Annotated in this window: 51 protein-coding genes and 1 pseudogene (1 of these 52 running past the window's edge); 23 read left to right on the top strand and 29 right to left on the bottom strand. The window is 73.2% G+C overall.

From position 1 onward, the window contains the following. A protein-coding gene (aceB, locus tag ACZ514_RS00260) for a malate synthase A (protein WP_468173970.1) crosses the window boundary here: on the top strand, positions 1 to 436 show its end. 1,193 nt of this gene lie to the left of the window's left edge; 436 of the gene's 1,629 nt are visible here — the last part of the coding sequence; its start codon lies off the left edge, out of view; the stop codon is at positions 434 to 436. A gap of 240 nt (positions 437 to 676) precedes the next feature. On the opposite strand, the gene ACZ514_RS00255 is transcribed toward aceB, so the two are convergent. Continuing rightward, positions 677 to 1,873, bottom strand: a complete 1,197-nt coding sequence (locus ACZ514_RS00255) for an acyltransferase family protein (protein WP_468173972.1) — start codon at positions 1,871 to 1,873, stop codon at positions 677 to 679. 313 nt (positions 1,874 to 2,186) lie between these two features. Between ACZ514_RS00255 and ACZ514_RS00250 the strand changes: the two genes are divergently transcribed. Both ACZ514_RS00250 and ACZ514_RS00245 read left to right on the top strand, forming a co-directional pair. After that, positions 2,187 to 3,431 (top strand): glycosyltransferase 87 family protein, encoded by a 1,245-nt coding sequence (locus ACZ514_RS00250; protein ID WP_469123695.1) that lies wholly within the window; start codon positions 2,187 to 2,189, stop codon positions 3,429 to 3,431. 192 nt (positions 3,432 to 3,623) lie between these two features. Then, a complete protein-coding gene (locus ACZ514_RS00245) occupies positions 3,624 to 4,904 on the top strand; it encodes a GDSL-type esterase/lipase family protein (RefSeq protein WP_469123694.1) in 1,281 nt (426 codons plus the stop codon). A gap of 95 nt (positions 4,905 to 4,999) precedes the next feature. Here ACZ514_RS00245 and ACZ514_RS00240 read toward each other — a convergent pair whose 3' ends face one another. Both ACZ514_RS00240 and ACZ514_RS00235 read right to left on the bottom strand, forming a co-directional pair. Next, positions 5,000 to 6,067 (bottom strand): saccharopine dehydrogenase, encoded by a 1,068-nt coding sequence (locus tag ACZ514_RS00240; RefSeq protein WP_468698307.1) that lies wholly within the window; start codon positions 6,065 to 6,067, stop codon positions 5,000 to 5,002. Positions 6,068 to 6,259: 192 nt separating this feature from the next. Then, entirely contained in the window at positions 6,260 to 8,239 is a 1,980-nt protein-coding gene (locus tag ACZ514_RS00235; protein WP_469123693.1) for an ATP-binding protein, read from the bottom strand. 128 nt (positions 8,240 to 8,367) lie between these two features. On the opposite strand from ACZ514_RS00235, the gene ACZ514_RS00230 reads away from it, so the two are divergent. Next, positions 8,368 to 9,480, top strand: a complete 1,113-nt coding sequence (locus tag ACZ514_RS00230; protein ID WP_469123692.1) for an Lrp/AsnC family transcriptional regulator — start codon at positions 8,368 to 8,370, stop codon at positions 9,478 to 9,480. 79 nt (positions 9,481 to 9,559) lie between these two features. Here the strand turns inward: ACZ514_RS00230 and ACZ514_RS00225 are convergent, their stop codons facing one another. The 7 genes from ACZ514_RS00225 to ACZ514_RS00195 form a co-directional block, all read right to left on the bottom strand. Next, positions 9,560 to 10,951, bottom strand: a complete 1,392-nt coding sequence (locus ACZ514_RS00225) for a nucleobase:cation symporter-2 family protein (RefSeq protein ID WP_469123691.1) — start codon at positions 10,949 to 10,951, stop codon at positions 9,560 to 9,562. Positions 10,952 to 11,412: 461 nt separating this feature from the next. Next, the gene (locus ACZ514_RS00220; protein WP_468173987.1) at positions 11,413 to 12,816 is read right to left on the bottom strand and encodes an 8-oxoguanine deaminase; all 1,404 of its coding nucleotides are present in this window, start codon (positions 12,814 to 12,816) and stop codon (positions 11,413 to 11,415) included. Between the two features lie 186 nt (positions 12,817 to 13,002). After that, positions 13,003 to 13,926, bottom strand: a complete 924-nt coding sequence (gene pucL, locus ACZ514_RS00215; RefSeq protein ID WP_388942900.1) for a factor-independent urate hydroxylase — start codon at positions 13,924 to 13,926, stop codon at positions 13,003 to 13,005. A gap of 1 nt (position 13,927) precedes the next feature. Continuing rightward, positions 13,928 to 14,344, bottom strand: coding sequence for a hydroxyisourate hydrolase (uraH, locus tag ACZ514_RS00210; protein ID WP_468698314.1), 417 nt, complete (start codon positions 14,342 to 14,344; stop codon positions 13,928 to 13,930). 2 nt (positions 14,345 to 14,346) lie between these two features. Next, entirely contained in the window at positions 14,347 to 14,862 is a 516-nt protein-coding gene (uraD, locus tag ACZ514_RS00205) for a 2-oxo-4-hydroxy-4-carboxy-5-ureidoimidazoline decarboxylase (RefSeq protein WP_468173991.1), read from the bottom strand. 147 nt (positions 14,863 to 15,009) lie between these two features. Continuing rightward, positions 15,010 to 15,414, bottom strand: coding sequence for a helix-turn-helix domain-containing protein (locus ACZ514_RS00200; protein WP_468173993.1), 405 nt, complete (start codon positions 15,412 to 15,414; stop codon positions 15,010 to 15,012). Next, complete coding sequence (locus ACZ514_RS00195) at positions 15,411 to 15,662, bottom strand: YkoF family thiamine-binding protein (RefSeq protein ID WP_468698317.1); 252 nt, start codon at positions 15,660 to 15,662, stop codon at positions 15,411 to 15,413. The genes ACZ514_RS00200 and ACZ514_RS00195 overlap by 4 nt, the downstream gene beginning before the upstream one ends. Before the next feature lie 125 nt (positions 15,663 to 15,787). Between ACZ514_RS00195 and ACZ514_RS00190 the strand changes: the two genes are divergently transcribed. The 3 genes from ACZ514_RS00190 (at position 15,788) to ACZ514_RS00180 (ending at position 19,278) form a co-directional block, all read left to right on the top strand. Beyond that, positions 15,788 to 16,621, top strand: coding sequence for a TIM barrel protein (locus tag ACZ514_RS00190; RefSeq protein ID WP_469123690.1), 834 nt, complete (start codon positions 15,788 to 15,790; stop codon positions 16,619 to 16,621). Positions 16,622 to 16,695: 74 nt separating this feature from the next. After that, on the top strand, positions 16,696 to 17,586 hold the full coding sequence (locus ACZ514_RS00185; RefSeq protein WP_468173999.1) for a 2-hydroxy-3-oxopropionate reductase: 891 nt from the start codon (positions 16,696 to 16,698) through the stop codon (positions 17,584 to 17,586). A 234-nt stretch (positions 17,587 to 17,820) separates the two neighbouring features. Then, a complete protein-coding gene (locus ACZ514_RS00180) occupies positions 17,821 to 19,278 on the top strand; it encodes a catalase (RefSeq protein WP_469123689.1) in 1,458 nt (485 codons plus the stop codon). Between the two features lie 460 nt (positions 19,279 to 19,738). On the opposite strand, the gene sigJ is transcribed toward ACZ514_RS00180, so the two are convergent. After that, positions 19,739 to 20,674, bottom strand: a complete 936-nt coding sequence (sigJ, locus tag ACZ514_RS00175) for an RNA polymerase sigma factor SigJ (RefSeq protein ID WP_469123688.1) — start codon at positions 20,672 to 20,674, stop codon at positions 19,739 to 19,741. Between the two features lie 146 nt (positions 20,675 to 20,820). On the opposite strand from sigJ, the gene ACZ514_RS00170 reads away from it, so the two are divergent. Next, complete coding sequence (locus ACZ514_RS00170) at positions 20,821 to 21,261, top strand: YybH family protein (protein WP_469123687.1); 441 nt, start codon at positions 20,821 to 20,823, stop codon at positions 21,259 to 21,261. A 144-nt stretch (positions 21,262 to 21,405) separates the two neighbouring features. Here ACZ514_RS00170 and gcl read toward each other — a convergent pair whose 3' ends face one another. Further along, positions 21,406 to 23,193: a glyoxylate carboligase gene (gene gcl, locus ACZ514_RS00165; protein ID WP_468174007.1), complete on the bottom strand. Its 1,788-nt coding sequence runs from the start codon at positions 23,191 to 23,193 to the stop codon at positions 21,406 to 21,408. A gap of 271 nt (positions 23,194 to 23,464) precedes the next feature. Between gcl and ACZ514_RS00160 the strand changes: the two genes are divergently transcribed. After that, the gene (locus ACZ514_RS00160) at positions 23,465 to 24,382 is read left to right on the top strand and encodes a hypothetical protein (protein WP_469123686.1); all 918 of its coding nucleotides are present in this window, start codon (positions 23,465 to 23,467) and stop codon (positions 24,380 to 24,382) included. A gap of 77 nt (positions 24,383 to 24,459) precedes the next feature. Continuing rightward, positions 24,460 to 24,948: a glutathione peroxidase gene (locus ACZ514_RS00155; protein ID WP_468174011.1), complete on the top strand. Its 489-nt coding sequence runs from the start codon at positions 24,460 to 24,462 to the stop codon at positions 24,946 to 24,948. 46 nt (positions 24,949 to 24,994) lie between these two features. On the opposite strand, the gene ACZ514_RS00150 is transcribed toward ACZ514_RS00155, so the two are convergent. Further along, positions 24,995 to 26,674 carry an AMP-binding protein gene (locus ACZ514_RS00150; RefSeq protein ID WP_469123685.1) on the bottom strand — a complete coding sequence of 560 codons (1,680 nt, stop codon included), beginning with the start codon at positions 26,672 to 26,674 and terminating at the stop codon, positions 24,995 to 24,997. Positions 26,675 to 26,719: 45 nt separating this feature from the next. After that, a complete protein-coding gene (locus ACZ514_RS00145; RefSeq protein ID WP_469123684.1) occupies positions 26,720 to 27,826 on the bottom strand; it encodes a winged helix DNA-binding domain-containing protein in 1,107 nt (368 codons plus the stop codon). A 63-nt stretch (positions 27,827 to 27,889) separates the two neighbouring features. On the opposite strand from ACZ514_RS00145, the gene ACZ514_RS00140 reads away from it, so the two are divergent. Continuing rightward, positions 27,890 to 29,029, top strand: coding sequence for a magnesium and cobalt transport protein CorA (locus ACZ514_RS00140; protein ID WP_469123683.1), 1,140 nt, complete (start codon positions 27,890 to 27,892; stop codon positions 29,027 to 29,029). Positions 29,030 to 29,258: 229 nt separating this feature from the next. Here ACZ514_RS00140 and ACZ514_RS00135 read toward each other — a convergent pair whose 3' ends face one another. The 4 genes and pseudogenes from ACZ514_RS00135 to ACZ514_RS00120 form a co-directional block, all read right to left on the bottom strand. After that, positions 29,259 to 29,750, bottom strand: coding sequence for an NUDIX hydrolase (locus ACZ514_RS00135; protein WP_468174019.1), 492 nt, complete (start codon positions 29,748 to 29,750; stop codon positions 29,259 to 29,261). Between the two features lie 56 nt (positions 29,751 to 29,806). Continuing rightward, positions 29,807 to 30,361 carry a flavoprotein gene (locus tag ACZ514_RS00130; protein ID WP_469123682.1) on the bottom strand — a complete coding sequence of 185 codons (555 nt, stop codon included), beginning with the start codon at positions 30,359 to 30,361 and terminating at the stop codon, positions 29,807 to 29,809. After that, positions 30,358 to 30,817 (bottom strand): annotated as a pseudogene (locus ACZ514_RS00125) (helix-turn-helix domain-containing protein); the annotation flags it as partial. The gene ACZ514_RS00130 and the pseudogene ACZ514_RS00125, both read right to left, overlap by 4 nt. Before the next feature lie 45 nt (positions 30,818 to 30,862). Continuing rightward, the gene (locus ACZ514_RS00120) at positions 30,863 to 31,057 is read right to left on the bottom strand and encodes a DUF2795 domain-containing protein (protein WP_468174023.1); all 195 of its coding nucleotides are present in this window, start codon (positions 31,055 to 31,057) and stop codon (positions 30,863 to 30,865) included. A 432-nt stretch (positions 31,058 to 31,489) separates the two neighbouring features. Here ACZ514_RS00120 and ACZ514_RS00115 point away from each other — a divergent pair, with 432 nt between their 5' ends. After that, a complete protein-coding gene (locus ACZ514_RS00115) occupies positions 31,490 to 31,864 on the top strand; it encodes an ArsR/SmtB family transcription factor (protein WP_468174025.1) in 375 nt (124 codons plus the stop codon). A 23-nt stretch (positions 31,865 to 31,887) separates the two neighbouring features. Here the strand turns inward: ACZ514_RS00115 and ACZ514_RS00110 are convergent, their stop codons facing one another. Genes ACZ514_RS00110 through ACZ514_RS00100 form a run of 3 tightly spaced genes read right to left on the bottom strand, consistent with a single transcriptional unit; the run spans position 31,888 to position 35,950 of the window. Then, on the bottom strand, positions 31,888 to 33,123 hold the full coding sequence (locus ACZ514_RS00110; protein ID WP_469123681.1) for an NAD(P)/FAD-dependent oxidoreductase: 1,236 nt from the start codon (positions 33,121 to 33,123) through the stop codon (positions 31,888 to 31,890). Beyond that, a complete protein-coding gene (locus tag ACZ514_RS00105) occupies positions 33,120 to 34,517 on the bottom strand; it encodes an FAD-dependent oxidoreductase (protein ID WP_468698344.1) in 1,398 nt (465 codons plus the stop codon). The genes ACZ514_RS00110 and ACZ514_RS00105 overlap by 4 nt, the downstream gene beginning before the upstream one ends. Beyond that, positions 34,514 to 35,950, bottom strand: coding sequence for an FGGY family carbohydrate kinase (locus ACZ514_RS00100; RefSeq protein WP_469123680.1), 1,437 nt, complete (start codon positions 35,948 to 35,950; stop codon positions 34,514 to 34,516). The genes ACZ514_RS00105 and ACZ514_RS00100 overlap by 4 nt, the downstream gene beginning before the upstream one ends. A gap of 456 nt (positions 35,951 to 36,406) precedes the next feature. On the opposite strand from ACZ514_RS00100, the gene ACZ514_RS00095 reads away from it, so the two are divergent. After that, a complete protein-coding gene (locus ACZ514_RS00095) occupies positions 36,407 to 37,393 on the top strand; it encodes a hypothetical protein (RefSeq protein ID WP_468174033.1) in 987 nt (328 codons plus the stop codon). A gap of 119 nt (positions 37,394 to 37,512) precedes the next feature. After that, positions 37,513 to 39,045 carry an amino acid permease gene (locus tag ACZ514_RS00090; RefSeq protein ID WP_468174035.1) on the top strand — a complete coding sequence of 511 codons (1,533 nt, stop codon included), beginning with the start codon at positions 37,513 to 37,515 and terminating at the stop codon, positions 39,043 to 39,045. A 39-nt stretch (positions 39,046 to 39,084) separates the two neighbouring features. Here ACZ514_RS00090 and ACZ514_RS00085 read toward each other — a convergent pair whose 3' ends face one another. The 3 genes from ACZ514_RS00085 to ACZ514_RS00075 all read right to left on the bottom strand — a co-directional run bounded on the left by ACZ514_RS00085 (position 39,085) and on the right by ACZ514_RS00075 (position 42,004). Continuing rightward, positions 39,085 to 40,374, bottom strand: a complete 1,290-nt coding sequence (locus ACZ514_RS00085) for an NAD(P)/FAD-dependent oxidoreductase (RefSeq protein WP_469123679.1) — start codon at positions 40,372 to 40,374, stop codon at positions 39,085 to 39,087. A gap of 246 nt (positions 40,375 to 40,620) precedes the next feature. Next, positions 40,621 to 40,956, bottom strand: coding sequence for a metal-sensitive transcriptional regulator (locus tag ACZ514_RS00080; protein WP_468174039.1), 336 nt, complete (start codon positions 40,954 to 40,956; stop codon positions 40,621 to 40,623). Between the two features lie 79 nt (positions 40,957 to 41,035). Continuing rightward, positions 41,036 to 42,004 (bottom strand): hypothetical protein, encoded by a 969-nt coding sequence (locus tag ACZ514_RS00075; protein WP_469123678.1) that lies wholly within the window; start codon positions 42,002 to 42,004, stop codon positions 41,036 to 41,038. 191 nt (positions 42,005 to 42,195) lie between these two features. On the opposite strand from ACZ514_RS00075, the gene ACZ514_RS00070 reads away from it, so the two are divergent. The 8 genes from ACZ514_RS00070 (at position 42,196) to ACZ514_RS00035 (ending at position 49,862) form a co-directional block, all read left to right on the top strand. Then, the gene (locus ACZ514_RS00070; RefSeq protein ID WP_468174043.1) at positions 42,196 to 42,483 is read left to right on the top strand and encodes a cation transporter; all 288 of its coding nucleotides are present in this window, start codon (positions 42,196 to 42,198) and stop codon (positions 42,481 to 42,483) included. Positions 42,484 to 42,573: 90 nt separating this feature from the next. Further along, positions 42,574 to 44,832, top strand: coding sequence for a heavy metal translocating P-type ATPase (locus tag ACZ514_RS00065; protein WP_469123677.1), 2,259 nt, complete (start codon positions 42,574 to 42,576; stop codon positions 44,830 to 44,832). Positions 44,833 to 44,985: 153 nt separating this feature from the next. Beyond that, positions 44,986 to 45,375 (top strand): BlaI/MecI/CopY family transcriptional regulator, encoded by a 390-nt coding sequence (locus ACZ514_RS00060; RefSeq protein ID WP_468174047.1) that lies wholly within the window; start codon positions 44,986 to 44,988, stop codon positions 45,373 to 45,375. Beyond that, positions 45,372 to 46,280 (top strand): M56 family metallopeptidase, encoded by a 909-nt coding sequence (locus tag ACZ514_RS00055; RefSeq protein ID WP_468174049.1) that lies wholly within the window; start codon positions 45,372 to 45,374, stop codon positions 46,278 to 46,280. Before ACZ514_RS00060 ends, ACZ514_RS00055 begins: the two co-directional genes overlap by 4 nt. A 173-nt stretch (positions 46,281 to 46,453) precedes the next feature. Continuing rightward, positions 46,454 to 46,933 carry a GNAT family N-acetyltransferase gene (locus tag ACZ514_RS00050; protein WP_468174051.1) on the top strand — a complete coding sequence of 160 codons (480 nt, stop codon included), beginning with the start codon at positions 46,454 to 46,456 and terminating at the stop codon, positions 46,931 to 46,933. A gap of 173 nt (positions 46,934 to 47,106) precedes the next feature. Beyond that, positions 47,107 to 48,018: a class I SAM-dependent methyltransferase gene (locus ACZ514_RS00045; RefSeq protein WP_468174053.1), complete on the top strand. Its 912-nt coding sequence runs from the start codon at positions 47,107 to 47,109 to the stop codon at positions 48,016 to 48,018. Between the two features lie 131 nt (positions 48,019 to 48,149). Then, entirely contained in the window at positions 48,150 to 48,590 is a 441-nt protein-coding gene (locus ACZ514_RS00040; RefSeq protein WP_468174055.1) for a Fur family transcriptional regulator, read from the top strand. A 219-nt stretch (positions 48,591 to 48,809) separates the two neighbouring features. Beyond that, positions 48,810 to 49,862, top strand: coding sequence for a helix-turn-helix transcriptional regulator (locus tag ACZ514_RS00035; protein ID WP_468174058.1), 1,053 nt, complete (start codon positions 48,810 to 48,812; stop codon positions 49,860 to 49,862). Positions 49,863 to 50,046: 184 nt separating this feature from the next. Here ACZ514_RS00035 and ACZ514_RS00030 read toward each other — a convergent pair whose 3' ends face one another. The 3 genes from ACZ514_RS00030 to ACZ514_RS00020 all read right to left on the bottom strand — a co-directional run bounded on the left by ACZ514_RS00030 (position 50,047) and on the right by ACZ514_RS00020 (position 53,452). After that, on the bottom strand, positions 50,047 to 50,172 hold the full coding sequence (locus ACZ514_RS00030; protein WP_468174060.1) for a hypothetical protein: 126 nt from the start codon (positions 50,170 to 50,172) through the stop codon (positions 50,047 to 50,049). Positions 50,173 to 50,343: 171 nt separating this feature from the next. Next, positions 50,344 to 51,660 carry a D-inositol-3-phosphate glycosyltransferase gene (gene mshA / locus ACZ514_RS00025; RefSeq protein ID WP_469124168.1) on the bottom strand — a complete coding sequence of 439 codons (1,317 nt, stop codon included), beginning with the start codon at positions 51,658 to 51,660 and terminating at the stop codon, positions 50,344 to 50,346. A gap of 217 nt (positions 51,661 to 51,877) precedes the next feature. Continuing rightward, positions 51,878 to 53,452, bottom strand: a complete 1,575-nt coding sequence (locus ACZ514_RS00020) for a class I tRNA ligase family protein (protein ID WP_469123676.1) — start codon at positions 53,450 to 53,452, stop codon at positions 51,878 to 51,880. 335 nt (positions 53,453 to 53,787) lie between these two features. Here ACZ514_RS00020 and ACZ514_RS00015 point away from each other — a divergent pair, with 335 nt between their 5' ends. Then, complete coding sequence (locus ACZ514_RS00015) at positions 53,788 to 54,531, top strand: PIG-L deacetylase family protein (RefSeq protein ID WP_468174064.1); 744 nt, start codon at positions 53,788 to 53,790, stop codon at positions 54,529 to 54,531. A gap of 76 nt (positions 54,532 to 54,607) precedes the next feature. Here the strand turns inward: ACZ514_RS00015 and ACZ514_RS00010 are convergent, their stop codons facing one another. Then, positions 54,608 to 55,285 carry a maleylpyruvate isomerase family mycothiol-dependent enzyme gene (locus tag ACZ514_RS00010; RefSeq protein ID WP_469123675.1) on the bottom strand — a complete coding sequence of 226 codons (678 nt, stop codon included), beginning with the start codon at positions 55,283 to 55,285 and terminating at the stop codon, positions 54,608 to 54,610. An 8-nt stretch (positions 55,286 to 55,293) separates the two neighbouring features. Next, positions 55,294 to 55,385, bottom strand: a 92-nt coding sequence (locus ACZ514_RS00005) for an adenosylhomocysteinase (RefSeq protein ID WP_399279836.1), incomplete at its 5' end; no start/stop codon positions are given.

Here is a 55,385-nt window from a genome sequence, read left to right as displayed (position 1 = left end):
CGAGGACGTCTCCGTGGCCCCCGGCGACCTGATCGCGATCGACTCGCTGGACGCCAAGCCCACCTACGAGGGCCTGCGCAACGCGGTCCAGGTCGGCATCCGCTACATCGAGGCCTGGCTGCGCGGCCTGGGCGCCGTCGGCATCTTCGGCCTGATGGAGGACGCCGCGACGGCGGAGATCTCGCGTTCCCAGATCTGGCAGTGGATCAACGCCGGAGTCGTCTTCGAGCACGACGGCGAGCCCGTGCGCGCCACGGCGGACCTGACCCGGGCGATCGCCGCCGAGGAACTCGACGCCATCCGCGCCGAGGTCGGCGAGGAGGCCTTCACGGCCGGGAAGTGGCAGCAGGCCCACGACCTCCTGCTCCAGGTCTCCCTGGACGCCGACTACGCGGACTTCCTCACCCTCCCCGCGTACGACCAGCTGGTCGGCTGACCCCGCGCACGGCCCGCGCCGCCTCCTTCGGCTGAATCGCACAGCAGCCGAGCCCGGCTCCGCCCCCGCCGCCCTCGAGGCGCCGGGGGCGGAGCTGTTCGCGCGGGTGCGGGCGCCCCGGTACCCCGGACCGGAATGCCGGAGGTGGGGTGCGGTGCGTGCGGTGCGGGGCGCGCGGTGCGGCGCGTGCCGTGCGGTCCGGGGCGGGGAACGCCGCTCCGGCCGGCGAGGACCGGCCGGTCAGGCCCTCGGGCCGGTCCCGCGCCCGGCCCGCACGTCCTTGCGGACCTGGGCGAAGGAGGCGTCCAGCTTCCGCTTCATCCAGGGCGCGAGCGGGCGCTCCACCAGCCGGTGCACCAGATAGGACACGACCAGCATGATCAGGGTGACCGCGATCAGCGTCGGGTACGGGTCCAGGTGCGCGCGCAGACGGGCGATCACCTGCCAGCCGATCATCTGGTGCAGCAGGTAGAGCGGGTAGGTCAGGGCCCCGGCGACGGTCAGCCACTTCCACCGGATCCAGTTGAACGCACCCAGCGCGGCGGCGATGACGACGCCGTAGGCGACGGTGGTGCAGAACAGCGTGAGGGTCCAGGAGAGCCGGTGCTCGGCACCGAACTCATAGCCGTCGACCACACCGCGCAGGGAGTCCTGCGACATCAGCCAGCAGAATCCGACGACGCCCCAGAGCAGCAGGTTGGCGCCGAACCGGTACATCAGGAAGATCGCGACGCCCGCGATGAAGTACCAGGCGTAGGTGGGCTGGGTGATCACCGTGAGCAGCGGGGATTCCGCCGCGGTCGCCACCAGCGCCGCGGCCCCCCAGATCCCGCAGAACGCCAGCACCCGACGGTAGGTCAGGCCGATCGCGACGAGCACGCCGAACAGCAGGTAGAACCGGAGCTCGGCCCAGAGGGTCCAGTAGACCGGGTCCAGGTTGTCCACCCCGACCGGCATGTTGGCCATGCTCAGGTTGGTCAGGACCCGTGAGAGGGTCGGCCGCTGGGTGTTGTCGCCCCAGATGGTCGGCACGACCAGCAGGCAGCCGGCCGTGAGCAGTACCGCCACCCAGTAGGCGGGGAAGAGGCGGACCACCCGTGAGGTGACGAAGTCGCCGACCGAACGGCCCCAGCAGGACATGCAGATGACGAAGCCGCTGATCAGGAAGAACAGCTCCACGCCGGTCCAGCTGTACGCGCCGACCAGGTGACCGGCCGGCATCAGCTCGCTGGGCTTGCCGTGCCAGACCTGGGGGAAGCGCTCGACCCCGAGCCAGTGCCAGAGCACGACCCCCATCGCGGCGATCAGCCGGAGGCCGTCCAGCACGTAGAGGCGGGGCCGCTTGACGGCGGTCGTTCCCGTGCCCGCCGCCTCCCCCGACTGGGCCACCGGAGGCGGCGGCACGGAGACCGGCGGGGAACTGACGGGGGAGACCATCGACAACGCTTTCGGGGGCCGGTGCGGGGGATCCCCCCTCAGTACGAATCAAACAAACCCGACCAGCATACCATGGGCAAACCCGACCAAACGGCCCACACCCGTACGCGGAAGGGAGGCCCGCGGCCACGCTCCCTGACGGCACCTCACCTCGCCGGGGGGCTCCCCGGGGCCACCAGGTAAGGTGACCGCGGCGGCCCCTCCAGCCGGCCCCGGCCGGTCACGGCGCCGATGGCAGCCACGTGGCGACAACGGCCGACATCGACACCGAATGGATCGTCCCATGCGTAGCGCGCCCGGAAGAAGACGGCGTGTGGCGGGAGCCGCCGGCGGCGGTTCCGGCACCGACCCGCGAATCGCGGACTGGCTCCGAGGACGGGCACCGGTGGCCCTGATGGTGACGGCGGTCGCACTGCTGGCCAACGTCTATTACCAGGCCCGGACCGCGGGCAACGTCGGCCTCGACAACGAGTGGGTCATCAAGGCCGCGGAAGTCTTCAGCCAGGGCAAGCCCCCCTACGAGGAGGAACGTTTCCTCTATCTGCCGCCGGGCGTCCTGGCCGGCGTGCCGTGGCTCTGGTTCTCCCTGGAGACCCGGCTGGACCTGCTGCCCCTCGTCGGCATCGGCCTCATAGCGGTCGGCTGGTTCCTGTCGCTGCGCCTGTTCCGGGTCCCGGCGCTGAGCCGGCTGGCCGTGCTGGGCGTGATCGCGCTCTGCTTCCTGGTGCCGTTCACCAACGTCGTGCAGATCGGCAACTGGACCTCCGGTTACGTGATGGCCCTCCCGGCGGTGCTGCTGCTGGCCGCCGGCCGCCGCTGGGTGGCGGCCGCCGTGGTGTTCGGCGTGGCCATCAGCGTCAAGCCGATCCTCGCTCCCGTCGTGCTGCTCTTCCTAATGGCCCGGCAGTTCAAGGCCCTCGCCGTCGCGGTCGTGGTGCCGGCGGCGATCGCGGTGGCGGCCGGCGCGATGATGCCCCGGCCGACGCTGTTCCTCACCAAGACGCTGCCCTACCTGCTCGGCGGCCAGGGCGGCTTCGCGGCGCCGTTCGACGCGTCGGTCGCCAACGTGCTGACCCGGCTGGGTCTCGCGGAGGGCGCGGCCGGAGCCGCCGGCGTGGCCGCGGCGGCCGTCATGGTCCTGCTGGCCTGGCTCCGCTGGCGCAAGGGCGGCCACGAGGGCCTGCGGCTGGTGGAGACCAGCACCATGCTGATGCTGGCGGCCTTCCTCGGCACCAAGCCGTCCTTCGACCACTACACCCTGATCGTCCTGGTGCCGATGGCCGCGACCGTGCTGACGCCCGGTGCGGCCGCGCGTTCCCCGTGGTTCTGGATCGGTTACGTCCCGATGGCGAGCGGGCTGGTGCTGCCGTTCGTCACCGCCTGGAACACCTTCAACTACCGGGTCCTGTTCACCAATCTGGTCTCGGCCGCCACGCTCGCCTCGCGGGCCGTCGGCCGCCGCCCGGCCGGGCCGGCCCCGGCCCCCGCCCGCACCGCTCCCGTCCGCACCGCGCGCGACGGGGAAGCGGACCAGCGGCCGGAGCCGTCGCTCGTCTGACCTCTCGCAGCACACCGGAGCCGGGCGCGTGCCGACGCGCCCGGCTCCGTCGCGCCCGGCTCCGTCGCGCCCGCGGCCGACCGCCCGGACGCGCGCGGTCGCGGCGGCGGCGCCCGACCGACCGGTCGGACGTTACTGCATCGTAACCTGACTGTACCTAGCGGTAACAAGTGGGCCCGTGTCACCTTTCCGATGCCACCGGCGCCGGCGGTACCCCCACTTTCCAAGCCACGCACCGAAGTTGTTGCCGACTTCGGCGTGGCCGACCGCAGGAGTTCCGCAGTGATCGGATTCCGCAAGGCCGGCGAGGGCCGGGCCGCCCCGCGTCGTGTGCGACGACTCGCCGGGGCCGGGATGGTGCTCCCGCTCGCCGCCGCGCTGCTCGCCGGCGGCGCCGGGACGGCGGTGGCCGGGCCCGGGACGGGACCCACCGCCGTGGTGTCCATGGGCGACAGCTACATCTCCGGCGAGGCCGGGCGCTGGAAGGGCAACAGCCTGACCAACACCGGGAGCAGGAACGGCACCGACCGGGCGTGGGTCAGCGGCAGTTCCTACGACCCCGCCAGGGTCTACGGCACCACCGCGGGCGGATGCCACCGCTCCGACTCGGCCGAGGTGCTGAGCGCGGGCGCCATCGCCGAGACGGCGGTCAACCTGGCCTGCTCCGGGGCGACCTCGCAGAACGTCTTCCGCGCCGTCAACGGGGGCGTGGCCTACAAGGGCGAGGCGCCGCAGGCGGACCAGCTGGCGGCGGTGGCCGCCGCCCGCGACGTCAAGGTGATCGCGCTGTCCATCGGCGGCAACGACCTCGGCTTCGCCGACATCATCAAGGACTGCGCGTACGACTTCGTGCTGTGGGGCTCGTACTGCTACGACGACCAGCAGGCCGGGGTCGACCGGAAGATCGACGCCGTCATGGCCGGCGTCGGCAAGTCGGTCGACGAGATCCGGGCCGTGATGCGCCAGGCCGGGTACGCGGACTCCTCGTACCGGATCGTGCTCCAGTCCTACCCCTCCCCCATTCCCCGGGGCGCCGAGAACCGGTACACCCAGAGTGACTGGAGCCGGCTCAACACCGGCGGGTGCCCGTTCTGGAACCGGGACTCCGACTGGGCCCGGGACTCGCTCGTGCCGCAGATCGCGAACCGCATCAAGGGGGTCGCTGCGGCCAAGGGCGTGCAGTTCCTGGACCTGCGGGACATGCTCCAGGGGCGTGAGGTCTGCGCGAAGGCCAGCAAGCAGGTCAGCTCGGCCGTCCCCGCGTCGGCGAGGACGAGCGAGTGGGCGCGCTGGATCGACAACAACGAGTCGCAGGGCCTGGTCCAGGAGTCCATGCACCCGAACTACTTCGGCCAGCTGGCCGTCGGCCGCTGTCTGGCCCTGGCCGTGGCCCAGCCCGCGGACTCGGCCCAGAGCTGCAAGAACACCGCCGGGGGCGACCACACCGGGATGTTCCTGGCGGCCGCTCCGTAGACCGCGGCAGGACCGTGCCGGCCGGTGCCGCACCCCTCCGCGTCATCGGGGCGGGGTGCGGTGCCGGGCGCCGGGCGGGCCGGTGCCTACGGGACTCAGGCCGCCCGCTCCGGGCCCGCCAGTGCCGCCAGTGCCGTGGTGAAGGCCGCCCGGCAGCGCAGCCAGTCCGGGTCCGGGGACGGCGCGTGCAGGGCGAGGAGCTTGGGGAGCAGGTCCGCCGAGAAGGCGCGGGCCGCCTCGGCCGGCAGGAGGGACGGCAGGTTGTCGATGGCGATCACGTCCAGCGGCGGGCCGCCCACCGGCAGGCGCCGCGCCGGGGCCGTCCAGTCGGTCAGGCGGTCGTACACGGGGAGCAGGTGCAGCTCTGATCCGGTGTCACAGGTGATGTCGGCGATCACCGAGAGCCGCCGGGGGACGCCCTCCAGGTCGGCCCGGGTCAGGAAGGGCGGTACGGGCCGGGTGGTGAGCACCGCGTTGACCAGGATGTCGTGGCCGAGGAGCGCGGCGCGGTCCAGGCGGCGGGTCGCGGTGCGGTCCCAGCGGGTGACCGGGATCCCGGCGGTGGTGAGGGCGTCGCAGGCGCCGCGGCCGCTGCGGCCGCCGGCGCCGATGACCAGCGCCCGTAACCCGTCGGGGGCCGCCGCGCGCAGACGGGCGTCCAGCTCCGGCCGGGGCAGCGGGACCAGCGGGGCGGTGAGCGCGCCGCGGGCGTGCAGTGCGGCGAGGGCGGCGCCCGCGTACCCGGCCCAGTAGCCGAAGGCGGCCAGTCGGCGGCCCCGCGCGTCGGCGAGGTACTCCAGGTCGAGCAGGGTCCCGCCGCCCGCGGCGAACCGGCGCAGCAGTCCGGGGGCCTGCGCCTGGCCCTTGTAGGCGTGCCCGAAGTAGACGTGGCGGTGGTGCAGACGTTCGGGCGTCGGCGGGAGTTCCTTCAGGCCGAGGACGTACGCGGATCCGGGCGCGGCCCGCGACCAGGAGCCGGCCGGCACGGTGCGGCAGCCGGCCGCCTCGTACGCGTCGAGCGGGAAGACCCGGTGGCCGGAGTCCTCCACGGTGATCCGTACGCCCTGCCGGACGAGCCGCTCGGCGTCCTCCGGGGTCAGGGGGGCGCGCCGTTCGGTGGGGCGGGTCTCGCTGCGCATCCACAGCTGCGGGGTTTCGGCCATCGCTGTACCACCTGTCCGGTCAGAGGGGTGGGGGGCCAGGCGTCCCTTCCGGTCCGGCCGGCCGGACCCCGGGCCCGCGGGAGCCGGCCCGGCGCTATGCGATGTCTTTCCGCGTCCTTGACGCGGTACGCCGGATCGGTGCCGGAACTCCCGTCCCCGGGGCACCTCGCGCCCCAACCGGTGACCCGCGGCTCAGAGTTCCGGCAGCAGGTCCCTCAGGGTGCCCCGGGAACCCTCGGCGTGCGCCGCGCGGAAGGCCTCCGGGGTCATCCGGAGGCGCAGGATCCGCTCGGCGCGCGGGGCGGAGGCGGCGGCGGGGCGGTGGGCGTGGACCGCGCCGAGCAGCTTCGCGGATTGCTCGTAGCGGCCGAGACCGGCCTCCAGTTCGGCCAGCAGCTCCGCCGAGAAGGCCTGTCCCAGCCGGTCCCCGAGGGCCAACTGGATCTCCAGGGCGGCCACCAGCCGGGTCCGGGCCAGGGCGGGACGGCCCTGACGTCGCTGCACCACCGCGTGGCCGTAGTCGGACCAGGACCGGGCCCACAGGTCGGCGGGGCCTCCCGGAACGCCCTCCTCCACCGGCACGGACGCCGGGTCGGTGTGCGCGAGCGCCATCGTCAGGGCGGCCCGCAGCACCTCCCGGCCCGGGCCGAACTCCGGCTCCGGCGGGAGCTGTCCGAGGGCGTCCCGGTACTCGTCGGCGGCCTCGCCGGGCCGGTCCTTCCACAGCGCCACGGTGCCCCGGGCGTGGGCGAGGTAGGCCAGGACGGCGTCCTCCCCCTCCATTACGGCCGCGCTCCAGGCCTCCACGAGCAGCGGATCGGCGTCCTCGGGCCGGCCGGAGGCGGCCGCCAGCCAGGCCGCCAGCCACAGCGCGCGGGCCGGCCGGGGCTCCGGGTGCAGGGCGAGGGCGCGCTCGAGGTGCCGGCGTCCCTCGGTCGCCAGTCCGCAGGCCGCCCACAGGAACCACAGCGACACGGCGACCTCCAGGGCGCCCGCCGGGCCGGTCCCGGACAGCGGGTCCATCGCGAGGCGCAGGTCGGGCAGCTCCCGCAGGGCCAGGGCGCGTGCCTGCGGCTGCGCCCCCGACCGCCACAGCCAGGCGGCCCGTTCGGCGATGACGCGGCACCGCTCGTGGTGGCGCCGGGCGGCCAGGGCCGCCGCGCCGCCGGGCTCGTCCGCGAGCCGCCGGGCCTCGTGGGCCCGTACGGACAGGGGCAGCCGGTAGCGGCCCGGCTCCCCCGGCTCCGTGAGCAGGGCGGGGGCGAGCCGGCGCAGGGTTTCGACGGCCTCCTCGGGGCCGAGCTCGCCGAAACCGCACACCTGGGCCACGGCGGCCTCGTCGAAGGAGCCCTCGAAGACGGACAGCCGGGTCCACAGCAACCGCTCCCCGGGCGAGGCCGGCAGGTGTGCGCGCGGGGCGTCGTCCCCGCCGGCCCGGCCCGCGCCCTCCGCGAAGAAGCCGAGCGGGTCGGCCCTCAGCCGGCGCAGCGCCTCGGCCGCGGGGTACCGGCCGGCGCGCCCGGCGGCCAGTTCCAGCGCGCCGGGAATCCCGTCGAGGGCGCGGCACAGGGCCGCGACGGCGCCGGCGTTGCGGTCGGTGAGCTCGAAGGAGGGGTCGGCGCCGCGCGCCCGCTCCGCGTAGAGGCGTACGGAGGCGTACCGGGACGCCTCCCCGGCCTCGGCGGCGGTGTGCCCACGGGCCGGATCCCGCGGTTCCGGTGGCAGGGGAAGCGGACCCACGGCGAACTCCGCCCCCTCGTGGAACCCGAGGCTCCGCTGGGAAGTGGCCAGAATTCGCACCCGGGGTGACCGCGCCAGCAGCCTGCCCGCCAGCTCCCCCGCGCGCGCGCCGAGCCGCTCGCAGCCGTCGAGGACCAGCAGTGCCCCGCAGCCGTCGAGCCGGCGCCCCCACTCCCGTTCCAGGCCGCCCCCGAGGGGGTCGGGAAGGCTCGCGAGGTCGGCCCACAGCACGTCGGCACCGTGGGTGCGGCCCAGGGCCCGCACGGCCCGCACGGCCAGCCGCGTCTTGCCGATTCCCGCTGGTCCGACCAGGCTGACCAGGCGTTCCCTGCCGAGCAGGGCGGTGGTGCGGGCGAGCTCGCGCTCCCGTCCCACGAAGCTCGACAGTTCGGCCGGCACCGCGTGGCGCAGGCTCGAGCCGGGGTCCCCCACGGGTCCTCCTCCCGCTCTCCTCCAGGCACGCACGACCGCCCGGTGCCGCGGTCGGGCCTACGAGGAGAGATGATCAGGCGAAAGTAGGGTTGACCGGCCGATGGCCAGGAGAACCACCAGGGGAAGGTATGAACTCGGCCATTTCCGCCATCGACGACACCGACCGGGCGCTCGTCCACGCGCTCCAGCTCGCCCCGCGCGCCAGCTGGGAGCGCCTGGCGCAGGTGCTCGGGGCGCGCCCCGAGACGCTCGCCCGCCGCTGGGAGCGGCTGACCGCCGCCGGGGAGGCCTGGATCTCGGGCATCGGGCTGTACACCGGCTCGAAGGCGCCCTGTATGGCATGGGTCGAGGTGACCTGCGCGGCGGGCGCCTCCCCGGCGGTGGGGGCGGCCCTGACCGGCGATCCCCACACCATGGGGGTGGAGCACACGACGGGCGGCCGTGACCTGCTGGCCTTCGTCGCCGTACCGAACCTGCACATGCTGTACCAGTACCTTTCGTTCCGGGTGCAGCGGATCCCCGGGGTGACCGGTACCCGCTCCTCGATGGTCACGGCGGTGCACTGTTCCCCCGACCGGTGGCGCCTGGACCAGCTGACGCCCGCCCAGGCCGACCTGCTGACCGGGCGGGGACGCCGCAAGGGGACCGCCGTCTCCCCCGTGCCGGTCGCCCCGATGCCCGAGGAGGACCGGCCGCTGGTGCTGGCGCTGGCGGCGGACGCGCGGCGCAGCGTGGCCTCGCTGGCCCGGGAGTCGGGGATGAGCGAGTCGACCGTACGGCGCCGCCTGGGCCGGCTCGAGGCGGGGCAGAGCCTGCGCTACAGCTGCGCGCTGGCCGCGGGGCTGACGGGCTGGCCGGTGTCCGCGACGGTGTGGGGGGAGGTGCCCGAGCACGAGGTGGCCGACTGCGCGGCGGTGGCGGCGGGGCTGCGCGAGACCCGGACCTGCATGTCCGTCAGCGGGCCCTGGAACTTCATGATCGGCGCCCGGCTGCGCACCATCGAGGAGCTGTCCCGGTACACCGCCGACCTGACGCGCAGGGTGCCGGCGCTGCGCGTCACCGACACGGTGGTGGCCCTGCACGTGCGCAAGTCGGAGGCGCAGGAGCTGGACCGGACGGGCCGGCGGGTACGGACGGTGCCGCCGGACATCTGGACGGCCACGGCGCCGGGCGCCGCGGACGAGACCTCGCCGGACGAGGCCTTGCCGCAGCAGGCCGACCGCCCGCACGGGGCGGCGTAGGCGCGCGGCGGCGCGTACGCCACGCCCGCAGTGGGTGACGTACGCGCCGCCGCGCGCGACGCGGCCGGGGCCGCCCCGCTCAGTGGACGAAGGCCGGTTCCGCGCCGCTCTCCGCCGCCGCGTTCCGCTTCGAGCCGAGGTGGTTGAAGGCGAGGTTGAGCAGGATCGCCACCACGCACCCGGTGCTGATGCCGGAGTCGAGGACGACCAGCAGGTCCTCCGGGAAGGCGTGGTAGAAGTCCGGCGCGGCGATCGGGATCAGGCCGATGCCCACCGAGGCGGCGACGATGAGGGCGTTCTCGCCCTTCTCCATGGCCGCGCCCGCCAGGGTCTGGATGCCGCTGGCCGCGACCGAGCCGAAGAGGACCACGCCGGCGCCGCCGAGGACGGGCAGCGGGACGACACCGATCACGGAGGCGGCCATGGGACACAGGCCGAGCAGGATCAGGATGCCGCCGCCCGCGGCGACCACGAAGCGGCTGCGCACCTTGGTCATCGCGACGAGGCCGATGTTCTGGGCGAAGGCGCTGCACATGAAGCCGTTGAAGAGCGGGCTGAGCGCGCTGCCGAGGGTGTCGGCGCGCAGGCCGCCCTCGATGGTCCGCGCGTCCGCCGGCCGGCCGACGATCTTGCCGAGGGCCAGGATGTCGGCCGTGGACTCGGTCATGCAGACCAGCATCACGATGCACATCGAGACGATGGCGGCGACCTGGAACTGCGGGGCGCCGAAGTGGAAGGGGGTCGGGAAGCCGATGACGGAGGCGTTCCTGACGGCGTCGAAGCTGGTCATGCCCAGGGGCAGGGCGATCAGCGTGCCGGCGACCAGGCCGAGCAGGATGGATATCTGCTGGAGGAATCCGCGCAGGAACTTCCGCATCACCAGGACGATCGCCAGGGTGAGGGCGGCCATGCCGATGTTCGCCATCGAGCCGTAGTCGGCGGCGGCGCGGTTCCCGCCCTGCGACCAGTTGAAGGCCACCGGGAGCAGCGACACGCCGATCAGGGTGATGACGGTGCCCGTCACGACGGGCGGGAAGAAGCGGACGAGCTTGCCGAAATAGGGGGCGGCGAGGAATCCGACCAGTCCGGCGACGATGATCGCGCCGAAGATGACCGGGATGGCGTCGGCCCCCTCGCCCTTGCCGATGGCGATCATCGGTGTCACGCCGGCGAAGGACACGCCGTTGACGAAGGGGAGCTTGGCGCCGATCTTCCAGAAGCCGAGCGTCTGGAGGAGGGTGGCGAGCCCCGCGGTGAAGAGCGAGGCACCCATCAGGAAGGCGGTCTCGGTGGCGGAGAGGCCGATCGCCGGCCCGACGATCATGGGCGGGGCCACGACACCCGCGTACATGGCGGCGACGTGCTGGAGGCCGCTCGTGAACATCTTCAGCGGAGGCAAGGTCTCGTCGACCGGGTGCTTCTCCTCCGGTACTGCGACTGCGTCTTTGCGAAACCTGGGCGTTGCGGCCACGGCTTCCTCCGGTCGGTTAAACACGTCGGCAGGGACGTGGGTGTCAGGGAGGTGGTGCGAAAGAGGTGCTGGTCGAGCCTGTATGGAGTTGTGGTGTCGCCACTTGTCGTCCCAAGGGGTGCGGAATCGATTCGCCCGGAACGGCTCCGCGCGGTGGCCCGGCCACGTCCGAGGGCTGGTGGTGCCGTGGCCGTGGCACGGGGTGTCCGTCGCCGCGGTGGGGTGTCTCGGGGTAGGGGTGTCACGGGGTGCGGGAGCGGCGGGGTGGCGCCGTGCGGCGGTCCTCGCGGCTCACCGGTCCCGGGCGGAGCGGTGACCGCTCCCGGGAGCGCCCTCGGATCTCTCCTCGGGCGCTTCCCGGGAACGGCTGCCGCGGACCCCGCTCGGGTCCGCGGCCGCCGGCCGGGGGCCGTCCCCCCCGGCCGGACTCCTGGGGTTCCCCCCGGCGGTCGCTGGGGGGATCAGCCCTGTGCGGAGATCCGCGCCAGGCGCTGCGCCTCTTCCCGCGTGGACACGGCGATCGCGTCCTCGTCGGCGAAGAGCAGCCGGTTGTTCTCCACGATCTGCTTGCCGTTGACGAACGACGCGGTGACCGGGGCGGCCGCGCCGAAGACCAGCGCGGTGACCGGGTCGGCGATCGAGGAGTGCAGGAAGGTGCTGAGGTTCCACAGCACGAGGTCGGCGCACTTGCCGGCCTCGAGCGAGCCGATGTTGTCGGCGCGGCCGAGTACCTGGGCGCCGCCGTAGGTGCCCAGGCGCAGGGCCTGGCGGGCGTTGAGCGCGGCCTCGCGGTGGACCGGGTTCAGACGGTTGATCAGCAGTGCGTTGCGCAGCTCGGTGTGCAGTTCGCCGGACTCGTTGGAGGCGGTGCCGTCGACGCCGAGGCCGACCGGGACGCCCGCCTTCAGCATGTCGGGCACGCGGGCGATGCCGGCGGCCAGACGGGCGTTGGAGGACGGGCAGTGCGCCACACCGGTCTTCGTACGGGCGAAGGCGGCGATGTCGGAGTCGTTCATGTGGACGCTGTGCGCCATCCACACGTCCTCACCGAGCCAGCCGGTCGACTCGAAGTAGTCGGTCGGGCCCATGCCGAAGAGCTCGTGGCAGAACTTCTCCTCCTCGACGGTCTCCGAGCCGTGCGTGTGCATGCGCACACCGAGGCGGCGGGCCAGCTCGGCGCCCTGCTTCAGCAGCTCGGTGGAGACCGAGAAGGGGGAGCACGGGGCGACGGCGACCTGGGTCATGGCGTCGAAGGAGGCGTCGTGGAACTTCTTGATGGTCGCCTCGGTGTCCGCCAGGGCGCCCTCGAGGGTCTCGACGGCGTGGTCCGGCGGCAGGCCCCCGTCCTTCTCGCTGCGGTCCATGGAACCGCGGGCGAGGGTGAAGCGGACGCCCATCTCGGACGCGGCGCGGATGATCGCGCCGGAGAGGTCGCCGGAGTTCTTGGGGTAGACGTAGTGGTGGTCCATCGCGGTGGTGACACCGCCGCGGGCCATCGCGGCCAGCGATCCCTGGGCCGCCGTGTACGCCATCTGCTCGTCGATGCGCGCCCAGGTCGGGTACAGCGCGACGAGCCAGTTGAAGAGGTTGTGGTCGGTGGCCAGGCCACGCGTGATCCACTGGTAGAAGTGGTGGTGCGTGTTGACCAGACCGGGAGTCACGAGGTGCCCGGTGCCGTCGATGCGGCGGACGACGTTCTCGAGGTTCTCGGGGGCCCTGCCCGCGCCGATGGACTCGATCTTGTTGCCGGCGATGACGATGTGACCCGACGCGTACTCCGTGTCGTTCGCGTCGACGGTCGCGATCGCACAGTTCTCGATGACGGTGCGCTCTACGGCGCTGTCATGGGCTGCCGATGCTGCCATGGGACTTCCTCGTGCTTTCAGTGGCGGAGCGGGCACGGCAAAACCCAGGGGATTTGAGTGCCGGAACCGGGGCCTTGACAGCTGACAGTACTGCCGGCCCGTGGGGTGGTCCGGGTGCCGATTCAGGAAGCTGGGGGGTGTCGCGCCCCGGGGCCACTGCGGAGCCCCGGGACGCGCGCGCCGTGCTCAGAGGTTGGTCATGTCCACGGGGATACGGGCGTCGGCGCCGTCGCGGAGGACCGTCGCCTCGATGAGACCGTACGGACGGTCCGCGGCGAAGTAGACCTCGTTGTCGTTCTTGAGGCCGAAGGGCTCCAGGTCGACGAGGAAGTGGTGCTTGTTCGGGAGCGAGAAGCGGACCTCGTCGATCTCCGAACGGTGGTTGATGATCCGCGAGCCCATCTGGTACAGGGTCTGCTGGAGCGACAGGGAGTAGGTCTCCGCGAAGGCCTGGAGCATGTGCTTCTTGGTCTCGGCGTAGGACTTCTCCCAGTTGGGCATCCGCTGCTCGTCGTCCGACCAGTTGAAGCGCCAGCGGCCCGACACCTGGGTGGCCAGGATGCGGTCGTACGCCTCCTGCAGGGTCGTGTACTTGTCCTTCACGTAGCCCCAGAACTCGGAGTTCGTGGAGTTCATGACGATCAGGTCCTTGAGGCCGGAGATGACCTCCCAGTTCTGGCCGTCGTACGTGATCTGGGTGACGCGGGTCTCCATGCCCTTGCGGACGAAGGAGTGGTTGACCTCGTCGGCGCCGATGAACTTGGAGTTGGCGTCGGAGGTGGCGATCCGGTCCCAGGCGTACTCCTCGATCCGGATGCGCGCGCGCTGGATCGGCTCCTGGCTGCCCACGAACCAGCGGGCGAGGTGGATGCCGAACTGCTCGGCGGACTCGATGCCGTACTCCTTGGCGAACGCGTACACCGTGTTCTTGGTGGTGTCCGTCGGGAGGACGTTGGCGTTCGAGCCGGAGTAGTGGACGTCGTCCATGTCGCCGGAGAGGGCGACCGAGACGTTCAGGTCCTTGATGTGGTGGGTGTCGCCGTCCCGCGTGATCTTGACGACGCGGTTCTCTGCCTTGCCGTACTGGTTCTGGCCCAGAATCGTGGCCATGCTAGCTCCCTCGGTAAACGGAGTAGCCGAACGGGTTGAGCAGCAGCGGTACGTGGTAGTGCTCGCCCGGGTTCACCGCGAAGGTGATCGTTACCTCGGGGAAGAACGCACCGCTGTCCCTTACGCGGGGGGCGTCCTGCTGCGCCTCGGCTTGCTTCTTTTCGCTCTGCTTGGTGCTGAAGTACGTCTCGGTCTCGAAGTCGAGACGCACGTGTGTGGTGCCCTCCGGCAGGGCCGGCAGGTCCTTGCAGCGCCCGTCGGCGTCGGTGGCGCTGCCGCCGAGGGCCGCCCACTCGCCGTCGAGGCCCGCGCGGGCCGACAGGGAGATGGCGACACCCTCGGCGGGACGGCCGATGCTGGTGTCCAGGATGTGGGTGGACACCGAATTTCTCGGCGATGCCGCGGTCTCAGTGCTCATGGTCACTCTCCTTCTGCGAGTTCGACGAGTCGGGTCAGGCGGATCCGGTTGATCTTCACCAGCTCGCCGCGGGCGATCTCTCGCTCCTGCTCCGGCGAGTTGCCGATCCGGACCTTCACCGCGTCCCGCATGAACTCACCGGTCGCACCGGTCGCGCAGATGAGGAAGACGTGGCCGAACTTCTCCTGGTAGGCCAGGTTCAGCTCGAGGAGCTCGTTCTTCAGCTCCTCCGAGGCGCCGGCCATGCCGCGCTGCTCGCGGGCGGAGGTCGGGTCTCCCGGCTTCGGCCGGCCGATCGGCGCGTGGCCTCCCATCGCCTCGCCCAGGTCCTCCGCGGTGAGCGCCGCCATGGCGGACTCGTTGGCGGCGAAGAGGGCGTCGGCGGTGGCGAAGGGGCGCTGGGCGAGCATGCCGCCCACCCACGCCGAACTGGCGCAGACCTCGTGCAGCTCGGCCTGGGCCGCGCTGTCGTCCAAGGCGTTGAACCGGGTGAGACCCGGGGTCGGACTCGAAGTCACGGTAGGCCTCCGTGGCCTGTTGTTGCTTTGACGGGCTGCGCATAGCTAACGCCCTCGGCCACACGGCGTCAACACTTTGTTGAAACTTCCCGTACACAAAAGCCGCCGCCCGGATGAATGGGGCGGCGGCTCGTGACCGTGGGTGAGTCAGCCCTCACTCCCGGCCGTCCTGCCGGGCTTCGCCTGAGCGGCGGCGTCCCGGTTCAAGTAGTTGTAGACCGTGAAGCGGCTCACGCCCAGGGCGCCCGCGACCGTCTCCACCCCGTGCCGCACCGCGAAGGCACCCCGCGCCTCGAGTATGCGCACCACGTCCTGCTTGGCCTTGCGGTCCAGCTGCGCCAGCGGTACGCCGTGGCGGCGCTCCAGCGCCGCGAGGATGTGGTCCAGCGAATCGGAGAGCTGCGGCAGGCGCACCGCCAGCAGGTCCTGCCCCTCCCAGGCCAGCACGACGTCGTCGGGCCGCGCCTGGGAGGGTTCCAGCATCTGGCCGCCCATCGCGTCCACCAGCGGCTTGACCGCGGTGACGAACGGGTGGTCGCGGGGCTCGGTCACGAGGCGCCCTCCCCGATCACGTTGACCTGGAGCGAGACGCGCGTCGCGCCGGCCTCCAGCGAGTCGCGCAGCAGCGCGGCCACGGCGTCCAGCACCCGGCCGGACTCGCCCTCGGCGGTGTTGCCGAAGGGGCCGACGTCCACCGCGTCCAGCTGGGCCTTCTGGATGACCTCGCGGGCGGCCACGGCGTGGGCGGGGGCCTCTTCGAGGTCGAAGGGCTCGGTCGTGAACTCAACTCTCAATCGCACGTCGCCAAGCTACCCGGCAGTCCTGAGATTCCGGGAGTCCGCACTTGACAAGTACGACGGTCGGCTTGCAGTCTTCCATCAAGCAGAAAATAACTTCCGCAATACGGAAGGAGCGCACACCCCTCATGGGATACACGGACCAGCGCTTCGATGTGAACCTGTCGATCCTCTTCACGGAACTCCCGCTCCTGGAGCGCCCCGCGGCCGCGGCCGCGGCGGGCTTCACCGCGGTCGAGCTGTGGTGGCCCTGGATCGAGACCCCCACCCCGGCTCAGGAGGAGCTGGACGCCCTCAAGAAGGCCCTTGAGGACGCCGGCACCCAGCTGGTGGGCCTGAACTTCTACGCCGGCCGGCTGCCGGGCCCGGACCGCGGCGCGGTATCGGTCCCCGGTGAGGAGTCGGACCGCTTCAACGCCAACATCAACGTGGCGGCGGACTTCGCCGCCTCGGTCGGCTGCAAGGCGCTCAACGCCCTGTACGGCAACCGCGTCGAAGGCGTGGACCCGGCCGTGCAGGACGAGCTGGCCCTGAAGAACCTGGTCACGGCGGCCCGCGCCGCGGACCGCGTGGGTGCGATCCTCCTGATCGAGACCCTCAACAAGCCCGAGTCGCCGCTCTACCCGCTGGTGAGCGCCCCGGCCGGCATCGAGGTGGTGGACAAGGTCAACGAGGCCACCGGCCTCGGGAACGCCAAGTTCCTGCTCGACCTGTACCACCTGGCGATGAACGATGAGGACCTCTCCGAGGTCATCGAAAAGTACGCCGCCAAGACCGGCCACGTCCAGATCGCGGACAAGCCGGGACGCGGTGCCCCCGGCACCGGCGAACTGCCCCTCGAGGCACTCCTGGACCAGCTGAAGAAGGCCGACTACGAGGGCTACGTGGGCCTCGAGTACAAGGCCGCCGACGCCGCCGCGTCCTTCGGGTGGCTGCCCGCCGAGGCCCGCGCCGCCCGGTAGGCGGACGAAGTCCGGGCGATCAGCCAGGCACCCCACGCACTTTTCGTACGAAGCATTAAGAGAAGGACCTCATCATGAGCAACCTCCCCAAGATCGCCTGGATCGGTCTCGGAATCATGGGCTCCCCCATGGCCGAGAACCTGCTGAAGGCCGGCTACTCGGTCACCGGCTTCACGCTGGAGCAGGACAAGCTGGACCGCCTGGCCGCCGCGGGCGGCACGGCCGCCGGCTCGATCGCCGAGGCCGTCGCGGACGCCGACGTCATCATCACGATGGTGCCCGCCTCTCCGCAGGTCGAGGCCATCTCCTACGGTGAGAACGGCATCCTGGAGAACGCCAAGTCCGGCGCGCTGATCATCGACATGTCGTCGATCACCCCGCAGACCTCCATCGACCTGGCGAAGAACGCCGCCGAGAAGGGCATCCGCGTCCTCGACGCCCCGGTGTCCGGCGGCGAGGCCGGCGCCATCGAGGCCGTCCTGTCCATCATGGTGGGTGGCGAGCAGGCCGACTTCGACGCGGCCCTGCCGATCCTCGAGGCCCTCGGCAAGGTCATCGTCCTGTGCGGTCCGCACGGCTCCGGCCAGACGGTGAAGGCCGCCAACCAGCTCATCGTCGCGGTGAACATCCAGGCGTGCGCCGAGGCCGTCGTCTTCCTCGAGAAGTCCGGCGTGAACCTCCAGGCCGCCCTGGACGTCCTCAACGGCGGCCTGGCCGGCTCCACGGTCCTGACCCGCAAGAAGGACAACTTCCTGAACCGCGACTTCAAGCCCGGTTTCCGGATCGACCTGCACCACAAGGACATGGGCATCGTCACCGACGCCGCCCGCAACGTCGGTGCGGCCCTGCCCGTCGGCGCGGTCGTCGCCCAGCTGGTCGCCTCCCTGCGCGCCCAGGGTGACGGCGGCCTGGACCACTCCGCCCTGCTGCGCGCGGTCGAGCGCCTCTCCGGCGCCCAGATCTGATCCGCCGCCGCGGCCCGCTCCCCGGGCCGCCCTCCCCCTGACGGGGGCCTGAGTTTCCGGATGGTGCCGGTGCTGACACCTGTCCTGTCGCGCCCAAGCGCCGGCACCGTCCGGATCACCTCTCCTCTCTCTTTCTTTTCAACAAACTGTTGACGTTGCGTTCACGCCGAAATTAGGCTGTTCCGCCTGACGGAAGACGCTTTCCGCCAGCAGTTCCCCGTACGGAAGGTCACCATGTCGAAGCGCACGCTGACGACCGAGTCCGGCGCCCCGGTCGCCGACAACCAGAACTCCGCCACCGCCGGCGTCGGTGGCCCGCTCCTGATCCAGGACCAGCAGCTCCTGGAGAAGCTCGCCCGCTTCAACCGCGAGCGCATCCCGGAGCGCGTGGTGCACGCCCGCGGCTCGGGCGCGTACGGCTACTTCGAGGTGACCGACGACGTCACGGCGTACACCAGCGCGGCGTTCCTGAACACGGTCGGCAAGAAGACCGAGACCTTCCTGCGGTTCTCCACCGTCGCCGACTCCCTCGGCGGCGCGGACGCGGTCCGCGACCCGCGCGGCTTCGCGCTGAAGTTCTACACCGAAGAGGGCAACTACGACCTCGTCGGCAACAACACCCCGGTGTTCTTCATCAAGGACCCGATCAAGTTCCCCGACTTCATCCACTCCCAGAAGCGCGACCCCTTCACGGGCAAGCAGGAGCCGGACAACGTCTGGGACTTCTGGGCGCACGCCCCCGAGGCCACGCACCAGATCACCTGGCTGATGGGTGACCGCGGCATACCGGCGTCCTACCGCCACATGAACGGCTACGGCTCCCACACCTACCAGTGGACCAACGCCCAGGGCGAGGCCTTCTTCGTCAAGTACCACTTCAAGACGAACCAGGGCATCCGCTGCCTGTCGAGCGAGCAGGCCGCCGAGCTCGCCGGCCAGGACGCCAACTCGCACCAGACCGACCTGCTCCAGGCGATCGAGCGCGGCGTGAACCCGAGCTGGACCCTCTACGTCCAGATCATGCCCGCCGCCGAGGCCGCGGACTACCGCTTCAACCCGTTCGACCTCACCAAGGTGTGGCCGCACGCCGACTACCCGCTGCAGCGCGTGGGCCGCCTGGTCCTGGACCGCAACCCGGACAACGTCTTCGCCGAGGTCGAGCAGTCCGCCTTCTCCCCGAACAACTTCGTCCCGGGCATCACCGCCTCGCCGGACAAGATGCTCCAGGGCCGCCTGTTCGCGTACGCCGACGCCCAGCGCTACCGCCTCGGTGTGAACCACACCCAGCTGCCGGTCAACGCCCCGAAGGCGACGAAGGCCGAGAACTACGGCCGCGACGGCGTCATGGCGCTGCGCAACGGTTCGCGCGCCGACAAGAACTACGAGCCCAACTCGTACCAGGGTCCGGCCGAGACCGGCCTGGCCCTCGGTGCCCCGCAGGCCGTCTCCGGCTACACGGGCACCCACGAGGCGCCGGCCCACACCAAGGACGACGACTTCTTCCAGGCCGGTGAGCTCTACCGCCTGATGTCGGAGGCCGAGAAGCAGCGCCTGGTGGCGAACATCGCCGGCGGCCTGTCCCAGGTCACCCTCGAGGACGTCATCGAGAAGAACCTGGCTCACTTCCACGCCGCGGACGCCGACTACGGCCGCCGCGTCGAGGAGGCCGTCCGCGCCCTGCGCGACGCCTGAGCCGAAAAGCCGCACCGGGGACCTGGCGGGAGGTCAGGTCCCGGGTGCCGAGCCCGCACCGCGGACCCGGATGAGGGGTGGTACGCGGTGGGGGCAGAACGCGCCGGTCCTGGTGGCCGGCGCCGCGTGAGGACCGTGGCGGGCGTGCGAGCCAGTGCGGTGGTAATGGGTTCCGAGGCCCGTCTCTTGACCTGAGGGAGACGGTGCCGGAGTTCTCGTCGCCGACCGCCACGGTCCCAGCCGAACTCCTCCGCGTACGGGGGCCGCGCACAGAGTCCCCCGTGCACGGAGGAGAACCTTCCCGCTCCGCCCGGCGGTGCGAACGTCCTGTCGCGCCAGCCTCGCCCCGTCGGGCGGTACAGAACAGCCCCGAGTCACGGACGGTCCCGTGACTCGGGGCTTTTCCACGTCCGCGTACGGGGGGGCAACCGGTGCCCGTACGGACCGCAGTGAGACGGCGTCAGCCCGTACGCCAGGGCCGCAGCTTCTCCGGGTTGAGCACGGCCCAGATCCGCCGGATCCCGGCCTCCCCGATGTCGAACGCGTACACCGACAGAATGGCGCCGTCCAGGAGGGCCGCCAGACCGGGCCGCCCGTTGACCGTGCACTCGCGGACCACCAGCCGGCCCGGGAGCGTCCGCTCGGCGAAGAAGCGGGCGACGGGCTCGGCGCCCTCGATGGGGTGCGGCCGGGCCGTGACGACCCCGCCGCCGTCCCCGACGGCGGTGGCGTCGGCGTCGAGCAGACCGATCAGGGCATCGATGTCCCGGGCCTCCCACGCCCGCTTGAACTCCCTCACCACACGGGCCTGCCGGACGGTCGGCGGCGAGGGGGCCCGTGCGGCCTCGACCCGGCGCCGGGCCGACGACGCCAGCCGGCGGCAGGCCGCCGGAGTGCGGCCGACGATGCCGGCCACTTCGGCGAACGGGTAGCGGAAGACGTCGTGCAGGACGAACGCCACGCGCTCCGCCGGGGTCATCGCCTCCAGCACGACGAGGAAGGCCATGCTGACCGACTCGTCGAGCGTGATGCGGTCGGCCGGGTCGGCCGTACTGCCGTCCACCGCGCCGGTGGACCACTCGGTGCGCTCGGGCAGCGGCTCCGGAACCCACTGCCCCACGTAACGCTCCCGCCGGACCCGTGCCGAGCGGAGCACGTCGAGGCAGACGCGGCCGGCGACCTTGGTCAGCCAGCCGGCGGGGGACGCCACCTCCGCCCGCTGCCGCGGGGACATGGCGTACCAGCGGGCGTACGTCTCCTGGACGGCGTCCTCGGCCTCGGCCACGGAGCCCAGCATCCGGTAGGCGAGATCGGTCAGCCTGCGGCGCTCACCGGCGACCGCGCTCGGCACCGGATCGAGTCGGCCGTCCTGCGGCGCGGGCGGGCTGGTCGTCATGGTCTCGCGGCTCCCTCGGTCGGATCTTCCCCACCCTTATGACGGGACGGGGCCCCGGAATGTGACGCGGGGCCGGCGGCCTCACATTCCGGGGCCCCGTCCCGTCATACCGGCGGCGGAACACACCACGACCGGAGGAGTACACGATGACCACCCACCCGTCCGCGGTACGGGCGCTCCTGGCGAACCGCGCCGAGGCCCAGCAGAGCAAGGACATCGACCGGCTCATGTCGTTCTACGCGGCCGACGCCGTCTACTACGACGTCGTCCCCCCGCTGCGCTTCGAGGGAACGGGGGAGATCCGCCGCAACTTCCTGCGCTGGTTCGACGGGTACGTCGGCCCCATCAGCCTGGAGACGCACGACCTCACCCTGGTGACCGGCGGGGACACCGCGTTCGCGCACATGCTGCACCTGGACTCGGGAGAGCGCCGGGGCGGGCCGCAGGCGTCGATCTGGGTACGGGAGAGCGTCGGCCTCCGGCGGACGGACGGCAGGTGGTCGATCACGCACGAGCACGTCTCGATCCCGGTCGACCCGGCCACCCTGACGGTCTGGCTCCCCTCCGACAAGGACCAGCCCGCCTGACGCACGGAGGGACGGGCGGGGCCGCCGCATCCAGGGGGACATGGCGGCGGCCCCCGCCCTCCTCACGGAGGGACGGGGGCCGCTCGGTGCAGGCCGGACAGTTCGTGCTGCTCGTCCTGCGGTTCCTGGGCAGACCGGTCGGGGTCAGACCTTCAGGGCCTTGATGGCGGTCGGGGCGTGGCCCGGCTCGGTCGCGAGCTCCTCGAACTCGGTGACGTCGCTCATGTCGACCGTCTTGCTCATCGCGATGTTGGTGATGCGCTCGAGGATGGCCTCGACGACGACCGGGACCTGGAACTCCTGCGCCAGCTTCTTGGCCTCCTCGAAGGCCTCGCCCAGCTTGTCCGGGTCGGTGACGCGGATCGCCTTGACGCCCAGGCCCTCGGCGACCTTGACGTGGTCCACGCCGTAGACGCCGATCTCCGGGGTGTTGATGTTCTCGAACTCGAGGTTGACCTCGAAGTTGATGCCCAGGTTGCCCTGCGCCTGGCGGATCAGGCCGAGGTAGGCGTTGTTCACGAGGACGTGGACGTAGGGGACCTTGTGCTGGGCGGCGACCGCCAGCTCCTCGATCATGAACTGGAAGTCGTAGTCGCCGGAGAGGGCGACGATCGGGGTCTGCGGGTCGGCGGTGGCGGCACCGATGGCGGCCGGGATGGTCCAGCCGAGCGGGCCGGCCTGGCCGCAGTTGATCCAGTGGCGCGGCTTGTAGACGTGCAGGAACTGCGCGGCCGCGATCTGGGAGAGGCCGATGGTGGTGACGTAGCGGGTCTCCGGACCGAAGGCCTTGTTCATCTCCTCGTAGACGCGCTGCGGCTTCAGGGGGATGTTGTCGAAGTGCGTACGGCGCTGGAGGGTGGCCTTGCGCTCCTGCGCGGAGGCGGCCCAGGCGGAGAAGTCGGGGAGCTTGCCCTCGGCCTTGAGCTCCTTGGCGACCTCGATGAAGAGCTCCAGCGCGGCCTTGGCGTCGGAGGCGATGCCGAAGTCCGGGGCGAAGATCTTGCCGATCTGGGTGGGCTCGATGTCGACGTGGACGAACGTACGGCCCTTGGTGTAGGCGTCCATGTTGTAGCCGGTGTGGCGGTTGGCCCAGCGGTTGCCGATGCCGAGGACGAAGTCCGACTCGAGGAACGTCGCGTTGCCGTAGCGGTGCGCGGTCTGGACGCCGACCATGCCAGCGGCCAGCTCGTGGTCGTCCGGGATGGTGCCCCAGCCCATCAGGGTGGAGATGACGGGGACGTTGACCAGCTCGGCGAACTCGACCAGCAGGTCGGAGGCGTCGGCGTTGATGATGCCGCCGCCGGCGACGATCAGCGGGCGCTCGGACTCCAGCAGGAAGCGGATGGCCTTCTCGGCCTGGGCGCGGCTGGCCCGCGGCTTGTAGACCGGCAGCGGCTGGTAGGTCGCGGGGTCGAACTCGATCTCGGTCAGCTGGACGTCGATCGGCAGGTCGATCAGGACCGGGCCGGGACGGCCGGAGCGCATCAGGTGGAAGGCCTGCTGGAAGACGCCGGGGACCTGCGCCGCCTCCAGGACCGTGGTGGCGGCCTTGGTGACGGGCTTGGCGATGGAGGCGATGTCGACGGCCTGGAAGTCCTCCTTGTGGAGCTTCGAGACCGGAGCCTGACCGGTGATGCACAGGATCGGGATCGAGTCCGCGATGGCGGAGTACAGGCCGGTGATCATGTCGGTGCCGGCCGGGCCCGAGGTACCGATGCAGACGCCGATGTTGCCCGCCTTGGCACGGGTGTACCCCTCGGCCATGTGCGAGGCGCCCTCGACGTGGCGGGCCAGCGTGTGCGCGATGCCGCCCACGTTCTTGAGCTCGCGGTAGAACGGGTTGATCGCAGCACCGGGCACGCCGAACGCTTGTTCGACACCCTCGAGCTTGAGGATCTCAACTGCGGCAGCGGCGGCTGTCATACGAGGCATCTGGTTCTCCTGCGGGTCTGGCGGTCAGACTTTTTCCGTCATCCGGAATTTTTGTTCTGCTATACGGAACAAGCTAAGGCGCCACTTCGCACACGTCAAGGCGGTCGGGCACCCCGGAACACACCAAAAGGCGCATCGCGTTCGGCGAGTTGTACAAATGACCGGCGCCCGGAACCGGATCGGCGTGAATCGGCCGGTCTCCCTCCCCGCACGGTCGCGGGTGGTGGAGCATGGACCCACGGACAGCGACGACGGAGGGGGTCCAGGTCTCATGGCGGAAGCGGTACCGGTGCGCTGTCCCTCGTGCCGGCGCGAGAACGGCTACACCGTCCCGGTCTATCCCTGCGCCTGCGGGAGCCCGGTCGCACCGCCCCTGGACCTGACGGCCCCGCCCGTGCCCCTCACGCACCGCAACTGGTCCGAGGTCTGGGTGACGGTGCGCTGCGCGGCCTGCGGGCGCGAGAGCGAGTGGCCGCACCCGGAGGTGGGCTGCGGGTCCTGCGGGCTGGTCGTACGCGTGCCCGTCCACCCGCCGGAGGGGCCCGCCCCGGGCGCGGGCGCGGGCGCGGGGGACGGCGTACGGGAGGATCCGGCGCGGGCCGGGCGCGCGGACGCGGATCCCGCCGGTCCGGGTGCGGAGGGCCAGGGGGCGGAGGGCCAGGGGGCGGAGGGCCAGGGGGCGGAGGGCCAGGGGGCGGAGGGCCAGGGGGCGGCCGGTTCCGGCGGACGGGCGGCCCGGCCGGCGGCGGGCGCCGCGGCCCCCCGGCCGCGTACCGGCCCGGCCGCCGGGCCCGCGCTGTCACGGCCCGCCTTCCGGCCCGTGACCATCCGTACCGCCCGGGACGCGGTGGTCACGGCCGCGCTGTACCTGCGCTGGCTCGGTTTCCGGGACGTCCGCCAGCCGGACGGGGTGCCGATCCCCTCGGCCGCGGTGGACCTGCGGGCCCCGGGGGTGGTGGCACAGGTGGACCCGACGACCGCGCCGGCCGGGCTGCGGGCCGTGGAGTGCGTGTGGCTGAACGGCCTCACGGCCTCGGCGACCAGCGTCTACTTCTCCCTGGCCGGTTACACCGAGGACGCCCGGAGCCGGGCGGACGAGCTGGGGATACCGCTGTTCGTCATGGACCTCACCGGCATGCCGCAGCCGGTCAACGACCCGGCGGACCGGCTGGTGGGGAGGGGGGCCTAGGCTCGGGGGCTCTTGGTATTGGTATGAATTCCAGCCCAAGCCCCTTCCTGACGCCCCTTCCCGCCGAGGAGAGCCCGATGAGCCTGTACGACATCCCGCTGACCACCCTGGACGACGAGCCGACCAGCCTGGGGGCCCACCGCGGCAAGGCCATCCTGCTGGTGAACACCGCGTCCCAGTGCGGGCTCACTCCGCAGTACTCGGGACTGGCGCGCCTCCAGTTCGCGTACGAGAAGAAGGGCTTCACCGTCATCGGCGTGCCCTGCAACCAGTTCGGCGGCCAGGAGCCCGGCACCGCGGAGGACATCCAGACCTTCTGCGCGGCCGGCTTCGGCGTGACCTTCCCGATGCTGGAGAAGTCCGAGGTGAACGGCGAGAACCGGCACCCGCTGTACCAGGAGCTGGTGAAGACCCCGGACGCCGACGGCGAGGCGGGGGACATCCAGTGGAACTTCGAGAAGTTCCTGATCTCCCCCGCCGGCGAGGTCGTGGCACGCTTCCGCCCGCGCACCGAGCCCGAGGCGCCCGAGGTCATCGCCGCGATCGAGGCCCAGCTGCCCGGCTGAGTCCCGTACGGCCCGCTCGGCCGAGGCCGGCCCCGTCGTGGCGCGCTCAGCCCAGGCCGGCCTCGTCGTACTCGCGGCCCGAGCCGGCCGCGGTGAGCTCCCGCAGCTCGACCCGGCGGATCTTGCCGGATACGGTCTTGGGCAGCTCGGCGAACTCGATGCGCCGGATCCGCTTGTACGGGGAGAGGACCGCCCGGGAGTGCGCGAAGAGCGCCCGGGCGGTCTCCTCCCCGGGCTCCCACCCGGCCGCGAGCGTGATGTACGCCTTGGGCACCGCGAGGCGCAGCGCGTCCGGGGCCGGGACGACGGCCGCCTCGGCCACGGCCTCGTGCTCCAGCAGGGCGCTCTCCAGCTCGAAGGGGCTGATCTTGTAGTCGGAGGCCTTGAAGACGTCGTCGGCCCGGCCCACGTAGGTCAGGTAGCCGTCGGCGTCGCGGGAGGCGATGTCCCCGGTGCGGTAGAGCCCGCCGGCCATGGCCTCGGCGGTGCGCCCGGGGTCGTCCCGGTAGCCGGTCATCACCCCGGCGGGGGCCGGGCGCAGGTCCACGCACAGCTCGCCCTCGTCGGGGGACTCCTTGCCGGTGACCGGGTCCAGCAGCACGATCCCGTAGCCGGGCGCGGGGCGGCCCATGGAGCCGGGCTTGACGGGGACGCCGGGGAAGTTGCCCACCTGGAGGGTGGTCTCGGTCTGGCCGAAGCCGTCGCGGATGGTGACGCCCCACGCCTCCCGGACCCGCTCGATGACCTCGGGGTTCAGCGGCTCGCCCGCGGCGACGGCCTCGCGCGGGGGCGTGCGCAGCCTGGTGAGGTCGGACTGGATCAGCATCCGCCAGACGGTGGGCGGGGCGCAGAAGGTGGTGACGCCGCCGCGGTCCATCTCCGCCAGGAGGCGTTCGGCGTCGAAGCGCGCGTAGTTGTGGACGAAGACGGTCGCGCCCGCGTTCCAGGGGGCGAAGAGGTTGGACCAGGCGTGCTTGGCCCAGCCGGGCGAGGCGATGTTGAGGTGAACGTCCCCGGGGCGCAGCCCGAGCCAGTACATGGTGGAGAGGTGCCCGATGGGATAGGAGGCGTGGGTGTGCTCGACCAGCTTGGGGCTGGCGGTGGTGCCCGAGGTGAAGTACAGCATCAGGGGGTCGGTGGCGAGGGTGGCCCCGTCCGGGGTGAAGGCCGCGTCGGCCCCGTACATGTCCTCCAGCCGCCGCCACCCGGTGGGGACGTCGGTCCCGGCGGCGATCCGGGTGTAGGTGCCGGGGACCCCGTCGAACTTCGCGGTGTCCTCGGCGCGGGCGATGACGTGGCGCACGTGGCCGCGGTCGACACGGTCGCGCAGGTCGGCCGGGCCGAGCAGCGGGGTGGCGGGGATGACGACGGCGCGGAGCTTCATCGCGCCGAGCATCACCTCCCACAGCTCGCGCTGGTTGCCGAGCATCACCAGGATCCGGTCCCCGGCGGCGACGCCCTGGGCGCGGAGCCAGTTGGCGGCGGAGTCCGACCGTACGGCCATCTCGCCGAAGGAGACGCTCCGGCCGGTGCCGTCCTCCTCCACGATCCGCAGGGCGTCGGCCCCGTTCCCGTGCGCGATGTGGTCGAACCAGTCGAGGGCCCAGTTGAAGCGTTCGGGGCGGGGCCAGGTGAAGCCCGCGTGGGCGGCTTCGTACTTCCCGCGGTGTTCGAGCAGGAAGTCCCGCGCGGCCCGGAAGCTGTCGGTGGCGCTGTTCTCCGTCATGACAGGCATCGTGCCGCGCCGGACGCCCCCTCCACCAGGGCGGCGTCAGCCGCGGACCGGCCCGAAGCGCACGGGTCCGGGCGCGCCGGCCATCCCGGCGAGCAGGGCTTCGCCCTCGGCGGCGATCTCGTCCATGCGGGCACGGGGATGCGTACCGAAGAGCTCGACGGTCAGGGCCGGTCCGCCGCTCCCCTCCGCCATCCGCCACAGGCCGGCGAGGAACCCGTCGACGAGCAGGGTGCGGTGGGCCTGGTTGCCGCTCCAGCTGCGGCCCTTGAGCTCCGGGGGGACCACGCGGGTGCGGTCGGCGTGCGAGAGCAGCAGGTTGTCGAACTCGGGGAGGAAGCGGGGTGGCGCGGGGGTGCCGGCGTCCGGGCGGGGCCCGTCGGGCAGGTCGAAGAGCTCGACGCCGTTCTCGTCGCGGAAGGCGGTCAGCCGCGGGCGCAGCCGCTCGAAGGCCTCGCGCAGCCGGGTGAGTCCCGCCCAGGTCTGCATGTCCTTGACGGAGGCCGGGCCGAAGGCGCCCAGGTAGCGCAGCACGAGGCCGTCGATCCCCTGCCCCTCGCCGGCGGGCTCGCCGACCCACGCCTCGACGGTGGTCAGCCGCACCTGCCCGCTGCGCCCCCACACCCCGCGCGGGGTGACCTGCACGAGCGGCAGCAGGCAGCGGGCGGCGACGGACAGCGACTGCGGGTCGGCCGTGGGCCACTCCCGCAGCAGCTCCTCGCGGATCTCCCCCATGGTGCGCGGCTCGGCCTCGACGAACGCCCGGGCACGGGCGGCGAGTCGGCCCGGGTCCACGCCTGCCAGCCCCTTGCGGAAGGCGGTCAGCTCCCGGTCGCGGGCGGCCTGGACGAGCGGGCGGAGCGTGAGCGCGTCATGGGCGGTGTGGGTGTGGATGGTGGACCGCACGGTGACCATCCGGACCACCTTCCGCTCCTCCATCAGCCGGGCCAGCCCCTCGGGCCGGAACCCGGCGAGCCGGGCGTGCAGCTGGTAGTACGGGGGCGTGACGTTCTGCGCCTGGAGCCCGAGGAGGTGCCCGACGGCTTCCTCCGGGGACATCTCGGCGCGGCTCAGCAGCAGCTGGCGGGCGAGCGTGGCACGGTTCAGAGCGCGGGTGCCGAGTACGGGGTTCGTCCTGGAGGCCATGACAGCAAACTAACCCCCCTCGCGGACACCCTCTGTCCGCAACTCATACGGAGGCTGACTGCGATGCCGGAGCGCCCGAACCGCCGTCCCCCCTCGTCCGCGAAGCGCTCGGGCTGGCTCCGCCCGCCCGCCCCGGCCGCCCCGCCCACGCCGACGGCCCCCGGCCCGCCGCCCCCGGACCACGGCAGCGTGATCGACTCCGCGGTCTACCGCGACGGCCGCCGCGTCGCCTCCCCCACCACCCTCGCCGACACCTTCCGGCTGCTGCGCGAACAGCCCGACGGCATGGCCTGGATCGGCCTGCACCGCCCGTCGGAGTCCGAACTGCACTCCCTGGCCACCGAGTTCAACCTGCACCCGCTGGCGATCGAGGACGCCCTGGAGGCCCACCAGCGCCCCAAGCTGGAGCGCTACGGCGACACCCTCTTCGTGGTCCTGCGCGCGGCCCGCTACCTGGACGCCCTGGAGGAGGTCGACTTCGGCGAGCTCCACGTCTTCGTCGGCCCGGACTTCCTGATCACCGTCCGCCACGGCGCCGCCCCCGACCTCTCGACCGTCCGCCACCGCATGGAGGAGACCCCGGACCTCCTCTCCCTCGGCCCGGAGGCCGTCCTGTACGCGATCCTCGACGCGGTGGTGGACGGCTACGCCCCGGTGGTGGCGGGCGTCCAGACCGACATGGACGAGATCGAGACGGAGGTCTTCCGCGGCGACCCGGAGGTATCGCGCCGCATCTACGAACTCTCCCGCGAAATGGTCGAGTTCCAACGCGCGACCCGCCCCCTGGTCGGCATGCTCCACGGCCTGATGGCCGGCTTCGCCAAGTACGGCACGGACGAGGAACTCCAGCGCTACCTCCGCGACGTGGCCGACCACGTGACGCACACGAGCGAACGCGTGGACGGCTTCCGCCAGGCCCTGACGGAAATCCTCACGGTGAACGCCACACTGGTCTCCCAGCAACAGAACGCGGAAATGCGAGCCCTGGCGGAGGCGGGCTTCGAACAGAACGAGGAGATCAAGAAGATCTCCTCGTGGGCCGCCATCCTCTTCGCCCCCACCCTGGTGGGCACGATCTACGGCATGAACTTCGAGCACATGCCGGAGCTCAAGTGGACGGCCGGCTATCCCTTCGCGATCCTGCTGATGGCAGTGGTCTGCGTGAGCCTGTACGTGATCTTCAAGAAGCGCGACTGGCTGTAGACCACACATCAACGCTGTTGATCAGCCTAGCTCTTGCGAACGCACAGAAGTGGCCCTCAGGCCCCCTGGGGAGAGTCTGGGCAGAATCCGCAGCCCGCCCAGGCCGGGCGCTCCCCCGCACCTTGGGTGCCGACCTCCCGCACCGCCGACCACCTTCGACCGCACTCGATTGCGGAGGGTAACGGTGACGGGTGGCACAGCAGATGCTGTGCCACCCGTCGCCGAGCTGTTAGCTGCACGCAGGCACCTCGGTCATATCGGCAACGACCTGAACCAGCTGACCCGTGCCGTCAACTCCGGCGGCCAACCTACCGACACCCGACTCGACGCCGTGCTCGTTGCGGTCCGCCGAGCCTCCGCCCGCGTCCAGGACGCCACCGGCCGACTTCTCGAAGACGGCTAAGGGCCTGCCCCACCATGATCCCGTGACGTGCGCGTGGCCGCCGGCCACCTCGCAGGCCGTGTACGACATCAAGCGGCCGGTGTCAGGGTGGACCCGTTCCCCCAGCAGCTTCAGCGCCTTCACGGCGAGGCCGGTCTCCTCCAGCGTCTCGCGTACGGCGGCCTCCTCCCGGGCTTCGCCCGGCTCGACCGCACCGGCGGGGAACTGCCAGGAGAGCCGCCCCTCGCTGATCCGGCGCCGCACCATCAGAACGCGGCCCTCGTGCACCACGACGGCCGCTGCGATAGCCGGTCCACCTTCAGCGTTCTGCTGCTCCACGTTGCTCCTCCAGGTCGGGGGGGGGCCGGCTGCCCCAAGGGGTGATGCCGACACGTTCACTGCGGCTCGGCCCCGGCATGGAGGAACGGGGCCAGCAGATCGACCGCTTCCTCCCACGGGAATCGGTCGGCCCCGCCACCGGACTTCGGACGGTGCGGCTCATAGCTGCCGATCAGCACGCCCATCTCCCGGAGCTCGTCAATGCTGCGCCGGTAGGCCCGGTGAGCGGCGAGCGCGGTGTTCACGTAGGGCAGCAGGACCGTGGGGACGCCCATGCCGGGGGCTTCGCAGAGGATGCCGAGGGCCAGGTTGTCGGCGAAGCCGGCGGCCCACTTGTTGACCGTGTGGAACGTGGCCGGAGCGACCGCGAGGGCGTCGGCCCGCGGGTACGTCCGCGCCTCGCCGGGCTCACGCCAGGCGGACCGGACCGGGTACCCGGTCTGCTCCTCGATCGCCCGGGCGTCGAGGAACTCGAGACCCTGCAGGGTGGCGATGACCCCGACCTCCCAGCCCCGTTCCTGCGCTGCGGTGATGAGTCTGCCGACGTCGCCGGCGATCCCGGCGGCGCACACGACGACGTACAGGAAGGGCCTCGGCTGCGGCTCGGTCACGCGGGTACTCCCAGTCGGCGGCTGAAGTGGCGGCGCTCCGGCAGGGTACGACGGCGCTCCCGCGCGGCCATGTCGGCGACCAGCTCGCGGACGGCGGGACGTCGTACGTTCTGGGCGGCGCAGGTTTCGGCGATCCGCAGGGCCTGGTAGCCGTCGGCCAGGCGGCCCTGCTGGGAATAGGCGCGGGCGGCCTCGATCCAGAGTGCGGCACGGCGCTCGGGCACCGGGATGTGGCGGTGCTTGAGCGGGCGGGCCGCGTCGAGGGCGGTGTCCGCTTCGCCGAAGGAAACCCCCCGCGCTGATCCGGTGCAGGGTGACGTTCGTCGGGCCGAAGCCGGCCCAGGCATCGGGCCGGTCCGGAGCGACGTACCGGGCCACCTCCTCCGCTTCGGCGAGGAACTCCCCGGTGGCGGCGCGGTCGTCCGCGCGGCTCGCTGCCGTGGCTCCGCGCAGCAGGCGGCGGCGTTTGGGGTGCCGCCGCCTGGGTGGGTGGGGCTCGGGTCAGCTGTTGCCGAACACGTTCCTCTGGACGTCGTCGGGGCCGTTGAACCGGTCCTTCGAGGAGGAGGCGAGTTCCTGGGTGATGCCCTCGTCGGCGCCGTTCTTCTTCGCCAGCTGGACGAGGTCGTCGCGCTTCGCCGGGTATTCCGCGCCCTTGAGGGCCTTCTGCAGCTCGATGGGGTTGACGTCGGTCATGTCCGCCACACCTCTCAGGGTTCGGTACGCGCCTGGCGGTCCAGGCTTCCTTCACCGGCCCGGGCGGCCGGGGTTTCGGCCTCAGTGGCCGTTGTCGCCTCCTTCGCGTTCGCTCTTCGGGACGGCGGTTTGCGTGCCGCGCTCGCGTTCCCTTCCGGGAGGCGGGGGCACCGGTCCGACGGCGGCCACGCGGAGTCCGGAGCGCAGGTGGCCTTCCGGCTGGGGCTGCGTCTCGTCGTCCGCCCGGGGACCGGCCGTTCTTCCTCCTCGTCCTCGCCCCGGGGTTCGGGTCACGGCGGGCCCGCTCGATCCGGTCGCGCCGTGCGGTCACATGCGCGCCTACCCAGCCGCGCGGGATCACACCTCGTCGGTTCCGCCGGGGGTCCGGCCGCCCGGGTCCCGTTCCGATTCGACACGTGTCAACATAGACGTATGTCGAACACCGAGGTGCTGCCGCTGCTGGAGCCGGGTCCCGAGGCCCCGGCCTGCTGCCCGCCGCTGGACGGGCGTGCCTTCAGTGCCGAGGAGGCGGAGCGCACCGCCAGGATGTTCAAGGCCCTCGGTGATCCGGTGCGCCTGCGCCTGTTCTCCGCCGTGGCCTCCCACCCGGACGGGGAGGCGTGCGTGTGCGACATCTCCGACGTCGGGGTCTCCCAGCCGACCGTCTCGCACCACCTGAAGAAGCTCAGGGAAGCGGGCCTGCTCAGCTCCGAGCGCCGCGGCACCTGGGTCTACTACCGCGTCGAGCCCTCGGTGGTGGCCGCCATGGGCCGCCTCCTCGCGTCGGCCGCCGACCGCGCGGGCTGAGGGAGCGCCGGGGACGGCGGCCGTCAGGCGGTGGCCACCACCACCGGGCCGCCGGCCGGGTCGACCCGCGCCGTCCACCCCGGCGGCAGCCTCAGCGAGCGCGACACCGGCACCCGGCCCGGGTAGCGGCGGCGCCACAGCGGGCGGCCGTCCTGCGACACCTCCACCACCGGGGCGGTCAGCGGTACCGCGGAGCGCAGCAGCAGCGGGCGCCGGGCGGGGGCCGTGAGGCGGTTCGGCGTCACCCACGCGAGCGGGGCCCGGACGAGCAGCGGCGGGCCGGCGTCGGGCCAGGGGGCTCCGGCGAGGCGGGCCAGGACCGGGGCTGCGGCGGCCCGGCCCTCGGCGGCCGCGGTGGCCGCCCGTTCCACGCCGTGCAGGGCGTTGCCGACGGCGAAGACCCCGGGCGTGCCCGTGCGGAAGGCGGCGTCCACGCGGGGTCCGCGGGTGCCCGGGTCCACGGGCACGCCGCCCCGGCGGGCCAGTTCGTGCTCGGGGATCCAGTCGCCGGTGAAGACCACCGTGTCGCAGGCGATGACCCCCGACCGGCCGTCCCGGTGGCGGACCGCCACCGCGGAGAGCCGGCCGCGGCCGCGCAGCTCGCTCACCGTGGTCGCCGTGAGCAGCGGGACCCCCGGGACGGTGGTGCCGCGCGCGTGCTCGGTGAGGACCGCCACGACCTCCGTGCCGGACCGCCGCAGGGTGCGCACCGCGTGGCGGGCCACGGGCTCGGCGCCCACCACCACGGCCCGGCGGCCGACGGGTTGGCCGTGGAGGTGGACCGACTGCTGGAGCTCGCCGGTGGTGAGCACTCCGGCCGGGCGGGTGCCGGGTACCAGCCGGGCGCTGCGGGGGCGTTCCCGGGCGCCGGTGGCGAGGACGACGGCCCGGGCGGTGATCCGTTCCAGCCCCGACGGGCCGGTGGTCTCGAGGGCCAGCGGTCCCGCCCAGCCGGTGGCCGTGACGCCGGTACGGACGACCGCGCCGGCGTCCAGCGCCGCGGCCACCGCCCGGCGTGCGTACGCGGGCCCCGGCAGCCAGGGCAGGGGCGGCCGTCCGAAGCCGCCGTGGTGGCAGTGGCGCGGTACGCCGCCCGCCTCCTCCTCGCGTTCCAGGACCTCGACCCGGCCCGCGCCCGCGGCCGCGGCGCGCGCGGCCAGGGCCAGCCCGGCCGGTCCCGCCCCGACGACCAGCACGTCGACCGTGCGGTCGGTGCGGTTGGTGCGCTCGGTACCGTCGGTCCGGTCCGTACGGCTCATCGGCGGGCCTCCTCGAACAGGGCGCGGACGGCGGCGCCGCAGTGGAAGCCCTGGCAGCGGCCGGCGCGGGCGCGCGTACGGCGCCGGAGTCCGTCGAGGGAGCCGGGCGGGACGGTACCGGCGAGCGCGTCGCGGATCTCCCCGCGGGTCACGCGTTCGCAGTGGCAGACGATCCGGCCGTACTCGGGGTCCGCCGCGATCAGTGCGGCGTCACGGTAGGGACGGCGGAACGCCTCGCCCAGGTTCGGCATCCGCACCGGCTCCGGATCGCGCGGCCCGGCCACCGGCAGACCGCCCTCGGCGAGCAGCTCCACCACGTGGGACGCGATCGCCATGGACGCGGTCAGGCCGGTCGAGCGGATCCCGCCCACGGTGACGTACCGCTGCGCGGGGTGGGCGCGGATCGCGTAGTCCTCGGAGCCGGTGGCGGCCCGCAGTCCCGCGTACACGGCGGTGACCTCCTCCTCCAGGAGCGCGGGCAGGATCCGCCGGCCCCTCTCCCGCAGCAGCGCGATCCCTTCGGCGGTGGACCCGGTGGCGGTCTTGTCGTCCAGGTCCTCGGCCGTCGGCCCGAGCAGCACCTTCCCGTGGACCGTCGGCGTGACCAGGACGCCCTTGCCGAGCGCGCCCGGTACCGGGAGCAGGATGTGCCGGACGAGGCCGCGGGCGAGTTCGTCGAAGACGATCAGCTGGCCGCGCCGGGGCGTCACCGTGAAGTCCGCGTGGCCGAGCAGCCGGTCGACCGCGTCGGCGTGCAGGCCGGCCGCGTTGACCAGGTGGCGGGTGCGCAGGACGCCGCGGCCTGTGTCCAGCAGGTGCGGGTCCGCGGGGGTGACGGACCGGACCGGGCAGTTCAGGTGGAGGTCGACGCCCGCGCGGACGGCCTGCGTGGCGTACGCGAGCGTGGTCGACCAGGGGCAGATGACGGACTCGCCGGGCACGTCGAGCGCCCCGAGCACTCCGGGTCCGAGTTCCGGCTCGCGGGCCCGCGCCTCTTCGGCCGACAGGATCCGGGCCCGGTGGTAGCCGTTGCGCACGGCTTTGTCGGCGAGGCCGGGCAGTGCGGCGCGCTGCTCCTCGTCCCAGGCGACGAGGAGCGCCCCGAGCGGCTCCACCGGGATGCCGCTCTCGGCGGCGTACGCGGCGAGCCGCCGCCCGCCGTCCCTGACCAGCCGGGATTCCAGGGATCCGGGCACCGCGTCGAACCCGGTGTGGAGGATGGCCGTGTTGGCCTTGGAGGTGCCGTCCCCGACGTCGTCGGACGCCTCGACCAGGGCCGTCCGCAGGGGCAGCCGGGCCAGTTCGCGGGCGATGGCGCAGCCCACCACGCCGGCGCCGATGACCGTCACGTCGTACTCCCCGCCGGGCAGGGCGCCGCGGGTGGTGACGCTCATGCGGGGCCGTCGAGCAGGGCGGCGACCGCGGTACGGAACCGGGCGCGGCGTCCGGCGGCCTCGTCCGCCCCGGCCCGGGGCTCGTAGACGGCGGACGGTTTCCACTCGGGGACGGCGTCGCGGACCGTGAGGGTGGGGTCGAGGCCGAGCCGGGCGACCGCGCCGACGCCGAGGGCGGTGGCGTCCGGGAGCGCCGACACCTCGACGGGGATCCGGAGCAGGTCGGCCTGGGCCTGCATGAGCAGGGCGGACCGGGTGAGCCCTCCGTCGACGCGGAGGGAGGTGAGCGGTGCGCCCAGGTCGGCGGCGGCGGCGTCGGCGAGTTCGGCGACCTGGGCGGCGATGCCGTCGCACAGGGCGTGCACCAGGTGTCCGGCGGTGGTGCCGAGGCCGAGTCCGGTGACCGAGCCGCGCAGGTCGCCCCGCCACCAGGGGGCGGCGAGCCCGGCGAGCGCGGGGACGAAGGTGACGCCGCCGGAGTCGGGGACGGTGCCGCCCACGGCGTCGATGTCGGCGGCGCCGGAGATCACGCCGAGGTCGGTGAGCCAGCGTACGGCGGAGGCGGCCGTGTACACCTGGCCGTCGAGGCAGTAGCTGGTCCGTCCGCCGATCCGCCAGGCGACGCAGCCGACCAGACCGGAGGAGCTGCGGCGGGGGTGCGGTCCGGTCTGGGCGAGCAGGAACGCGCCGGTGCCGTAGGTGCACTTGGCGGTGCCGGGGGCGGTGACGCTCTGGGCGAGCAGGGCGGCCTGCTGGTCGACGAGCAGGCCGGTCAGCGGCAGTTCGCGACCGAAGGCGGTGGTGGTGCCGACGCGGGAGTCCGCGTCGACGATCCTCGGCAGGGGTTCGCCGGCGAGGCCGAAGACGTCGAGGGCGGCCTGCGACCAGTCGACGGTGTCGAGATCGAGCAGCTGGGTACGGCCCGCGGTCGCCGCGTCGGTGACGAACTCGCCGGTGAGGCGGTGCACCAGCCAGGCGTCGCTGGTGGTGACGACGCCCCGCCGCGTCAGGTGGCGGCGTATCCAGGCCATCTTGGGCGCGGCGAAGTACGGGTCGAGCGGCAGGCCGGTGCGTTCGCGCAGCAGCTCGGCGTGCGGGGACAGTTCGGTGCACAGCGGTGCGGCGCGCCGGTCCTGCCAGACGAGCGCGTCGGTCAGCGGTTCGCCGCTCGCCGGGTCCCAGGCGAGTACGGTCTCGCCCTGGTTGGCGAGGCCCACGGCCGTGACCGGTTCACCGGCCGCGGCGAGCGCGGCCCGCCCGGCGTCGAGGACCGAGCCCAGCAGTTCGCCCGGGTCCACCTCCACCCGGCCGTCGGGCAGGTACCGGGGCCGTACGGGGGCGGAGGCGGAGCCGATGATCCCGCGCTCGGGACACAGGACGAGGGCCTTGGTTCCCGAGGTGCCTTGGTCCACAGCGAGCACCGGGCCCGTCATCACCACTCCGTCCGTGTTCCGGCAGGTCATCGGTCACGTCCGCGACCGGGTCGGCGATCACGTCAGCCATCGCCGGTCGGAAGCCTTCACCAGGGGAGGTCCCTCGTCAAGATCCTCCCGGGCGCACCGCGGCGGCACGGCCTTTGGACTGACATCCAGTCATGTCCAGCGCCTGGCTTGAAACTTGCGTCCGAAAGGGAATGCGTGTGCGATCGGCCGTACCGCTCTATAGTGATCGCCGGTCAACGGGCGGTAACGGCACCGTCCTCGACCGAACGGCGGGGATCCGCCGGGCAGTTCGCGCATGGTTCACGCATCCCTGGTGCTGGCCCGGCCGCAGTGCGGCTACCGGACGCCGGACGGACCCGACCCGTCCCTCCAGGCGATCCGAGGACCGATGACCACGATGACCGCAGTACGAGCCGGCTCCGGCCGCACGTCGCCCGGGGCGAGGTGATGGCCGGCGGCGATTTCCGGCCCGTCTACCACCCCGCCGGCCTCGACGACGGCCTCCGCGCCGCCGTGCAGGACCTGCGCACGGGCCGCTGGCTGTCGATGGCGCGGCTGCTGGAACGCACGGACGGCTGGGGCCTGTGGACCCAGCGCACCCAGGTCCTCGCCGCGGTCGCGGCCGGCTCCGACGTGGTCCAGGCCTGGAGGGCGGAGCAGCCCACCAGCGTCGCCGCGACCGTGATGCACACCCGGGTCACCGTCGAACGCGCCGTCCGCGCCCACCGCGCGGGCCACCCCCGTACACACGAGCTGTGGCAGGAGGCCTGGCAGGCCTGCCGGACCGCCACCGGCATCAGCCCCGCCGATCCGGTGCCCTGGGTCTGCCTGCTCGCCCTGGCCCTCCTCGACGAACACCGCCGGATGGACGAGCACCGGCTGCCGCCGCCCGGCCCCATGCTGCCCCCCGGGCCCTGGGGCCTCCTCGCGCAGGCCGACGAGCGGGACCCGTACAACCGCGAGGCGTACCACCGGATGCTCCAGTTCATGTACGCGGGCCCGGCCGGGCCGCGGCCGCACTCCGAGGCCGTCAACTTCGCCCGCTGGGCGGTGGGCACGGCTCCGGCGGGGTCCGCCGTGCACCTCCTGCCGCTCTACGTCCACGTCGAGCGCTACCGCCGCGAGGGCGGCCAGGAGCGGGCCCTCGACCTGCACTGGCTCACGGACGACTCCATCCGCGACGCCGTCCACGCCCTGGACGCCTGGTTCCCGTACGCCGACCCGGCGCACGCCTCCCCGCTCGACCTGAACCACCTCGCCCACGCCCTGTGGGGAGCCCACCAGTTCGGCGGGGCGGCCCGGGTGTTCGAGGCGATGGGCGGGTACTGGACCACCCTGCCGTGGGCCCGGCGGACCCGCGACCCCGCCGACCCGGCCCTGGCCGAGGAGGTCTTCCTGCGCGCCAGGTCCCGGAGCCTGGCGGGCCGGGACTGACCCCTCCCCCGCCCTCTGCTCCCGCTCTCCGTCAGCACGCGGCGCCGGCTCCCCCGCCGCGTGTCCGCCGCCCCCGTTCTCCCCCGTCCCCCCTGCTCCACCACTTCGGAGGTACCGCCATGTCGCGCACCGCGCCGACAGCCCGCCCGGGCCACGAGCTCCCGCCCCGCCAGGACGAGGAGGAGCGGCTCAGAGAGCTCGGCTACCAGCCCGTCCTGGCCCGCCGGATGGGCGGCTTCGGCAACTTCGCCATCAGCTTCTCGGTCATATCCGTGCTGTCCGGCTGCATGACCCTGTACGGCTTCGGCCTGGGCACCGGCGGCCCGGCCGTGATGCTGTGGGGCTGGGCCGGCGTCGGCCTGTTCGTCCTCTGCGTGGGCCTCGCCCTGGCCGAGGTGACCAGCGCCTACCCCACCTCCGGGGCGCTCTACTACATGGCCGACCGGCTCGGCGGACGCCGCTGGGGCTGGTACACGGGCTGGCTCAACCTGCTCGGCCTCCTCGGCGCCATCGCCGGCATCGACTACGGCGCCGCCCTGTTCACCGGGGCCTTCCTCAACCTCCAGTTCGGCTTCGTACCCACCCCGGGCTCGACCTTCCTGATCTTCCTGGCGATCCTGCTGCTGCACGCCGTGCTCAACCTCTTCGGCGTCCGTCTCGTCAGCGTGCTCAACTCGATCAGCGTCTGGTGGCACCTGGGCGGCGTCGCCGTGATCGTCGGCGCCCTGGCCCTGGTCCCCGACCGCCACCAGCCGGCCTCGTTCGTCTTCACCGAGTTCGTCAACGACACCGGCTGGGGCAACCCGTTCTACGTGGCGGCGATCGGCCTCCTGCTCGCGCAGTACACCTTCTCCGGCTACGACGCCTCCGCGCACCTCTCGGAGGAGACCTCGAACGCCTCCGTCTCCGCCGCCAAGGGAATCGTCCGGGCCATCTGGGTCTCCTGGCTCGCCGGATTCGCGCTGCTCGCGGGGCTGACCTTCGCCATCCAGGACTACGCGGCCGTCCAGGGCACCGCCACCGGGGTCCCGCCCGCCCAGATCTTCCTCGACGCCCTCGGTTCCGGCGGCGCCACCGCCCTGCTGCTCGTCGTCATCGTCGCGCAGCTGTTCTGCGGCAACGCCGAGGTCGCCGCCGCGAGCCGCATGGTGTTCGCCTTCAGCCGGGACAACGCCCTCCCGGGCTCCTCCCTGTGGCGCCGGGTCAGCAGCCGCAGCCAGACCCCGGTCCCGGCCGTCTGGCTGTCCGTCGCCGCCGCCGGCGTCCTCGCGCTGCCCTCCCTCTACTCGGCCACCGCGTACGGGGCCGTGACCGCCATCAACGTCATCGGCATCACCCCGGCCTACGCCATCCCGGTCTACCTGCGGCTGCGCGCCGGCAAGCGGTTCCGGCCCGGCCCGTGGCACCTGGGCCGCTGGAGCAAGCCGGTCGGCTGGATCGCGGTGGTCTGGGTGGGCCTGGTCACCGTCCTGTTCTGCCTGCCGCAGAAGTCCCCGGTGACGGTCGACTCGATGAACTACGCGGTGATCGCCCTGGTGGTGGTCCTGGCCCTCGCCAGTGCGTGGTGGTACGCCGCCCGGCGCTCGTACGGGACCCCGGCCCCGTACGGCAACGCCCGCGAACAGGCGGACATCGCGGAGGACATCGTCTGATCCGGTGTCCGCCGTCCGCCGGGCGGCGGCGCGGTCGCCTCAGCGGGCGTCCGTCCGCCCTCCCGGGGAGCGGTCCGCCGCGCCCGCCCGGCGGTGGCGGAGGTTGACGGCAGACGCCCTGGCCAGCATCACGGGGTTGAGGAAGCGCAGCGGACCGATCAGGCGGGACGCGAACAGGTGCATGTGCCGCGCCATCGCCTCGTCGCGCGCCGCCGCCGCGAACATGAGCCGCTCCCCCGGATTGAACGGACGGGCCGTGGCGTAGTCGACCGCCAGGGACTGGTGTCCGCGCAGCCGGCGGCGGTGGGTGCGGGCGTACCGCGCGAGCGCCCGGTCGAGGTCGCCGCGGCCGGCCGCCGCGGGGGCGACCGCGTCCGCCAGCCAGGCGGCGGACTGCAGGGCCCACCCGCACCCCACTCCCCACAGCGGATCGCCGGTCAGGGCGGCGTCGCCGACGAGCGCGACGCCGGGTGCGGTGGGCTCGCGCGTGACGAGCGGGTAGTCGACCGTGCCGATGATCTTGCTGACGCGCTCGGCGGAGTCGACGGGCGGCGCCTCGGGCAGGGCCCGCACGAAGGAGAGGAAGCTGCCCTCCAGGTCGTCGCGGAAGGCCGGCAGCCGCTCCTTGCCGGGGAGCACCGCGAGGACCGTCACCCCGTCGTCGTTGGGGAACGCGTACGCCATGTCGGGCTCCAGGAACCAGGCCTGGCCGATCCCGCCGTGCAGCGGCAGGCCGCGGAAGTGCGCGAGGTAGCCGAAGCGCCCGTTCTCGTACTGCCGGGCGGGCACCTCGGCGTACTTCGCCACGGCCGAGTCCTTGCCGTCGGCGCCGACGACGAGCCGGGCCCGGATCTCCCGCTCGCCCCCGGGCGCCTTGACCCGCACCCCCACGGCCCGCCCGGCTTCCCGGACCAGTCCGGCCGCCTGGTGGCCGAGCAGCAGGTCGACGCCCGGGGTCCGGGCGGCGCGGGAGCGGATCAGCGGGTCGAGGGTGCTGCGCCGGACGTTGTACGCGTACGGCAGCGCGGGACCGCCGGGAGCGGCCCTCGGCTCGATCCACCCCCAGCGGGTGTACCAGCGTGCCTCGTTGCGTACGGCCCCGGCCTTCTCGAGCGCGGGCAGGAGTCCGAGTTCGTCCAGCACCGGGTGGGCGTTGGCCGTGAGGGAGTGGGTGCACAGCACCTTGTACGCCGCGGGGTCCGAACGGCGTTCCAGCAGTGCGACGCGGACACCGCGCCGGGCGAGCAGGATCGCCGCGGCACTGCCGGCGAGGCCGGCTCCGCTGATGACGACGTCGTAGTCGTCTCCCGCGCTCTCAGGCTTGGTCATGCGCTGATCGCCCCCTTCGGGGTGTGGTGCGGTCGTGGGAGTGACACGGCGCCCATGTTGTCAGGAACATGGTCAATCCAGCAGGGGTGCCCACGACCGGCCGCCCGTCGCCGGTCACGCGACGGGCGCCTCACCGCCGATCCCCGCGGGAACCGCCCCGCCGACGCCCGCGGGAACCGCCCCGCCGGCCGCGCCGCCCGTCCGCACGGCCCGCCGGCCCCGTCCCGGGGAGGGGGCCGGCTCCGGTCAGGCGCGGACCATGCGGGCGACGGCCCGGGAGGCTTCCTCGACCTTCTCGCGCGCCTTGTCGCCGCCCTCGGCGACGGCGTCGGCGACGCAGGAGTGCAGGTGGTCCTCCAGCATGGTGAGGGCGAAGGACTGCAGGGCCTTGGTGGCGGCGCCGACCTGGGTGAGCACGTCGATGCAGTACGTCCCCTCCTCCACCATGCGCTGGAGGCCGCGCACCTGGCCCTCGATGCGGCGCAGCCGCTTGAGGACGTCGTCCTTGTGCGCGCCGTAGGCGGGGGCGGTGCCGGTGGCGGTGCCACCGCGGTGTGCGGGATGTGCGGTGTAAGCGGGCACGGCGATCGATCCCTTTCCCGTTCGTTCGTCCCTCTCGTCGTGGACCTTGCCAACCCCCGGGGGGTATGCGGTGCGCCGCTCAGTGGGCGTGGCCGCCCGGCTCCTCCGGCGCCGCCGGGGGCGCGGCCGGGGCTGCCGCCGGGACCGCGCCGCCGCCCGCGCTGACCGTGAAGGCCGCCGTGCGCACCTTGCCCTGGTGCTGGAAGTCCAGGAAGAGCCGGTACGTGCCCGCGCTGGGGGCGGTGGCGGTGAAGGAGACGTCCGGGCCGGGGCCGCCCTCGTTGGGGTGGACGTGCAGGTAGGCGAGGTCTCCGTCACGCAGGGCGACCAGGTGGCCGTAGGCGCCGAGGTAGGGCTCGAGGTCGGTGACGGGCTTGCCCTCCTTGCTGACGGTGAGCCTGAGCTCGCCCGGCTTGCCGGGGTCGAGGGTTCCGCCCAGGGCCACCCGGTAACCGTCCACGTCCGCCGTGGCCGCGGCCGGCGGCACCGGCTCCGGGGCGTACGCGCCGGGGACCGCGAGGTCGGCGCCGAGGGTGACGTTCTTCGCGCCGGGCGCGGCGGGCGCGAAGTCGGCGAACGCCTTGTACGCGCCGGCCGCGGGCAGGTCGACCGGCGTCGACCAGGTTCCGTCCGCGGCGCGCACGGGGTGCAGGTGGCGGTAGACCGCGAGGTCGCGGGAGGCCACGATGAAGTGCAGCTCCTTGCCGTGCTCGGTCTTGTACGAGGTGACCTTGCGGCCCTCGGCGTCCTTGACGGAGAAGCGCAGCTCGCCTTGGCCCGCCGCGATCCGGGGGGTGTCCAGGCTGAGCGTGTACCCGTCCTCGGAGACCTGGAGCCCGCCCGCCGCGGGACCCGCGGCCGCCGCCCCGTCGTGGGTCCCGTGCGCGGCGGACCCTTCCGGACCGGCGGGGGCCGGCGCCGCGTGACCGCCGTGTCCGGGCTTGGCCGGCGCGCCCACGGGGCCCACGCCCGCGCCGACGCCGTAGGCGGTGCCGAAGGTCGCCGCCAGCGCGGCGGCGAAAACGGTGATCTTCACTCCGGTGTTCATGGCTGATCTCCCCTACGACGTACGTACCACTGCCGCATCCAGCGGTTTCATAGACGTCACGATACCCCCCAGGGGTATCAAGTCAAGCGGGGCCGGGCACTTGCGATGGATACCTCCGGGGGGTATACCTTGAGCCAGACGGGTACCCCCGGCGGGTACCGGCACGACTGAGTCCGACCAAGGAGAAACACATGTCTTCCTGCTGCACCCCCGAAGGCAGCTGCGGTACGAACGCCGGCGGCACCACCGCCGTGGCCGTGGCCGAAGCCACCGCCACCGTCTACCGCGTGTCCGGCATGTCCTGCGGACACTGCCGGACCGCCATCACCGCGTCCGTCGGCGCGCTCGACGGGGTCCTCTCCGTCGAGGTGGACGTCGACGGCGGCCTGGTGACCGTGACCACCACCGGCGAGCCCGACGACGCCGCGGTCACCGCGGCCGTGGACGACGCCGGTTACGAGCTGACCGGCCGCGCCTGACACCCGGCCCGTCCCACCCGCCCGGCCGCCGGGGCCCGTCCGTCCACGGGCCCCGGCTCCCACCCCGCGCTCGAACGAGGAGCAGCACTCATGACCACCATCACTCCCGGCGCCGCCCAGGTCGAGCTCGCCATCGGCGGCATGACCTGCGCCTCGTGCGCGGCACGCATCGAGAAGAAGCTCAACCGCATGGACGGCGTCGAGGCCACCGTCAACTACGCCACCGAGAAGGCCAAGGTCACCTTCGACGCCGACATCTCCGTCGCGGACCTGATCGCCACCGTCGAGGCCACGGGCTACACCGCGCAGGAGCCGGCGCCGCCGAGCACGGGCGGCGCGCCGGGCGCCGGGACGGAGCAGGAGGAGCACGACGGGCTCGCCCCGCTGCGCCAGCGGCTCGTCACCGCCGCCTCCCTCGCCGTGCCGGTGATCGCGATGGCCATGGTCCCGGCCCTCCAGATCGACTACTGGCAGTGGCTCTCGCTGACCCTGACCGCACCCGTCGTCACGTACGCGGCCTGGCCCTTCCACCGCGCCGCCTGGACGAACGCCCGGCACGGCGCGGCCACCATGGACACCCTGATCTCGGTCGGCACGATCGCCGCGTTCCTGTGGTCGCTGTGGGCCCTGTTCTTCGGCACCGCGGGCACCCCCGGCATGACCCACGCCTTCGAGTTCACCATCGCCCGCACCGACGGCGCGGGCAACATCTACCTGGAGGCGGCCGCCGGCGTCACCGCCTTCATCCTGGCCGGCCGGTACTTCGAGGCCAAGTCCAAGCGCAAGGCCGGCGCGGCCCTCAAGGCACTGCTGGAACTGGGCGCCAAGGAGGTCACGGTGCTGCGCGGCGGCCGCGAGGTCACCGTGCCGACCGCCGAACTCCAGCCCGGGGACCGCTTCCTGGTCCGCCCCGGCGAGAAGATCGCCACCGACGGCACCGTCGTCGAGGGCTCCTCCGCCGTCGACGCCTCCATGCTCACCGGCGAGTCCGTGCCCGTCGAGGTCTCCGTCGGCGACTCCGTCACCGGCGCCACCCTGAACGCGGGCGGCCGCCTCGTCGTCGAGGCCACCCGGGTCGGTTCCGACACCCAGCTCGCCCGGATGGCCAGGCTGGTGGAGGACGCCCAGAACGGCAAGGCCGCCGCCCAGCGGCTCGCCGACAAGATCTCCGCGGTGTTCGTCCCCGTCGTCATCGGACTGGCCCTGGCCACCCTCGGGTTCTGGCTCGGCACCGGATCGGGGCTCGCGTCCGCCTTCACCGCGGCGGTCGCCGTCCTCATCATCGCCTGCCCCTGCGCCCTGGGCCTGGCCACTCCCACCGCCCTCATGGTCGGCACCGGCCGCGGCGCCCAGCTCGGCATCCTGATCAAGGGCCCGGAGGTCCTGGAGAGCACCCGCAAGGTCGACACCATCGTCCTGGACAAGACCGGCACCGTCACCACCGGCCGGATGACCCTGCTCCACGTGCACACCACCGAGGGCACCGACGAGGCCGAGGTGCTGCGCCTCGCCGGAGCGCTGGAGCACGCCTCCGAGCACCCCATCGCGCAGGCGGTCGCCGCCGGCGCCACCGCGCGGGTCGGCGCCCTCCCCGCCCCCGAGGACTTCGCCAACATCCCCGGCCTCGGCGTGCAGGGCGTCGTCGACGGCCACGCCGTGCTCGTCGGCCGCGGCAAGCTGCTCGCCGAGTGGGCGATGGAGCTGCCCCCGCACCTGGAGCGCGCCAAGTCCGAGGCGGAGGCCGCCGGCCGTACCGCGATCGCGGTGGCCTGGGACGGCGAGGCCCGCGCGGTCCTGGAGGTCGCGGACGCGGTCAAGGACACCAGCGCCGAGGCCATCCGCCGGCTGCGCGCCCTCGGCCTCACGCCGATCCTGCTGACCGGCGACAACAAGGCCGTCGCCGAGTCCGTCGCCGCCGAGGTCGGCATCGACGAGGTCATCGCCGAGGTCATGCCCCAGGACAAGGTCGACGTCGTCAAGCGGCTGCAGTCCGAGGGCCGCAGCGTCGCGATGGTCGGCGACGGCGTCAACGACGCGGCCGCCCTCGCCCAGGCCGACCTGGGCCTGGCCATGGGAACCGGCACCGATGCCGCCATCGAGGCCGGCGACCTGACCCTCGTACGCGGCGACCTGCGGGCCGCGGCGGACGCCATCCGGCTCGCCCGCAGGACGCTCGGCACCATCCGCTCGAACCTGTTCTGGGCCTTCGCCTACAACGTGGCCGCCCTGCCGCTCGCCGCGGCCGGACTGCTCAACCCGATGATCGCCGGTGCGGCCATGGCCTTCTCCTCGGTCTTCGTCGTCGGCAACAGCCTGCGCCTGCGCGGCTTCCGGGCCTCCGCCGGCTGAGCGGGCCCCCGCACCCCGCCGCCCCTCCCCCGTACGGTCCGGGTGGAGGGGCGGCCGGCCTCGCTGCCGGCGTCGCGTACCGGGCCGGGGTATCACCCGGGCGAGGTGACGGGCCGTACGATGAGCCGCTCGCGAGGGGGAGGGCCGAGAGGGATGCGCGTACGCCGGCTGGGAGAGCTGGAGGCCGAGATCATGGACCGGGTGTGGCAGTGGGAACGCCCCGCCTCGGTCCGCGAGATCGTCGACGACATAAACCGGCGGCGCAAGGTCGCCTACACCACGGTGATGACCGTGGCGGACATCCTGTACCGCAAGGGCTGGCTGACCCGCGAGAAATCGGGCCGCGCCTGGATCTACGAGGCGGTCCGCAGCCGCGAGGAGTACACGGCGGCGCTGATGCAGGACGCACTCGGCGACAGCCAGGACCGCAGGGCAGCGCTGCTGCGGTTCGTGGAGCGCATGTCCCACGAGGACGTGGAGGCCCTGGACGAGGCCCTGCGCGCCGCCCGCCCCGACCGGCCGGCCGAGGGGCGCGACCGGTGAACCACCACGTCCTGCCGCCCCTCGGACTCGCCCTGATCACCGGCCTGGTGATCCCGTGGCTGCTGGTGCGCGCCCGCTGGGCCCAGCAGGTGCCCCGGATGGGGCTGGCCGCCTGGACCGCGTGCGGGGCCGTCTTCGCCCTGTCCACGGCCATCCTGCCGGCGCAGCTGCTGCTCCCGCCGGAGACCAGCCACCGGCTCATCGACGCGGTCATGACCCTGACCCCGCCCTCCGCCGCCCGGCTGGCGGCGGCCACCGGACGGGAGGCCCTCGCGGCGGCGGCGGCGCTGGCGGTCCTGACGGTACCGGTCACCGGTTTCGTACGGGAACTCGCGCGGGCGCGCCGGGCCCGCGGCCGGCACGCCGAACTGCTGCGCCTCGTCGGCCGGTACGACGCCGGGCTGGGGGTGACCGTACTGGAGGACGCGCGCCCGGCGGTGTACTGCCTGCCCGGGCGTTCGCGTCGGGTGGTGGTGTCCTCGGGGGCCCTGGAGGTCCTGACGGAACGGGAGCTGGCCGCCGCGCTCGCGCACGAACGCGCCCACATCGGCGGCCGCCACCACCTGCTGGTCGCGGCGGCGGGCGCGTACAGCGCGGTCTTCCGCCGGCTTCCGCTGGCGCGGATCGGCGGGCGGACGGTGCCGCTGCTGCTGGAGATGGCGGCCGACGACCGGGCGCTGCGCGGCTGTTCGAGCGACGCGCTGGCCACGGCGCTGTACGCGCTGGCCTCGGGGCGGGCGCCCCGCAGGGCGTTCGCGGCCGGCGGGCCCTCGGCGGCCGTGCGGATGCGGCGCATCCTGGGGCCGCGGCACGCGGGACGCCCGGTGCTGCGGGGGGCGCTGGCGACGGCCGCGGCGGTGTCGGCCGTCGCTCCGCTGGTGATCGCGTGCTGCTGGACCTCCTGATAGCGGATCGTCCCCTTCCCGCCGCTCTCGCTCCCGCCTTCCCGGCCGGCTCCGCCAACCCGGCTATTTACTAAGCCAATTCGTAGATTTCCCGCCGCGCCCGGCCACTCGAATTCCCCGCTATTCTGAGCGCGTGCGGGCGCGGGACCGGTACGGCGAGAGGTGCGGGAAGAATGCTGCTGGCTGACGTGCGTACGGCAGCGCCCGGTGACGCGACGGCGATTTCCCGGCTCCTCGCCGAAGCGATTCGCGACGGCTACGGCGAGGTCCTCGGGGATATCCGGGTGGGCCGCCTGGTGTCGGACCATTGCGCTCTTCCCCGCATAAGAGCGGAAATAGAAATTCCGGGCGGAGCTCCCGCCTGGCTCGGCTGGCTGGTCGCCGCCGACACCGACGGAACCGTCGTGGGGGCGGTCTCGGGCGGTGTGCCGGTCGCCGCCGAGGGCGAGGTCTACGCCCTGTGCGTGGCCCCGGCGCGGCAGCGGCAGGGCGTCGGGACGGCTCTGCTGGAGGCCGCCACCGGCCGGATGCGGGCACACGGGGCGACGTCCCAGCGGATCACCCTGCCCGTCGAACAGGCCCCGGCCGTCCCCTTCTTCGTCCACCACCGCTTCGCCGCGCTCACACCGGTCAGGTTCGGCCGCCCGCTCTGACGGCCGCCCGCCCCCGCCGGGGTGTGGCAGATCCACGCCATCGCGTGTTCACGCAGCCTCCCGCTCTGGCCCCGGGCCTCCTCCGCGCGACAGGATTCCACCAGCGGCGCGGTCCCGGCGGCACGGGAGCCCCGCCCCGGACGGCTGGAACGAGCGACCCCCCTGGAGGAGCGATGCACACCCCGAGCGGCATGTCCCTGTCCGTCCCGCCGGTCGTGCCCGCCCCGTTCGCACCGCTCGCGCCGGCCGCGCGCGCGGCGGCCGGTGCTCCGGCGGCGCACGGCGCGACCGCCGTGCTGCGGCCCGCCGGCTTCCTGCCCGGCCTGGAGTCGGCCGCGCCCGCCGACGAGGACGCGCTCTGGCTGCACGACGCGCTGCTGGGCCCGCACAGCGCGGACATCGTCCGCTACCTGGGCCTCGCGCGCGGTCGCGGCGGCGGCCCGGTCCTGGACCTGGGCTGCGGTGCGGGACGTCTCGCGGTGCCCTTCGCCCGCCAGGGTTTCCGGGTGGAGGCCGTGGACCGGGACGCCGGCAGCCTGGAGCGGCTGCGGGCCTGGGGCCGGCGGATCGGGCCGCAGGTGTCGGGATCGCTGGTCACCACCCTGGCGGACCTGACGGAGCTGCGGCTGCGGGGGACGTACCGGCTGGCCCTGATGGCGGGGACGATGATCTCGGCCGTGCCGCCCCAGGCCCGTCCGGGGCTGCTGCGCGAGATCGCCGCGCACCTGGAGCCCGGCGGCGCGCTCGCCCTGGACTACACGGCACACGGGCTGCGCGGGCTGTCGCGGGACCCCCGGCGGACCTGGGCGTTCCAGGTCCCCCGGTTCGACGGGGTCGAGGAGTGGACGGTCGCCCGTCAGGAGTTCGACCTGGACGCGATGAGCGAGCACATCACCTACCACTGCGTCCGCACGGGCCGGCTGAGCACCGAGCGACTGGTCCTGACCACCCGGAAGTGGATCGTCGATCCGGAGCGCCTGACCGCCGAACTGCGCGGAGCGGGCCTGCGCGTGGAGCGCCGGAGCGCCCACCGTCTCGACGAGCGGACGGAGAGCGTCCTGCTGGTCTGCCGCGCCGACGGCTGACGCGGCGGCGCGGGCCGACGGCGGCGCGGGCCGACGGTCCGGCGGCTCCCGCCCCGCTCCGGCAGGCCGGGCAAGAGGTACGATGCCTCCAAAGGTTTGAGCGGACCAGATCGTGGAGGGTGACGGGCGGGATGATGGCTGTCGTGGAGGGGCCGGCGGGCCGCGAGGCGGTGATCCAGCGCCTCCGCGACGTGGGGCTGCGCGTCACCGGACCGCGGCTCGAGGTGCTGCAAGTGCTGTCGACGGGCGGCCACATGGACGTCGAGTCCCTCACGGCCGCCGCCCGTGAGCGGCTCGGGACCCTGACCAGCCAGGCCGTCTACGAGATGCTGCGGCACTTCCTGGAGACCGGGCTGGCGTCGAAGTTCGACCGCCCGGGCCTGCCGGCCGTCTTCGAGATCTCCGGACCGCCGCACCAGCACGCGCTGTGCGTGCGCTGCGGCCGGGTGGAGAACGTGGAGGCCGAGGTGCCCGAGCCGGCCGGCGAGGCGATCGGCGCGTGGCGGATGACCGGCGCCGAGGTCACCTTCAAGGGGCTGTGCCCCGACTGCCTCGACGCTCCGCGGGACTGACCTCCGGCGCCCGCCGGGCCCGCGCGCCCGGGAAAGCGGGCGCCCGCGGGCCCGGCTCCACCCCACCGGGGCCGCCGCCGCGTGCGCCTGACGCACGGTCACACACTCCCGGGACGCCCTGTGACGCCCGTCACATCCCGTTCGGGGCGACGGGAGCCCTGCCATAGGTATGTGCCAAAGTGTGACTGTCGATTCGTAAGATGAGGGGGTCGCTTCGCGATGGCAACGGGCGACGGCAGGGACGGCATCCGGTCCGCCGACAGGGTGCTGGCCTTCTATCAGGAGCTGCGCCTGCGCGGGGTGTCCGACCCGAACGAGGTCTTCCGGGAGCTCGGACTGACGCCCGAGGAGTACGAGAAGTGGCGCGCCGAGCTGACCTCCCTCGGCCTCGTCGTGCCGACCGGCACCACCCACGCCACCCGCGCCGACCTCCAGTCCGGCGCCTGGGAGCCGGGTCCGGAGGCGGTCACCGTGGTGGACCCCGAGATCGCCCTGCTGCGCATGCTCCAGCGCGAACGCGAGCGGCTGCGCGAGCACCTGGACGAGTCCGACCGGGCGTACAGCGCGCTCGAGACCCTGGTCGGAAGGTTCCTGCGGCCCGGTTCGCTGAACGGTTCCGACGTGGAGGTCGAGATCCTCGACGACTACGGCCGGATCCAGCAGGTGCTGGAGGACATCACGGACGTCATCCGGCACGACCTGACGTCCATGCACGTGACGGCCCTGGTCCGGGAGGTCGCCGACCGGGTGCTGAGCCGTGACCGCCGCCAGATCGACAACGGGGTGCGGATCCGCGCCATCTACCACCAGCGCATCACCACCTCGCCGGAGGCGGTGGAGATGCTCCGCCGCCGGGTGGAGGCCGGGGTGGAGATCCGCCTGTCCCCCGCGGTCCCGATGAACATGATCATCGCGGACCAGCAGTTCGCCGTGCTGCCCGTACACCCCGACGACCGGGCGGCCGGCGCGATCCTCGCCCGCGGCCCCGCCCTGGTCCGCTCCTATCTCGCGCTGTACGAGCACTGCTGGCACGCGGCCACCCCGTACGGCGACGACGTCGCGCCGGAACTGGGCGGTGACGGACTGTCCGAGCAGCAGCGGGCCGCGCTGAAGATGCTCGCCTCGGGCATGAAGGACGAGAAGGTCGCGCGCACGCTCGGGGTGTCCCTGCGGACGGTGAGCCGCATGCTGTCCGAGCTGATGCAGGACATGGGGGCGTCGAGCCGTTTCGAGGCCGGCGTACGCGCTCAGCGGCTCGGCTGGCTGGACTGATTTCACAGGCCACCGATCGGGTGCCACCGGTGGCCGGCGGCTTTACCGGTCCACCCGGAGCGGCAGGCCGAAATACGGCGGAAATACTCCGCTCCCTCTCGACGTGACGCCGCGGGGCACGAAAAAGCCCCACGGCCGCCGAGGGCGGTCGCGGGGCTTCACCGGCACCGAGGGGGCGGGCCGTTCAGTCCCAGCCGTTGTCGTCGGAGCGGAACGGCGAACGGCCGGCACCGGCCGCGGTACGGGCCGGGCGGGCGGAGGCGGCGTGACGGGCGTTCCCGCGGATTCCGGTGGCGTGCGCAGCGGACATGATTTCCTCCAGGGAGTGGGAATACCGATTCCGTCTCCGCGGATCCGTGCCGCCGGTATTCCGTCGAAGACGTCTCCATTCTCGTATGAATTCACCGGCCGGGCCACGCGCCTGTAGCGCGTTTAGGGCGGATCTGGAGTTCATACAGATGTGACACCTGCACACCTTTGGTCAGCTCAAAAGAGCTGTTAGGGTGGCCGTCCGGCCTTCTCGACCCTCCAGGGGAGAGGCGTCGGCGAGGCAGGAGCGTGCCGCCGCTCCTGCCTCACTCGTCCGCGGGCCCCACCGCTCCTCGCGCAGCACGTCCCGGTACACCTCCAGGGTCCGCGCGGCCGCCGCCCGCCAGCTCATGTTCCGGGCGTGCCGCACCGCCGCGCGCCCCATCCCGGCGGCCCCTCCCGGATGTTCGGCGAACCAGCGCAGGCGACGGGCGTACTCCACGGGGTCGTTGCCGCGTACGAGCAGTCCCGTCACCCGGTCCCGCACCGCGGTGGGCAGTCCCCCGACGGCGGAGGCCAGCACGGGGGTCCCGCACGCCTGCGCCTCCAGCGCGACCAGGCCGAAGGACTCGCTGCGCGAGGGCACCATCAGGACGTCCGCCGCCCGGTACCACTGGGCCAGCTCCGCCTGCGGCACCGGCGGGAAGTGGCGCAGTACGTCCGACACCCCCAGCTCCCGCGCCAGTTCCCAGGCCTCGCCGCGCGGCCCGGCCCCCGAGTTCCCGCCGACCACCGGGACGACGGTCCGCCGGCGCAGCCCCGGGACCTCCCGCAGCAGTTCGGCCACCGCACGGACCATCACGTCCGGGCCCTTGAGGGGCTGGATGCGGCCCGCGTACAGGGGGATGAAGGCGTCGGCCGGCAGCCCGAGGCGGGCCCGCGCCGCGGCCCTCCCCCGGCCGGGCCCGAAGGTGCGCAGGTCGACGCCCGGCCGGACGATCTCCGTGCGCCGCTCCTCGGCCCCGTACAGTTCCCGCAGCGCCCGCGCCTCGTCACCGGTGTTGGCGATGAGGCGGTCCGCGGAGCCGACGACCTGGTGCTCGCCGCGGATCCGCAGCTCCGGTTCGGGGGTGTCGCCCTCGGCGAGGGCCCGGTTCTTGACCCGGGCCAGCGTGTGCGCGGTGTGCACCAGCGGGATCCGCCAGCCGGCGGCGGCGATCCGGCCGGCCTGTCCGGAGAGCCAGTAGTGCGAGTGGACCAGGTCGTAGCGCCGCCGCTCCTTGAGCAGTGCCAGCGAGAACGGTACGACCAGGGCGGGCATGTCCTCCTTGGCGAGGGCCGCGCGCGGGCCGGCCTCCAGGTGGCGCACCCGCACTCCGCGGCCGAGCGCGTCCGGGGAGGGCGGGGCTTCTCCCCGGCAGCGGGTGAACAGGTCGACTTCGATGCCCTGTTCGGCGAGGGCGCGGGAGAGCTGGACCATGTAGACGTTCATGCCGCCCGCGTCCCCGGTGCCGGGCTGGTGCAGCGGCGAGGTGTGGACACTGAGCATGGCGACGCGCAGGGACACGTGGAGCTCCTACGGGGAGGGGCCGCGTCCGCCCCGTGCCGCGGCGCGACCGGCGCGCGGTCACGCGGCGGGGAAGGGATTCTGTCGTCTTGCCGTCGCGCGAGGGCGCGAGGGGCACGGGGGGCGCGCATGGTGCTGCTGGTGCGCGCGGTGCGAGTCGTACGTGGTGTGCGGGCCGTTCGGGTGGTCCGGGCGCGGCTCAGAAGCCGAACACCGGGCCCGACGGCGGGGCCAGCCGGGTCCCCGGCGCGGGCGCCACGAGGGCCTCCGCCGACACGGGGCCGCCGGGTGCCGTCTTGAGGGCGGCGGCCAGCCGGTCCGCGCCCTCCGGCATCACCGGCCGCGCCCACGCCGTGAGCGCGCGGGCCACCGCCAACTGCGCGGCCAGCACGGGCAGGTGGCGGCCGCCGGAGGCGGGCCGGTGCGTCTCGTGCGCGTTGACATGGCCGAAGTCGGCCACCGAGCGCACCATCTCGTCGAGCAGGGCCACCGCCCTGCGCGGGTCGAACGCCTCCGGCGAGTAGGCCTCGCGCAGGTCCTCCACCCCCCGCAGCAGCCGCCGCTCCAGCACCTCCCAGCCGGTACCGCCGGGCAGCGCCGCCGGTGCCAGTCCGGCGCACTCCTGGCGGACGGCGGCGAAGAGCCGGGCGAGCCAGTTGTTCCAGCTCTCGTCCAGCTCCCGGCGGGCCGCGGCGAGCCGGTCGGCGTGGAAGGCCGTGCGGCGGCCCAGCGGGCGGGCCTGGAGGACGTGCCGGCGCAGGGTGTCGGAGCCGTACTCGGTGATCAGGTCCAGCGCCCAGGCCTTCTGGCCGGAGCCCTGGACGAGGGCCTCGTCCCCGATGACGTACGCCTCGTTGACGCAGAAGTGCTGCGGCAGTTTCATCCCCCGGGCGAACAGCAGGACCGGCAGCAGCACCGCGTGGCAGAAGGCGTGGCCGAAGCCGCAGAAGTGGACGGCCCGCTCGGGCAGCGGCCGCTCCCCGTGCCCGAAGAGGTGCATGGCCGCCGCCTCGAAGCAGCCGTCGATGCGGTGCTCGGGGAACCCGTCGACGGGGACGGGCAGCCCCCATTCCGCGGGGTGGGACACGGCGATGTCCGGCAGCCCGTCCTCGACGAGCGACTCGCACAGCGCGGCCAGCCTCGGCGGCATGCCGGTGCGGGCCCAGTACTCGGCGAGGGCCTCCCGGTGCGGCTCCAGGGGGATGTAGAGGCGCCGGCAGCGCCGGGGCGGGGCCGGGGAGGCGCACTGGGCGCAGCGCGGCTCCAGCAGGTCGCCACCGTCGTTGGGGCGGGCGCACTCGTGGCACATCCCGCCGTCGCTGACCGCCGCGCAGTGCGGGCAGGTGCCGGTGACGTGCGCGCCGTGGAGCCAGCGTCCGCAGGGCTCGCAGTACGGGGCGAGGCGGGTGCGGGCCGCGATGACCCCGTCCGCGTACAACTGCCGGAAGAGGGCCGTCAGCCAGCTCCCGTAGCCCCTGTCCTGGCGGGGGCGCACGATGTGGTCGAACTCGACGCCCGAGCGCAGCCAGTCCGACGTGATCGCGGCGCGGTATCCCTCGGCGACCTCCTCCGGCTTGCGGCCCGCGCGGAGCGCGCGGACGTGGACGGAGCTGGCGTGGTCGGCGGTGCCCGTGGTGAACCGGACGGGTTCGCCCTCGGCCCTCAGGTAGCGGGCGAGCACGTCGGCGGCGACGTACGGTCCTGCGAGATGGCCGACGTGCAGTTCGCCGTGGGTGGCCGGCGGGGTCGCGGTGATCCAGACGGGGGTGCTCATGGGACCTCCTTGACGCTGTGGTGCGAAGGACGCAGCGAGGCTCGGAACGGAAGGAAGCGGGGTGCCCAGCCAAGACTGACAGAGAAACGAACCGCGCGGTCTGGTATGGGCTTGCGCGTTCGCGCCGTTGCGTGGACACGCCAGCGGAGCCGGTCCGGCCCGGCGGACCGGCTCCGGCGCCGCGTCGTCCAGGGGCGCCGGAGCCGGTCCGTACCACCCCGGTCGGCGGTCCGCCCGGGGAAGCGGTCGCCCGCGCGTGGCGTAGAGGTGACATGTCGCGAGTACGCCAAAGGAGCCTCCTTGCGGCCCACGCCCGGGCCCAACAGGCTGATCACATGGAACACTTCGCGACCGATCGCCCAGACCGCAGCGCCCCCGAGTCCCTGCTGGTCGTGGCCGCGCACCCGGACGACATCGAGTTCTGCGTCAGCGGGACGGTCATGCGGTGGATCGCGCAGGGCACCTCACGGGTCACGTACTGCATCGTCACCGACGGCGGCGCGGGCGGATACGACGAGCGGCTCCCGCGCCAGGCCATGGGGGACCTGCGCCGCGCCGAACAGGTGCACTCGGCCAAGCGCAGCGGCGTCGACGACGTACGTTTCCTCGGCTACCCCGACAGCTACGTCGAGGCGAGCGTGGAACTGCGGCGCGACCTGTGCCGGGTGATCCGGCAGGTGCGCCCGCAGCGGGCGGTGATACCGAGTCCGGAGATCAACTGGGGCCGGGTGGCCGATCTGCACCCCGACCACCGGGCGGTGGGCGAGGCCGCCCTGCGGGCCGTCTACCCCGAGGCGCGCAATCCGTTCGCGCACCCCTCGCTCCTGAAGGAGGAGGGCCTCGAGCCGTGGATCGTGCCGGAGCTGTGGCTGATGACGGGACCGACGCCCAACCAGTACGTCGACGTCACCCCCGTCTTCGACCGCAAGGTGGAGGCCCTGCGCATCCACACCTCGCAGACCGCGCACTTCGACGACCTGGCCGGGCTGCTGCGAGAGTGGCTGGGCGAGCACGCCCGGGCGGCGGGGCTTCCCGCGGGCCGGATGGCCGAGGCCTTCCAGGTCGTCACCATCGAGTGACAGCGCGGTCCCGCGCCCCGGCCGGGTCCCGTCCGCCGTCTGGGCGGACGGGACCCGGCCCGCGTGCTGTCCGGGGTCACCGGTAGATGAGCAGTTCCGCCTCGGCCGCGCCCGACAGTTCGTAGCGGGTCGCGACCAGGGGGCGGCCGGAGTAGAGACGGATCAGCGTCGGCGCGTCCCCGCGGAAGCGGGCGGAGGGGCGGCCGGGCACCTCGTTGCCCAGGACCAGGGGCCCTTCGCGGCCGCCGAGGTGGGCGACCAGCCGGGGCGTCTCCCGCGCGCGGCTGGCGGTGCGCAGCAGGGGCAGCGCCAGCGGGAGGCTGGCGCCGGCGTACGCGCCCGGCTCGCCGAACGCCGCGCGGACGTCGCCCGCGTGGATCCACTCCCCCAGCGCCACCGCGTCGAGGGTGCCGTCGCCCGCGGCGATGACCGGCCCGGCCTCGGTGAGGCCGCGTTCCAGCTCGTCCACGATCCGTGCCACGGGCCAGTGCCCGCGCTCGGCCACGTCGGCGGCGTTGGCGGCGGGCAGGAAGACCCCTTCCTCCAGGCGGCCCTCCACGATGCGGATCAGGGCGGCCGCGCAGTGCGCGAGGACGTCCCGGGCGGTCCAGCCCGGGCAGGCGGTGCGGAGCCCGTACGCGTCCTCGGGCGTACGGCGCAACAGGGGCACCAGCGCGTCGCGTTCGGTGCGCAGCAGCCGGTCCGGGAGCCAGGGGTCGCGGACTTCCGCGCCCGGGGTGTCCAGGGTGTCCACGGCGCGGATCAGTAGCGGTAGTGGTCGGGCTTGTACGGGCCCTCGACCTTGACGCCGATGTACGCGGCCTGCTCCGGACGCAGGGTGGTGAGCTTGACGC

It is taken from the genome of Streptomyces sp. NPDC034086 (assembly GCF_055575515.1).
The sequence above is the reverse complement of the archived record's forward strand: the minus strand, read 5'-3'. Positions and strand labels throughout refer to the sequence as shown.

What these genes read in the sequence shown, in the direction of transcription:
- ACZ514_RS00255 (WP_468173972.1), bottom strand. Translation starts at nt 1,873, where the DNA reads ATGGTCTCCCCCGTCAGTTCCCCGCCGGTCTCCGTGCCGCCGCCTCCG.
- ACZ514_RS00245 (WP_469123694.1), top strand. Translation starts at nt 3,624, where the DNA reads ATGCCACCGGCGCCGGCGGTACCCCCACTTTCCAAGCCACGCACCGAA.
- ACZ514_RS00240 (WP_468698307.1), bottom strand. Translation starts at nt 6,067, where the DNA reads ATGGCCGAAACCCCGCAGCTGTGGATGCGCAGCGAGACCCGCCCCACC.
- ACZ514_RS00230 (WP_469123692.1), top strand. Translation starts at nt 8,368, where the DNA reads ATGAACTCGGCCATTTCCGCCATCGACGACACCGACCGGGCGCTCGTC.
- ACZ514_RS00220 (WP_468173987.1), bottom strand. Translation starts at nt 12,816, where the DNA reads ATGGCAGCATCGGCAGCCCATGACAGCGCCGTAGAGCGCACCGTCATC.
- pucL (WP_388942900.1), bottom strand. Translation starts at nt 13,926, where the DNA reads ATGGCCACGATTCTGGGCCAGAACCAGTACGGCAAGGCAGAGAACCGC.
- uraH (WP_468698314.1), bottom strand. Translation starts at nt 14,344, where the DNA reads ATGAGCACTGAGACCGCGGCATCGCCGAGAAATTCGGTGTCCACCCAC.
- ACZ514_RS00190 (WP_469123690.1), top strand. Translation starts at nt 15,788, where the DNA reads ATGGGATACACGGACCAGCGCTTCGATGTGAACCTGTCGATCCTCTTC.
- ACZ514_RS00185 (WP_468173999.1), top strand. Translation starts at nt 16,696, where the DNA reads ATGAGCAACCTCCCCAAGATCGCCTGGATCGGTCTCGGAATCATGGGC.
- ACZ514_RS00180 (WP_469123689.1), top strand. Translation starts at nt 17,821, where the DNA reads ATGTCGAAGCGCACGCTGACGACCGAGTCCGGCGCCCCGGTCGCCGAC.
- sigJ (WP_469123688.1), bottom strand. Translation starts at nt 20,674, where the DNA reads ATGACGACCAGCCCGCCCGCGCCGCAGGACGGCCGACTCGATCCGGTG.
- ACZ514_RS00170 (WP_469123687.1), top strand. Translation starts at nt 20,821, where the DNA reads ATGACCACCCACCCGTCCGCGGTACGGGCGCTCCTGGCGAACCGCGCC.
- gcl (WP_468174007.1), bottom strand. Translation starts at nt 23,193, where the DNA reads ATGCCTCGTATGACAGCCGCCGCTGCCGCAGTTGAGATCCTCAAGCTC.
- ACZ514_RS00160 (WP_469123686.1), top strand. Translation starts at nt 23,465, where the DNA reads ATGGCGGAAGCGGTACCGGTGCGCTGTCCCTCGTGCCGGCGCGAGAAC.
- ACZ514_RS00155 (WP_468174011.1), top strand. Translation starts at nt 24,460, where the DNA reads ATGAGCCTGTACGACATCCCGCTGACCACCCTGGACGACGAGCCGACC.
- ACZ514_RS00150 (WP_469123685.1), bottom strand. Translation starts at nt 26,674, where the DNA reads ATGACGGAGAACAGCGCCACCGACAGCTTCCGGGCCGCGCGGGACTTC.
- ACZ514_RS00145 (WP_469123684.1), bottom strand. Translation starts at nt 27,826, where the DNA reads ATGGCCTCCAGGACGAACCCCGTACTCGGCACCCGCGCTCTGAACCGT.
- ACZ514_RS00140 (WP_469123683.1), top strand. Translation starts at nt 27,890, where the DNA reads ATGCCGGAGCGCCCGAACCGCCGTCCCCCCTCGTCCGCGAAGCGCTCG.
- ACZ514_RS00120 (WP_468174023.1), bottom strand. Translation starts at nt 31,057, where the DNA reads ATGACCGACGTCAACCCCATCGAGCTGCAGAAGGCCCTCAAGGGCGCG.
- ACZ514_RS00115 (WP_468174025.1), top strand. Translation starts at nt 31,490, where the DNA reads ATGTCGAACACCGAGGTGCTGCCGCTGCTGGAGCCGGGTCCCGAGGCC.
- ACZ514_RS00110 (WP_469123681.1), bottom strand. Translation starts at nt 33,123, where the DNA reads ATGAGCCGTACGGACCGGACCGACGGTACCGAGCGCACCAACCGCACC.
- ACZ514_RS00105 (WP_468698344.1), bottom strand. Translation starts at nt 34,517, where the DNA reads ATGAGCGTCACCACCCGCGGCGCCCTGCCCGGCGGGGAGTACGACGTG.
- ACZ514_RS00100 (WP_469123680.1), bottom strand. Translation starts at nt 35,950, where the DNA reads ATGACGGGCCCGGTGCTCGCTGTGGACCAAGGCACCTCGGGAACCAAG.
- ACZ514_RS00095 (WP_468174033.1), top strand. Translation starts at nt 36,407, where the DNA reads ATGGCCGGCGGCGATTTCCGGCCCGTCTACCACCCCGCCGGCCTCGAC.
- ACZ514_RS00090 (WP_468174035.1), top strand. Translation starts at nt 37,513, where the DNA reads ATGTCGCGCACCGCGCCGACAGCCCGCCCGGGCCACGAGCTCCCGCCC.
- ACZ514_RS00085 (WP_469123679.1), bottom strand. Translation starts at nt 40,374, where the DNA reads ATGACCAAGCCTGAGAGCGCGGGAGACGACTACGACGTCGTCATCAGC.
- ACZ514_RS00075 (WP_469123678.1), bottom strand. Translation starts at nt 42,004, where the DNA reads ATGAACACCGGAGTGAAGATCACCGTTTTCGCCGCCGCGCTGGCGGCG.
- ACZ514_RS00070 (WP_468174043.1), top strand. Translation starts at nt 42,196, where the DNA reads ATGTCTTCCTGCTGCACCCCCGAAGGCAGCTGCGGTACGAACGCCGGC.
- ACZ514_RS00065 (WP_469123677.1), top strand. Translation starts at nt 42,574, where the DNA reads ATGACCACCATCACTCCCGGCGCCGCCCAGGTCGAGCTCGCCATCGGC.
- ACZ514_RS00060 (WP_468174047.1), top strand. Translation starts at nt 44,986, where the DNA reads ATGCGCGTACGCCGGCTGGGAGAGCTGGAGGCCGAGATCATGGACCGG.
- ACZ514_RS00050 (WP_468174051.1), top strand. Translation starts at nt 46,454, where the DNA reads ATGCTGCTGGCTGACGTGCGTACGGCAGCGCCCGGTGACGCGACGGCG.
- ACZ514_RS00045 (WP_468174053.1), top strand. Translation starts at nt 47,107, where the DNA reads ATGCACACCCCGAGCGGCATGTCCCTGTCCGTCCCGCCGGTCGTGCCC.
- ACZ514_RS00040 (WP_468174055.1), top strand. Translation starts at nt 48,150, where the DNA reads ATGATGGCTGTCGTGGAGGGGCCGGCGGGCCGCGAGGCGGTGATCCAG.
- ACZ514_RS00035 (WP_468174058.1), top strand. Translation starts at nt 48,810, where the DNA reads ATGGCAACGGGCGACGGCAGGGACGGCATCCGGTCCGCCGACAGGGTG.
- ACZ514_RS00030 (WP_468174060.1), bottom strand. Translation starts at nt 50,172, where the DNA reads ATGTCCGCTGCGCACGCCACCGGAATCCGCGGGAACGCCCGTCACGCC.
- mshA (WP_469124168.1), bottom strand. Translation starts at nt 51,660, where the DNA reads ATGCTCAGTGTCCACACCTCGCCGCTGCACCAGCCCGGCACCGGGGAC.
- ACZ514_RS00020 (WP_469123676.1), bottom strand. Translation starts at nt 53,452, where the DNA reads ATGAGCACCCCCGTCTGGATCACCGCGACCCCGCCGGCCACCCACGGC.
- ACZ514_RS00015 (WP_468174064.1), top strand. Translation starts at nt 53,788, where the DNA reads ATGGAACACTTCGCGACCGATCGCCCAGACCGCAGCGCCCCCGAGTCC.